General features: G+C 43.9%; 44 protein-coding genes and 2 pseudogenes (1 of these 46 cut by a window edge). 39 read left to right on the top strand and 7 right to left on the bottom strand.

The annotated features are described in order from the left end of the window. Positions 1–115 precede the first annotated feature (115 nt). On the bottom strand, positions 116–550 hold the full coding sequence (locus AT705_RS23060; protein WP_058798663.1) for a hypothetical protein: 435 nt from the start codon (positions 548–550) through the stop codon (positions 116–118). 968 nt (positions 551–1518) lie between these two features. Here AT705_RS23060 and AT705_RS23065 point away from each other — a divergent pair. The 24 genes from AT705_RS23065 (at position 1519) to AT705_RS23180 (ending at position 28806) form a co-directional block, all read left to right on the top strand. Next, entirely contained in the window at positions 1519–2784 is a 1266-nt protein-coding gene (locus AT705_RS23065) for an NAD(P)/FAD-dependent oxidoreductase (RefSeq protein WP_058798664.1), read from the top strand. 398 nt (positions 2785–3182) lie between these two features. Then, on the top strand, positions 3183–4307 hold the full coding sequence (locus tag AT705_RS23070; RefSeq protein WP_157576961.1) for an acyl-CoA dehydrogenase family protein: 1125 nt from the start codon (positions 3183–3185) through the stop codon (positions 4305–4307). Between the two features lie 14 nt (positions 4308–4321). Beyond that, a complete protein-coding gene (locus AT705_RS23075) occupies positions 4322–6913 on the top strand; it encodes an aminotransferase class III-fold pyridoxal phosphate-dependent enzyme (RefSeq protein WP_058798665.1) in 2592 nt (863 codons plus the stop codon). A 53-nt stretch (positions 6914–6966) separates the two neighbouring features. Continuing rightward, positions 6967–8418, top strand: a complete 1452-nt coding sequence (locus AT705_RS23080; RefSeq protein ID WP_058798666.1) for a bifunctional lysylphosphatidylglycerol flippase/synthetase MprF — start codon at positions 6967–6969, stop codon at positions 8416–8418. Next, positions 8408–9742, top strand: a complete 1335-nt coding sequence (locus AT705_RS23085) for an NAD(P)/FAD-dependent oxidoreductase (protein ID WP_058798667.1) — start codon at positions 8408–8410, stop codon at positions 9740–9742. Before AT705_RS23080 ends, AT705_RS23085 begins: the two co-directional genes overlap by 11 nt. A 182-nt stretch (positions 9743–9924) precedes the next feature. After that, entirely contained in the window at positions 9925–11448 is a 1524-nt protein-coding gene (locus AT705_RS23090; RefSeq protein WP_237113886.1) for a choline/carnitine O-acyltransferase, read from the top strand. Positions 11449–11453: 5 nt separating this feature from the next. Continuing rightward, entirely contained in the window at positions 11454–12242 is a 789-nt protein-coding gene (locus AT705_RS23095; protein ID WP_058798669.1) for an SDR family NAD(P)-dependent oxidoreductase, read from the top strand. A gap of 20 nt (positions 12243–12262) precedes the next feature. Then, positions 12263–13294, top strand: coding sequence for a 2Fe-2S iron-sulfur cluster-binding protein (locus AT705_RS23100; protein WP_058798670.1), 1032 nt, complete (start codon positions 12263–12265; stop codon positions 13292–13294). Between the two features lie 4 nt (positions 13295–13298). Further along, complete coding sequence (locus AT705_RS23105; protein ID WP_082669126.1) at positions 13299–14435, top strand: alkane 1-monooxygenase; 1137 nt, start codon at positions 13299–13301, stop codon at positions 14433–14435. After that, positions 14428–15255 (top strand): fatty acid desaturase family protein, encoded by an 828-nt coding sequence (locus tag AT705_RS23110; RefSeq protein WP_058798672.1) that lies wholly within the window; start codon positions 14428–14430, stop codon positions 15253–15255. The genes AT705_RS23105 and AT705_RS23110 overlap by 8 nt, the downstream gene beginning before the upstream one ends. Next, positions 15252–15530: an acyl carrier protein gene (locus tag AT705_RS23115; RefSeq protein WP_058798673.1), complete on the top strand. Its 279-nt coding sequence runs from the start codon at positions 15252–15254 to the stop codon at positions 15528–15530. The genes AT705_RS23110 and AT705_RS23115 overlap by 4 nt, the downstream gene beginning before the upstream one ends. Positions 15531–15702: 172 nt before the next feature. Continuing rightward, complete coding sequence (locus AT705_RS23120; RefSeq protein WP_058798674.1) at positions 15703–17337, top strand: fatty acyl-AMP ligase; 1635 nt, start codon at positions 15703–15705, stop codon at positions 17335–17337. 91 nt (positions 17338–17428) lie between these two features. After that, entirely contained in the window at positions 17429–17950 is a 522-nt protein-coding gene (locus AT705_RS25845) for an alpha/beta hydrolase (protein WP_058798675.1), read from the top strand. Then, positions 17947–18327, top strand: a complete 381-nt coding sequence (locus AT705_RS25850; RefSeq protein ID WP_058798676.1) for a hypothetical protein — start codon at positions 17947–17949, stop codon at positions 18325–18327. The genes AT705_RS25845 and AT705_RS25850 overlap by 4 nt, the downstream gene beginning before the upstream one ends. A gap of 16 nt (positions 18328–18343) precedes the next feature. After that, a complete protein-coding gene (locus AT705_RS23135; protein WP_058798677.1) occupies positions 18344–18991 on the top strand; it encodes an NAD(P)H-binding protein in 648 nt (215 codons plus the stop codon). 282 nt (positions 18992–19273) lie between these two features. Then, a complete protein-coding gene (locus AT705_RS23140; protein WP_058798678.1) occupies positions 19274–20164 on the top strand; it encodes a hypothetical protein in 891 nt (296 codons plus the stop codon). Positions 20165–20591: 427 nt separating this feature from the next. Beyond that, on the top strand, positions 20592–21392 hold the full coding sequence (locus AT705_RS23145) for a carbohydrate-binding protein (protein ID WP_058798679.1): 801 nt from the start codon (positions 20592–20594) through the stop codon (positions 21390–21392). 160 nt (positions 21393–21552) lie between these two features. Then, positions 21553–22428 (top strand): MaoC/PaaZ C-terminal domain-containing protein, encoded by an 876-nt coding sequence (locus AT705_RS23150; RefSeq protein ID WP_157576963.1) that lies wholly within the window; start codon positions 21553–21555, stop codon positions 22426–22428. A gap of 348 nt (positions 22429–22776) precedes the next feature. Further along, a complete protein-coding gene (locus AT705_RS23155; RefSeq protein ID WP_058798681.1) occupies positions 22777–23211 on the top strand; it encodes a hypothetical protein in 435 nt (144 codons plus the stop codon). Continuing rightward, positions 23162–23746 carry a TetR/AcrR family transcriptional regulator gene (locus AT705_RS23160; RefSeq protein WP_058798682.1) on the top strand — a complete coding sequence of 195 codons (585 nt, stop codon included), beginning with the start codon at positions 23162–23164 and terminating at the stop codon, positions 23744–23746. Before AT705_RS23155 ends, AT705_RS23160 begins: the two co-directional genes overlap by 50 nt. Before the next feature lie 498 nt (positions 23747–24244). Continuing rightward, positions 24245–25522, top strand: coding sequence for a sensor domain-containing diguanylate cyclase (locus AT705_RS23165; protein ID WP_157576964.1), 1278 nt, complete (start codon positions 24245–24247; stop codon positions 25520–25522). Beyond that, complete coding sequence (locus tag AT705_RS23170) at positions 25519–27498, top strand: TonB-dependent receptor plug domain-containing protein (RefSeq protein WP_058798684.1); 1980 nt, start codon at positions 25519–25521, stop codon at positions 27496–27498. Before AT705_RS23165 ends, AT705_RS23170 begins: the two co-directional genes overlap by 4 nt. Beyond that, positions 27491–27997 carry a YfiR family protein gene (locus tag AT705_RS23175; protein ID WP_058798685.1) on the top strand — a complete coding sequence of 169 codons (507 nt, stop codon included), beginning with the start codon at positions 27491–27493 and terminating at the stop codon, positions 27995–27997. The genes AT705_RS23170 and AT705_RS23175 overlap by 8 nt, the downstream gene beginning before the upstream one ends. Positions 27998–28044: 47 nt before the next feature. Next, positions 28045–28806 (top strand): DUF429 domain-containing protein, encoded by a 762-nt coding sequence (locus AT705_RS23180; RefSeq protein ID WP_237113850.1) that lies wholly within the window; start codon positions 28045–28047, stop codon positions 28804–28806. A gap of 18 nt (positions 28807–28824) precedes the next feature. On the opposite strand, the gene AT705_RS23185 is transcribed toward AT705_RS23180, so the two are convergent. Beyond that, a complete protein-coding gene (locus tag AT705_RS23185) occupies positions 28825–29574 on the bottom strand; it encodes a hypothetical protein (RefSeq protein WP_058798687.1) in 750 nt (249 codons plus the stop codon). Between the two features lie 246 nt (positions 29575–29820). Here AT705_RS23185 and AT705_RS23190 point away from each other — a divergent pair, with 246 nt between their 5' ends. The 5 genes from AT705_RS23190 to AT705_RS23210 all read left to right on the top strand — a co-directional run bounded on the left by AT705_RS23190 (position 29821) and on the right by AT705_RS23210 (position 34870). After that, positions 29821–30258, top strand: coding sequence for a GNAT family N-acetyltransferase (locus AT705_RS23190; protein ID WP_058798688.1), 438 nt, complete (start codon positions 29821–29823; stop codon positions 30256–30258). Positions 30259–30446: 188 nt separating this feature from the next. After that, positions 30447–31541 carry a YHYH protein gene (locus AT705_RS23195; protein WP_082669147.1) on the top strand — a complete coding sequence of 365 codons (1095 nt, stop codon included), beginning with the start codon at positions 30447–30449 and terminating at the stop codon, positions 31539–31541. Positions 31542–31558: 17 nt separating this feature from the next. Continuing rightward, the gene (locus tag AT705_RS23200) at positions 31559–32071 is read left to right on the top strand and encodes a hypothetical protein (RefSeq protein WP_058798689.1); all 513 of its coding nucleotides are present in this window, start codon (positions 31559–31561) and stop codon (positions 32069–32071) included. A gap of 274 nt (positions 32072–32345) precedes the next feature. Continuing rightward, entirely contained in the window at positions 32346–33305 is a 960-nt protein-coding gene (locus AT705_RS23205) for a hypothetical protein (RefSeq protein ID WP_157576965.1), read from the top strand. A gap of 617 nt (positions 33306–33922) precedes the next feature. Next, the gene (locus AT705_RS23210; RefSeq protein WP_058798691.1) at positions 33923–34870 is read left to right on the top strand and encodes a hypothetical protein; all 948 of its coding nucleotides are present in this window, start codon (positions 33923–33925) and stop codon (positions 34868–34870) included. A 53-nt stretch (positions 34871–34923) separates the two neighbouring features. On the opposite strand, the gene AT705_RS23215 is transcribed toward AT705_RS23210, so the two are convergent. Then, positions 34924–35733: a sulfite exporter TauE/SafE family protein gene (locus tag AT705_RS23215; protein ID WP_058798692.1), complete on the bottom strand. Its 810-nt coding sequence runs from the start codon at positions 35731–35733 to the stop codon at positions 34924–34926. A gap of 444 nt (positions 35734–36177) precedes the next feature. Between AT705_RS23215 and AT705_RS23220 the strand changes: the two genes are divergently transcribed. The 3 genes from AT705_RS23220 (at position 36178) to AT705_RS23230 (ending at position 39456) form a co-directional block, all read left to right on the top strand. Next, positions 36178–37152, top strand: a complete 975-nt coding sequence (locus tag AT705_RS23220) for a DUF1852 domain-containing protein (protein ID WP_058798693.1) — start codon at positions 36178–36180, stop codon at positions 37150–37152. Positions 37153–37180: 28 nt separating this feature from the next. Beyond that, entirely contained in the window at positions 37181–38209 is a 1029-nt protein-coding gene (locus AT705_RS23225; protein ID WP_058798694.1) for a methionine synthase, read from the top strand. Positions 38210–38421: 212 nt separating this feature from the next. After that, on the top strand, positions 38422–39456 hold the full coding sequence (locus AT705_RS23230) for a Kelch repeat-containing protein (RefSeq protein ID WP_058798695.1): 1035 nt from the start codon (positions 38422–38424) through the stop codon (positions 39454–39456). A 257-nt stretch (positions 39457–39713) separates the two neighbouring features. On the opposite strand, the gene AT705_RS23235 is transcribed toward AT705_RS23230, so the two are convergent. Both AT705_RS23235 and AT705_RS23240 read right to left on the bottom strand, forming a co-directional pair. After that, a complete protein-coding gene (locus AT705_RS23235; protein WP_058798696.1) occupies positions 39714–40766 on the bottom strand; it encodes a Gfo/Idh/MocA family oxidoreductase in 1053 nt (350 codons plus the stop codon). 92 nt (positions 40767–40858) lie between these two features. Continuing rightward, positions 40859–41728, bottom strand: coding sequence for a hypothetical protein (locus tag AT705_RS23240; RefSeq protein WP_058798697.1), 870 nt, complete (start codon positions 41726–41728; stop codon positions 40859–40861). Positions 41729–42503: 775 nt separating this feature from the next. Between AT705_RS23240 and AT705_RS23250 the strand changes: the two genes are divergently transcribed. Next, positions 42504–42836 (top strand): hypothetical protein, encoded by a 333-nt coding sequence (locus AT705_RS23250; RefSeq protein WP_058798699.1) that lies wholly within the window; start codon positions 42504–42506, stop codon positions 42834–42836. Positions 42837–42927: 91 nt separating this feature from the next. Here the strand turns inward: AT705_RS23250 and AT705_RS23255 are convergent, their stop codons facing one another. Then, positions 42928–44265 (bottom strand): pyridoxal phosphate-dependent aminotransferase, encoded by a 1338-nt coding sequence (locus AT705_RS23255; protein ID WP_058798700.1) that lies wholly within the window; start codon positions 44263–44265, stop codon positions 42928–42930. Positions 44266–44891: 626 nt separating this feature from the next. Here AT705_RS23255 and AT705_RS23260 point away from each other — a divergent pair. From AT705_RS23260 to AT705_RS25100, 4 genes and pseudogenes are all read left to right on the top strand, one after another. Next, positions 44892–45953 (top strand): S41 family peptidase, encoded by a 1062-nt coding sequence (locus AT705_RS23260; RefSeq protein ID WP_058798701.1) that lies wholly within the window; start codon positions 44892–44894, stop codon positions 45951–45953. 310 nt (positions 45954–46263) lie between these two features. Continuing rightward, the gene (locus AT705_RS23265; protein ID WP_058798702.1) at positions 46264–48207 is read left to right on the top strand and encodes a RecQ family ATP-dependent DNA helicase; all 1944 of its coding nucleotides are present in this window, start codon (positions 46264–46266) and stop codon (positions 48205–48207) included. A gap of 548 nt (positions 48208–48755) precedes the next feature. Beyond that, positions 48756–50255 (top strand): P-loop ATPase, Sll1717 family, encoded by a 1500-nt coding sequence (locus AT705_RS23270; RefSeq protein WP_208856791.1) that lies wholly within the window; start codon positions 48756–48758, stop codon positions 50253–50255. 143 nt (positions 50256–50398) lie between these two features. Further along, positions 50399–50551: pseudogene (locus AT705_RS25100) on the top strand (type II toxin-antitoxin system prevent-host-death family antitoxin); the annotation flags it as partial. A 116-nt stretch (positions 50552–50667) separates the two neighbouring features. On the opposite strand, the gene AT705_RS23275 reads toward AT705_RS25100, so the two are convergent. Beyond that, complete coding sequence (locus AT705_RS23275) at positions 50668–52905, bottom strand: outer membrane protein assembly factor BamB family protein (protein WP_058798703.1); 2238 nt, start codon at positions 52903–52905, stop codon at positions 50668–50670. A 470-nt stretch (positions 52906–53375) separates the two neighbouring features. Here AT705_RS23275 and AT705_RS23280 point away from each other — a divergent pair. Both AT705_RS23280 and AT705_RS23285 read left to right on the top strand, forming a co-directional pair. Continuing rightward, a pseudogene (locus AT705_RS23280) lies at positions 53376–53651 on the top strand (type II toxin-antitoxin system Phd/YefM family antitoxin); the annotation flags it as partial. 666 nt (positions 53652–54317) lie between these two features. Continuing rightward, positions 54318–57671: the 5' portion of a hypothetical protein gene (locus tag AT705_RS23285; protein ID WP_058798704.1), read on the top strand. Its footprint extends 354 nt past the window's final position; 3354 of the gene's 3708 nt are visible here — the first part of the coding sequence; the start codon lies at positions 54318–54320; its stop codon lies beyond the right edge, outside the window.

Genomic DNA, 57671 nt, shown 5'->3' on the forward strand with positions numbered 1-57671 from the left:
CGTTGCCCACTGGTCAATGTTGGTATGAGCTGTTCGCATCTACATATTATTGCTGACTGAAGTTAGGTTCCTTGTTCCTTAGAAGCTGCTCCTAACTTGAGCAGGCATCAATTACTCACGAACTAAGTAATGGTAATAATCCAAACACCAATAAAGCACAGGTGATTAACGATAGCAGCGACCCAATACCGACCAATACTTTCAACATAATTTCTGCTGAGAGGTTTGCTGAGAATCCCGCGCCAGCGATGGGCAGCGCTTTACTGGCGCCTGTTAATGAGGCAAATGTGATGCCGATCCAAATAAGTATGAATCCCAATGCAGAGCCATAAGCAGCAAAAACTTCCAAATAATAGGGCAGTTCAACCAGTGACCAGATAATGCCAAAGATCGCCAGTGCCATGGCGCACTGAACAGCGGTGAGGTGGCCAGAAAGTGCCATACGGGAATTTTTTGCAGCTGGTATCAGCGCACCTTGTATTAAACCGACCAGGAAGAAGGCAATACCAATAAAGATGAGGTGCGCACCTATCTGTGTAAGTTCTATCATGATGTTCCTTATGTGTTGTGGGTAGGTGGAATCAACACCCTTGATCCTGTTAATCATTCTTAATATGGGTGTTTAGCTGTCAGACTGGCCTACCGCTCAAATTGTCCGTCTGGCGTATGCTTTTGTAAGCTGACGAGCGTCATTTTCTTCCACGGAGAAAAAAAGTACCCGTACCTGTTTAAAAAGGCAAGTTAAAAATTGACTTCACAAAAAATCATCAACATGAGCATTCATACCCGCCCTATCCTTCTTGTTTTGCGATCGGAAATTGTGATTGAAAACCAAGAATTATCCAGTTTTTTTGTATTAAATTGAGCGTTCATGTTCACGTTCAAGAGTACAACCTAATGACCCCAAAGTAAGCGAGCGTGTGATACGCATGGAGCATGTGTTTATTTGGAGAATCAGTACGGCACGTCACCTGTTAGATATATGTAGACATTTTTTATACACGCGATTTTGTTTTTTGCGTACAGTTTTTCGACACTTTTACCTGGTTGCTGATTGTAGCCGGGTTCCCCTCTTCGGTAACAAATTAATGGGTTGTGTATCTGTCCATTTTTACAGGTGATGACCTGAGTCTGATTAATCGTGTCACGAACTTTGCCTCAGCGGTTAAATTCCCGTCACAGGTGACGGTGCGGGTTTCTCACATTAAGTTAGGAACGATGATTTCTGTATATAAACAGCGTCTATTTGGACCGGCTTATTAATAATTTAATAATTCATCTAAATGTATATGCAAATTCTCATAATTACGGCCATTTGAGAGTTAATTTATTCCTGTAAAAGCATAGGTTCATCATAAATATTCCTAATTATTTGTTAATTTAATGTTTCATTTTAAGTGTTTGTTTTATTATTTCTTTCATTTTTTTAGACGTTTATTCCCCAATTGCTTGTCTTTTGTACCCGTATGTATTATAAATTTTAACCCAATGTATGTTGTATGTTCGGTGAAGCTCGAAATGAAACATAAATGTAAAAATAAGTATGATGTAATAATTGTCGGATCTGGACCTGTTGGCAGTGCTGCGGCAATTTTATATGCAGAACAAGGGTTGTCGGTTGGTCTGATTGAAAAGTCAAAAGACATCAATAGCTATAAACCTGTTTGTACTCACTTTTTACAAGGAGTAGCCACTCCTATATTGAAAAAGTTAAATGTTGTTGATGAGATTGAAAAATCTGGGGCAATTAAAAACTTTATACAGTTGTGGACTAAGTGGGGGTGGATAAAACCAGACCCAGCTGTAAGTGCTGAGCATCATGGATACAATGTTCGTCGTAAAACGTTAGATCCCATTTTAAGAAAAAGGGCTGCGGCGCATGAAAATGTAACTCTACTGCAAGGTTACAAGATGACAGCGCTTATATTTTCGGATCCTAAAAAAGTTATCGGTGTAGAAGCTGATGATTTAGAAGGAGGCGAAAAGCACAAGCTATTCGCAAATCTTATCGTTGGAGCGGACGGTCGTAATTCTATTGTTGCTAAAAAGATTAACGCATCTTACGAGAAAAGAAAAAATAACCGAACATTTTATGTTTCTTATTATAAAGACCTGAAACTTACATCAGGACTTATTTCGCAACTATGGTTTTGGGGAAAACATGTTGCGTACGCATTCCCCTGTGATGGTGATCTCACCTTGTTATGTATTGGATTACATGATGAGCAACTATCAGAATTCAAAAAAGACTACAAATCTAACTTTCACAATTTTTTCAAAGAGTTACCAGATGGTCCAGATATGGATAGCGCAGACCGTGTGGCTAATATCACGGTTGGACCTAATATGGATACTCAAAGGGCCGTGCATCAAATTGAAGGTGTTGCGCTGATCGGAGACGCTATGTTGTCAATAGATCCCTATGCTGGAACTGGCGTTGCATTTGGCCTGTTAAGCGCTGATTGGCTGGTAGAGAAAACGTGCCATAGCCTGTTAGAAAATGATCCGATAGCGTTACTTAATAGTGTAAGAGATTATGAAAATATACATAAAAAGAAATTAAAAGAACATGAATTTATTATTTCAAGTTACTCATCTGGTAGAGAGTTCAACTACATATTTCCACCTGAAAGAGCTGTGCTTTCCTCAGCGGTGTATGACCAAAAAGTTGCAAATAAACTTGACCTATTTTTGAATCGTGAAGTCAACTTAAGTGACCTTATTACATTTTCTTTTCTTGCTAGATTGGTGAGGGCTCAGTTTTTAAGAGCGTTTAAAACGTAAGGTTTTTACTCAATTTTCTTTTGATTCATTGTTGTTTTTGGTTATTTTTTATGTAATTAAAATGATTTTTTATTTTCACATTGAGCCTTTATTTTCTTAAAAGGCTACTGAAACTAAACTCTGTATTTTTTTGGTGGGTGTGGTTGTATAAAAAAACCGCATAGGGGCTGGTTGTGTGTTTTTTAAAGTAGGGTGGTTGCATAATAAATTACATTGATAATGAGTCAATTTTTAAAGGTGTCTGACAATTTTTCTTAAGCTATTAAGCAAAAATTAAAGCTCATGCTTTGAGGGTTACTTTGTGTTTATTAGAGACAGATATCCAGTACATAACTCGAAATTAAAATACTTTACCAACTCAACTGTGACTGAGAAAAAAGCGAATTTCGGGTTTATATGTGAAGGCATTTACACTAAAAATTTTTATAAAGGATTGTTCTATCATGAATTCATTTAACCATTCTTCTTTGCCTGTTTTGGCTCCGTTGGAGCAGTTTTATGCCCTGACGCGAGAGTATGAATTATCTGAGTTGGAATCTATGACTCCAGCGCAGATTAAAGCACTGATTTCAAGCACTCAGTTGCCCTCTATGATCGTGCCAAAAGAGTTTGGCGGGCTGGAAATGCCAATGAAAGATGCACTGGAAGTGGTGTACTCCGTCGCCATGGTTTGTCCCTCAGCTGCATTGATGTTGTGCATGCATTTTCACGTTGTTTCTACCATTTCCATGTATCCGAATTCTTTTCAGTTTGCAGGGCCATTGCTCAAAGACATATCTGAAAACAATGCCTTAGTCGCCTCAGCCTTTGCAGAAAGCTCAGGGAACCAAGATATATTTCATACCAGTGTTGCCGCGACCAGCACCGAGGAAGATTACATCATCATATCCGGCAGCAAAAAGCCTTGTACGATGAGCCATGTAGCCGACTATTTTGCCGTTTCTATCATCACAGCAGAAGGCATACCTGGGGTGGCCATTGTTTCAAATGGCTCTGAAGGGTTGGAACGAAAGCCTTTCTGGCCGGGAGATATCCTCAAAAGCACCGACAGTCATGAAGTGATCTTTAATAACGTCATTGTGCCTAATGAATGGTCGGTGCTCGCGCAAGACGATTCATTTGAAATGTACCTGAGTACTGGCCTGGTGAACTTCAATTTATTTATTGGCGCTGCGTATACAGGCGTGTGTAAATCGTTAGTTGGGCGTCTTAATCCTGCTGCGCTTCAGGCTCCTTCTATTTTCATTCCCGTTACAGGAACGTTGGCGCAGTGCCGTTATAGTGTATGTGGATTGTCACACAAAGTAGCGCCAGAGAACCTGGAGTGGTTGGTGCCGGAAGTGTTGTCTTTACGATATCAAATACAGAAGTCGCTTAAAGATGTGAGGAATATCGTTTTTGAAAGTATTGGTGCACATAAGTACCTTTCTGATGATACCGCTCATTACTTATCCAGAACGATCGATTTACTGGCTTTTCACCCGGTAACTCAATTCGGTTTTGAACAACAACTAAAGAACTAAAAGGTTTTAGCGTCGTGAAGTGTCAACCTTATCGCCAGTCGATTTTAGAGCAGTTTAAGTTAGATTTGAGCATTGTTCGTAGTAAAGGATCTTATCACTATGACAATGAGGGACGGAAAATACTTGATGGTGTTTCTCAATATGGGGCATTACCGTTAGGTCATAACTCCAGTGAACTAACTCAAATAGTAACTGAGTATCTAGCAACGGAACAACCTAATTTTATTCAGCCATTTTTGCCTAAAAGTACGCAAGAGCTCGCAGCGCGTTTGGTTGCACTGGCAGGCGATAAATATGAATACGTAACGTTTAGTAACTCAGGAACTGAAACTGTGGAAGCGGCCTTTAAACTGGCCCGCCTGAAAACACAAAGAAGCCATATTCTTTCGGTCAATAACTCATTTCACGGGAAAACGTTTGCAGCTTTGTCGGCGACAGGCAGTGACCGCCACAGTGATCCAGTTATCGTTGATAAAAATCAATATGACCGAGTGGAACTGAACGACCTGTTTGAACTAGAGCAGGCTCTCAAAACGCGGAAATATGCTGCCTTCATCATTGAACCCGTTCAGGGGGAAGGTGGCATGCTCCCGGCAGACAGAGAGTATCTTCTGCATGCGGCTAAGTTGTGTAAGACGTATGGCACTTTGTTCATACTCGATGAAATTCAAACTGGCATGGGTCGGAGTGGTGAGATATTAGCGGCGCACCGATACAAGATCGAGCCAGATCTGCTGCTGTTGTCTAAGGCCCTGGGTGGAGGACTTATTCCCATTGGTGCCATGATCATGAAACGGGGCACATATGAGCAGGAGTTCGACTCCAAACACAGTTCTACATTCGCCAATGGCGGCTTAGCGTGTGCCGTTGGTCTGGGGGTGCTGGATGCATTGGAGGCACAGGATCGCTTAGTTCTGAATAATGTGAAAGAGCTTGAACAGGTTATCGTTGAGCGTTTAACGCGATTACAGGAGCGCTACCCACAGCACTTTTCGTTTAACGGCCTTGGTTTGATGTATGCCTTAAACTTCAAGGATCTCGAGACTAAAGGCAATTACATTGTCAGCTATGCACACAGAAGTGACCTGCTGCCTTTGCTAATTTGCGGCTATTTAGTCCATGTTAAAGGCATCTTTTGCATGCCCATGCTTAACAGAACAGAGCTTGGTGGAGCCATCCGTTTTCAGCCAGCATTGAATGTGAGCAGGAGTGAAGTTAGTCGGTTTTTAGGCGCGTTTGAAGAAGTCTGTGAACTGCTCAGTGAGAAGCGCTATGACCAGCTCATGGGATTCCTGGTTGGCTATAAGCCAGTTGTTGAAATAGAAAAAACCAAAAAACAACAAAAGAAAAAACCTAAGCCAATTCAATTACTCCCGGCACCAACTAAGGGTAAAGAATACCGCCTTGCGTTTTTGTTCCATTCAACCAGCGCGGAAGATATCCGTCGGGGATTACCGCAAAAAGTAAAAGAAAACTTCTCAGAACAACAGCAAATGGAATTGTCTCAGTGGCTATTTGCACTGGGAGATATCGAAAACGAACCACAAGCTGTGTTTGAGTTTTCAATGACCGGCGGTCAGGGAGACGTCGTCAATGCGGCGATGATTTATAGTCCTATAAGCCCAACGGGTATGTTAAAGCTGAGCCGAGCCAACAAGGCAAAACTCATGAAAAAGTACCTGCAAAAGGCATCAGACTTTGATGCGAATTTGATAGGACTTGGCGCGTATACCTCAGTGATCACTCGCGGTGGACTGGATATCGCCTCAGACGATTTTCATTTGACGACCGGTAATTGTTGGACAGCGATATCGACGTGTAACGCGATCAGAGAATTGTTTGCTGATGATATTGAGCACAGGCATCTGATGGTCATTGGTGCACGAGGTTCTGTGGGCCGGATTGCGCTAATGGATCTATCTCACCGCTTTGGCGTCGTGGATGTGGTTGGCAGTCAACATACGCCACTGGATGAGCAATACGTCAACCTCAGAAATGCATTGGTTGAGGTATTAAATGAAATTTCAGAAATTGGCCAAGGTTCCGCAGCGGGTAAATTCTGGCGATATGCAGAAGCTCTGAATGTTAAAGAACAGCTTATTCAGAGTGAGCCGCCCGAAGTGCCGGATATGATGCGTAAGGTGATTGAGCACGGGCATGCTCAGGGAGAGTCAACCTTTAACCTGTTTGTTGGTCTTGACACAGAAAACGTCAGTGAAAATCTCGACTGTGTTCTGTCAGCGACCAGTGAAGGGAAAGCGTTCATCTCTGCCGAAATCTTCCCTAAAAACTGCAAAATATTTGATGTGGCCCGGCCATTTGATGTGTTGGATGAACATAAAGACAGAGAAGTCCATGAAGGCGGTCTCGTCTACTTACCTGACCGCCGGGCTATGCTAAGCGATTGTAATATCATCGGTTGTCGTCCAGGCGTGAATTTGGCGTGCCTGTCTGAGACCATTTTACTCGGTATGGATGGCGTTGAGCAGAATTACAGTCTGGGTAAAGAAATCTCATATAAGCAGGCAATCGATGTCAGCAAAATCGCTGAAAAGCATGGTTTTCGCCACTTCATCAATCGAGACAAATCCATTACGAATGTCTGAAGTTAAGGTGCTTATCGATGAAAACATTCAACGTGTGATTTTGGAGTGGTGATATGGATACTGTAAATAATTTTGAAACCAAAAATACCCGATTATTGGGAAGACTGGAGTACGGCTTTTTACTGTTGATCAGTGTTGCTGTGACACTTTATCACTGGCAGGAAGTTCGGATCATCCCGTTTATTCTCCTGTTTGCTTACATTGACTTAATAGGTTATCTGCCTGGTGCCATTGCCTATCGCAAATATAAGGGGAAAGTGCCTGAGGTCTATTACATCTTGTATAACTTTGCGCACAACTTCTTCACGGCAGGTCTGGTTGCCTTAGCTTGGTGCTACTTTGTTAAGCCAGAGTGGGCATTAATGGGTATTCTGATACATCTGTTTGGCGATCGCAGTCTGTTTGGTAACGGACTTAAATCCCGAATGCTGTCTTTTGAACCGGTGAAACACCCTATTTATAAAGAGTTCGAGCAACAGATTACAGACGCGAGAAAATTACCATCTCAGCCTATTGATCCAGTCAGACAGTTCATGATCACTGAAAAGTACGGTGATCATCCGTCATTATTCCTGGCTTTAAACAAGAACATATCAACCTTTTGCATAGATGGCGTTGTTGGCTATATCCCCTATGAGGACGACGGCAGTTGCTTGTTTATTTTAGCTGGTATTGTTGCTGCCAATGAAGATCAAGCGGCTTTACTGGACGGCTTCATTGAATTCGCGAAGACGCATAAAAGGGAAGTTGCGGGGGCTCAAATTCGTCAGGAACAGGCCGCACTATTTGAGCAAAAAGGGTTTCAGGTTAACCAGATGGGTTGCTCCTACACGCTAGGTTTAGAGTCGTTTTCTTTGGCTGGTAAGCAATTTATGAGCCTGAGAAATAAAATTAAAAGGGCGGCGAAGGCTGGCGTGACGGTCCACGAACTGGGGGCTGATATCTTTAAAGGCGAAAAGCAAAAAGAGATGTTGAGTGAGATTACTCGCTCTTGGCTTCAGGAAAAAGGCAACAAAAAGCTGCTGTCATTTATGGTCGGCGATCTGGAAGCCAATGACCTGGATAAAGAACGTATTTTTGTCGCAGTTAAAGATGACAAGATCATCGGTTATATCAGTTACGTGCCTAGTTTTGGCCAGTATCAGGGGTGGATGCATGATTTGACTCGTCGCCTTAATGATGCACCTCCGGGAACGATGGAGCTCATTAACGCTGAAGCGATTAATCGCTTCAAGTCTGAGGGCGAACGTTATCTTAATTTTGGCTTTACGCCATTCTTCGGTGTGAACGATGCACAAGATACCTTCCCTTCCAGAAGCCCGCTTCTGAAACGCACTATTGGCTTTTTAGAGCGCCATGGACAGAAAATTTACCCTGCATTGGATCAGGTGAATTATAAGAACAAGTGGAAGCCCATCGAACAAACGCCTGAGTATTTTGTGGTGCACGGGAAGTTTCGATTCAAACATTTGATTCGGCTGATGAGGTTGACCAATGCCTTATAAAACAAATCAAGATATCCGCAGCACTGGTAATCCTTGGGTCCCCTCTATTGATGCCTTTAAAGGCGGAAGTTTAAATGGGGACATCCAATGTGACTATTTGATCATTGGCGCGGGTTTTACGGGTCTGTCCATAGCGTACAACCTGCTTAAGCAGTTTGGACAAGAGAAAAAGGTCGTCCTGATAGATTCCCATACGCTTGGTTCTGGCGCCAGTGGACGTAATTCGGGCATGCTTGGTCCTGGCATTGGGGCGCCTTTTCACCAACTAGAAAAAAAGTTTGGCCCAGAGAAAGCGCGCGATATGTTCCAGCATACGCTAAATGCTGTTGATAGCAGTATCGCTTTGATAAAAAGGGAAGCTTTTGACTGCGACCTGATCGTTGGCAGCCAGTTTAAAGTATCGACAAATTCATCGAATGATCAGCAGTTGAGGCTTGAATCCGATGCCTTGCATCGAAATGGGTTTGAGTTAAATACCTATGATGAACATTCGGTGCAGGCGATTGTCAATGGGCCGCGCTATCGGTATGCCCTTGAATACAGCAATACTGCGACGATCAATCCGGTGAAGCTGTTACGCGCTTTGGCCGACAAAATTACTGCCCTGGGCGGTGAAGTTATCCTTAATTCAGCTTGCACGGAGCTGGAAGAAGGGCATGCATGGGTTGGCAATAAGCGTATAAATTTTGAACGTGCCGTTGTATCAACGAACGGATTCTCTCATTCTTTGGGTATTCAAAAAGGGCGTGTGATCCCTGTTTCTACTTCGTTGATGATGTCGTCGCCTTTGTCTGAACAACAACGTCAGCAACTAGCACTTAAAACTGAAAACGCGGTAATTGACAACAGGAAGATATTCAATTACTTCAGATTAACAGCGGATAATCGGTTAATTTTTGGTGGTGGAGCACCGTTTTATTCCACCTCCGGCATTATCTCCGAACAACGCCGTGGAAGTGATGGGCCAGGTTCTGTCTATCAAGAACTGTCTGCCGGATTAAATAAATACTTACCAGGTCTGAGTGGGCTGCATATTGAAAAAGTATGGACAGGTACAATCGGTGTCACTCTGGATAACTTCCCGGTGATCAGCTCATACCGTAAGAGTATCGACAGTGTGATTGGCTGGTGTGGCCATGGCCTGGCACTGTCACTCGCTTATGGTGCTGCATACGCACAGCAACAAAAAGAGTCGTCATCTCAGGCTGGTTTGTATTGGCACAGAAAAAAAGCACCTTATTTGTCACCTACTCCATTATTACCAATTGCCAGTAATTCGTACATTCGTTACCTGAATATCATGGATAACCTGCGTGGTGGGTAAGTCATGGGCAATAGAAAATAGTAGGTAGCAAAATGAATAGCACAAGTCAAAAAGCAAGCTTTATCCGATTTTATCGGCAGATCTGTGAGCACGTTAAACTGGTTAATGGGAGCAGTGGTTTCACCAGTCATTTAAACTCAATATTGTTTGTGGTGAGCATTTCATTTTTTTATTTTGTCGATATGCTGCGTACTCCTGGCCGCTTGCACCATCGAAAAAGTGTGGCTCAGCTGTATTTGTCCTGCAGAGAAAGCCTCCCATTCTACAATAATTTTCCTTTGTTGGTGACCCAGTCACCAGCAAGTAAAAAGTTTACCTATGAAGTATCAGAGCTGATCAACAAGCTGTTTCTGGCTATTGAGAAAGATACTGAGGTCTCAGAAGAGTTCAGAAGGTGCAGGATCCCGGGTCGAATATGTGATCGGTTATATGTGCCCAAAGAAAACGACTATTTTGCTCTGCTACACCAGAGCTCTGTTTTCCAAGTGCCCTTAGCATATGCTGAGGACCCAGGCCGTTTAGTAATAATGCTTAATGATCTGCTCGCTGAAGGTAATGTCACGAAGAAAGAAAGGGCCGCTATCACACTATCTGAGTGTGCTTCTTACAAGCGGCGGGATTGGGCTGTGTGGTCGAAAAATGTGGACAAGCACCCATCCTTAAAGCGTACCTTAGACATCTTAAGAGATAGTCGTTTCGTCGTGTGCTTAGACAACGCGCCTGACAGGGAAGTTGACTGCCCAAGCAGATTTGACCATTTAGACAATCGGTTTTGTGATAAGTCTGTTCAGCTGTGCGTTAACTTTTATCACCAAAGTATTATGCTTTTGTGTGAGCACGCCAGTGTAGATGGAATGAAAGCAAACCAGCTGTTTGAGAGAGTTTCTCAGTATTCCGTAACTGATTTATCGGATAGCCTGGATAAAAGGCTACCAGAGCCAGTTCGTTACGATAATGACGCCAGTGACTTATTTCTTGGCAAGAACTCAGCCGATAAAATAAAGCATTATTTGACAGCGCTTATATCTACGTCACAAAACGCGTCATTTTATATTAAAGATATTGATTTTAGTTGTGCTCGTGATAATGGCATATCAGCAGATATGCTGATACAGCTTTGCGTATATGAAACATTCAGAGAAAGTGCCGGGCACCCACCCACTGTCTTTGAGCCGATCTCTTTGTCGCATATGACAAGTCGTAATTTAGATTTTATAAATCCTGTGTCTGGCGCATTCACGCACTACAGCTCCGCTTCTTCTTCAGATAAAAAGTTCGCATTACTTCAGCAGGGCTCAGAAATACACAGAGCGAATATAAAGCGAAGTAAGCAGGGACTGGGGTTAATAGGTCATCTGTTAGGTATGACTTACTATTCTACGTTTGGAAACAACTTTAATACCCACTTAAAAGAACTTTTAAGAAAAATCGTTTTTACTTTCTTGCCAGCAATGAAGTTTATATATCACCGGGACATGATGGTTTCAAATGGTACAGCTAACTCGCCTGTTAAGGGGTTTGGTACTATTTGTCATTTGCCAAATATGATAGGGGTTGGGTATCGAGTCGATCACGACAGTATTTATTTAGAAGTACTCTATAGTCAGCAAAAGTTACTGCCTATTTCAGCCACCCAATTTATTCAAATCACAGAAGAGAAGATCCGAGAGATCTTAAAATTAATTCGTACGAAAGGAAGTGATTAAAAGTGATGAAGAAAAACAATAAATATGCCGTTATTACTGGAGCATCTTCTGGGATTGGCTATGCCTTGAGCTGTCAGGTTGCGATGCGTGGATATAACGTGATCTTGATAGCACGAGACACTGATAGGCTCGAAACAGTCAGTAATGAACTGGTCGCCAACTATGGCGTAGGCGTTATTACGCTGGCATATGATTTAACGTGCCAATCCTCAATAGAGCAGCTTAAGCAAGCTTTGGAGCCTTACATCGACGAGGTGGAAGTGTTTATCAACAATGCAGGAGTTGGGCTGAGTGGGGAGTTTGTGGGCAATTCCTTGTCAGAGCAATACAGGCTGCTGGATATTAATATCAAGGCGACAGTCACACTCAGCCACTTTATCGCGAAACATTTTATTGCCAAAAAACGTGGCTACATCATGAATGTAGCATCGCTGGCAGCTTTTCAACCTGGGCCCTACTACAGCAGTTACTACGCAACAAAGTCCTACATATTGCATTTTACCGAAGGTCTGGCCGTTGAGCTTAAAAAGCACAATGTTATTTGCAGCGCCTTGTGTCCAGGAACCACGGACACACCGTTTCATCATCGCGCTGGCTCGACGGATACAGGATTAGCGAAAGGGTTATTTGGCATCGTGATGAGTGCCAATGAGGTTGCTGCAGCAGGCGTAAAAGGGCTATTCAAAAAACGTGTTGTCGTGGTTCCAGGGATCGTTAACAAGATAGCCATGTTCTCTATTCGCTTGGCTCCTAGGTGGTTAGCTCGTCAAATAACCGCACAGATTAATCAGTAATTTTACGCAGGGAAAGTACCATGTTTTCGCTTTTTAAAAAGAAACCACCTATATACGGCGAAGTAAAAGGTCAGTCGTTTAAGCTGCACAGAAAACGTACCATTTTGGACAGCATTCTTGATGAAGGCATTGAAGTCCCATATTCATGTCAGGTTGGATCTTGTCAAAAGTGCCTTGCCAAAGTCACGGACGGTAAGTGTAGTTCGTTGGTAGACCTGGAGGCTTATCTCTCTCCAGAATTGCAAAGCAAGGGCTATATCCTTTCTTGCCAGGCGGTCCCAGAAAGTGACCTTAAATTGAGCTTTGTGAACGAAGTGGAGCAGGATGCGCAATTTGAATCCGCTTTGATTGAGACGGTTGAAACTCTGAGTGACAGTGTTTCTCGGATCACATTGAAGACAGCATTAGAAGCGCAAGTCGGACAGAGCCTGATGGTGAATATTCCCGCGCTTGGGCAAGGTCGTTATTATTCTGTGGCTGGCGTAGATGAAGGCCGAATTAGCATTGATGTTGCCGTTAAAGAGCAGGGTATTTGCTCCCCTTGGTTGACGGATGCAAACAATGTAAACCAAACCGTTGAGCTGGGGCAGCCTGAAGGCAAGTTTGGGCATTCGTTTCCCGAGACCAATCGTTGCGTCGCTATTGCCGGAGGATCGGCTTTAGGGGTGGTATTAGGTATCGCAGAAAAATGGATGAAATCCGGGAAGATTTCTAATGTTCATCTCATTCATGCGGTGCGTTATAAAGCCCACTCCTACGATCTTAGCCGTTTAAACCACCTTAAAGACACTTACCCTGGATTTGATTTTCAGATTGCGTTGTCGCGTGAAAATTATGAACAGGGCGGGTTTGTACCAGTTCGAGCACCAGAACTTTTGCAGAACATGTTTAGCTTAGAAACGGCAGAAAAGCTGACTGGTACTGAGCACTTTCTAATGTGCGGCTCTGAGCCACTCATAAACTCATGTGTTGAGCTACTCAAAGGATATTTAGTCCGAGCCTCAAGCATAGAAGCTGAATCGTTTGGAAATAACACAATTGATATTAGGTAATAAAATGAAATATATACGATTTTCTATAGTGCCTTTACTCTACTTACCCTTGCTGATTATCGCTAATTTGTTAGGGGGTTGGTATCCGCTACTTAACTTTCTTTTCATTCTCGTCTGTTATTTAGTATTCGACAGAATTACAGACTCCATGCAAAACGATGAGCCGACCCGCTTTCCTTTCATTTTGAATGGGTTTATGTATTTGCATATTCTGTTGTCTTTCGTGGCCGTTGCCTCGGTTTGCGTTACCGCCAGTGACTATCATGGCTTGGTATTAAGCAAAATAATGGAACTGACCGGCATCTCTCTTTCTGAGCTGGCAAATCCATCTCTTCTCAGTTCCATAGTTGCAGCCGTCGGAACCGGGTTTGTGATAAGCATTAATATGGTGGTTGGCCATGAACTAACACATCGTACGCTGAGTAAATTGGATATGTTTATGGGGCATGTGTCCCTGGCAATCGTTGGGGACAGCCAGTTTGCTATTTCGCATGTTCACTGCCATCACAAGAATATTGGTACAGAAGAAGATGCCGCAACAGCGCGTCGTGGTGAAAACTTATACCGCTTTATTTTGCGCTCCGCGCTCGGACAGCACCGAGAAGCCTGGCAGTTTGAAAAAGTTCGGTTAGAAAGATCATCCCGCTCAGCGTTCAGTTTTGGTAACAAGCTCCTGCCTTGGTATTTCGTAACGCTGGCAATCGCTGCCTGTACATTTGTCCTTGCTGGTTGGATGGGAGTGATGCTGTATCTGATCATCATGCTTGTGTCTAAGGCCAATTACGAAAGTACCAATTACATCCAGCATTATGGACTGGTGCGTATCCCTCAGACCAAAGTGAGACCTGAGCATAGCTGGGATTGTATTGCCTCATACTCTTCTTCGGCATTGTTGAATTTGACTCGACATTCCGATCACCATGCCAATCCGAACAAAGAATATTGGCTGTTGGGATCAACAAACGAAAATATGATGATTGAGCATGGATATGTTGTCCAGATGATGAAGGCGCTCGTCCCGGGTTATTGGTTCCGAATGATGGAAGACAAACTGATTTACTGGGAGGAGAACTATGCCACGGATGCTGAGCGAAAAGTAATGGCTACCCAAAGACAGAACTGGAGAAAGCAAGATGTTTAAGCACAGCAGAAGAGACATATTTCTGGTCATATTGAGTATGCTGCATGTCGCTTGCTGGGTTTTGCCTGTACTCTATTTTGAGCAACTATCGATGATGAATTTATGCATGTTCGCGTTGGCGAATATCATGCTGATGTGTACAAACTATCAATGTATTGCTCATAACTTTATTCATAATACATTCTTTAAATCTGATTATCTGAATGGGTGGTTTTCGGTTTTAAATACCCTTGGCTTAATCATGCCTCAATCATTTTATAAGTCGCATCACATAAATCACCACGTTCATAACAATGACAAGTGGAAAAATGGTGAGCCGCCTAAAGATAAGTCATCTTTATACTATTACGGCAAAAATGGTAAAGAAGAAGGAATGCTTCGGTATACACTTTTAAGCTACTTCAGATTATCAATCGCGTTTTTATATAAAGATTCGAGTCAGCGCAACGGGAGCCTTGTTCTGATTGAAATCGTGGTGTTAGCATTGTTCATCACCTGTCTTACGATCATTAACCCATGGGCTGTATTGGTTTTTGTTTTACCAGTTCATTATATCGGCACCTCAATGGCGTCATTAGAAAATTATGCCGAGCATCATGGATGCAGCCCTGATAACAAATTGAGTAACTCAGTCAGTTGCTACACCTCCGTATATAACCTCCTTTGGTTTAATAATGGGTATCACCAGGAGCACCATTATGAACCAGAGATCCATTGGACCAAACTACCTCAGGCAAGAGAACGAATGCTTGCTGAAACAGAACGAAAAGTCGTAAAAGGCTGTCATCTAGCAGGACTATTTAGTAAGGATAATTCATGAAAAGCGAAATTGAAAATCTACCTTTTTATCGGGTTTTATGTGAAGCCATTGAAAATGTACAGGCAGAGTCATTAAGTGTATTCACGTCTTTAGAAAGTGAAGACGATCTTCATAATATGAGTATTCAACGGCTCGGATTAGATTCAGTACAAATATTTGAATTGGTTGGCAACATTGAAGATATTTTTTCCATCACTCTGTCGGATACCCAGGTATTTGAGTGCAAAACTCTGGGAGAGTTAAGGTCACTGTGTGAAGAAAATGGGGTTTGCTAAAAACACACAGTATCAACACTGAGTGCTTTTCATTGGGTCAATTTATTTAAAGGGTCGTATTACAATGACGCAAAATACTGATGATTTTTATCATGTTCCTCATTCTGAAATTGGGTTGACGGCCAATTCAGTTGCCGAAATATGTCAGTGGCGAGGGTGAAATCAGCCAGACATGGTTGCTTACCGGTTTTTACACAATGGGCTGGATGAGTATGAAGAGCTAACTTACGCTGAGTTGCTGCTACGAATGCGAGTGATTTCAGCAAGCTTTTCGCCGGTTTCTGAGGGGCAAGAGGCTGATCGTGCGCTGCTTGTATTTCCGTCAGGTTTGGATTACATCACCAGCTTTTATGCCTGTCTATACGGCGGTGTGACGGCTGTTCCAGCGTATCCGATGTTATCTCACTCGGACAGTATCAGGCTACGCGTAATAATCAACGACTGTAAGCCTCGTTATATATTGACAAACTCTGCGCTTAAAGATCGTTTGCTCAGTTGGCTTAAACAGGAAAACTTGTCACCGGACGTGTTTGGCATCATCGTGGTAGATGAACTGGGTATATATGCCGGGCAGAATCATTCTATCGACACGCAAAAAATTGCGTTTTTGCAATATACGTCTGGCTCAACCGGTAACCCCAAGGGGGTGATCGTGCCTAACCGCAACCTGGTGCATAACTCTGGGGTGATTTATAAAAAGTTTGGGCACACAGCTAACTCCGAGGTAGTGAGTTGGTTGCCGCCTTTTCATGATATGGGACTCGTTGGCGGAATTATACAACCTCTGTACGGGGGTTTTACCTCTAATATCATGTCGCCAATGACGTTTTTAAGGCGACCTATGCGTTGGTTACAAGCGATTTCACGTTACGGTGCGACATCCAGTGGCGGCCCCAACTTTAGCTATAAGCTTTGTTTAAAGCATCATAACGAAAAGCAAATGAAGGACGTTGATTTGTCCTCCTGGCAAGTGGCATTTAATGGTGCAGAGCCAATCCAATCTCAAACCCTTAAGGATTTTTCCGCAGTATTTTCGCGCTATGGATTTAAAAAGGAAACCATGTACCCCTGTTATGGGTTAGCGGAGGCCACATTGTTTATTTCCGGGTGTGACTCCGGGAGAGCATACAAAACAGTTAATGTGGATAAAGCTGCGCTACAGTCTCATAACGTCATGATCACTGAACCGGGTCATGATAGCCGGGAGCTGGTCAGTACCGGTGACGTGCTTGAAAACCAAGTGTTGATTGTTGACCCCTCCTCACAAAAAGTACTGGGTGAAAAGCAAATAGGCGAGATTTGGCTAGCCGGTGAGAGTATTGCCGATGGATATTGGAAAAAGCCCGTCGAAACCGAAGATATTTTTCAGGCGTACACCTCTGACGGCAGAGGACCATTTGCAAGAACCGGAGATTATGGGTTCTTTGATGGGAAAGAGCTATTTGTTACCGGACGCCTGAAGGAGCTTATCATTGTCAATGGAAAAAACTACTTCCCCTCTGATATTGAAAACACGGTTCAATCTGTATCGCCTGCATTGAGGGCCGATAGTGGCGCTGCCATTTCCATCGATCAGGACAGTGAACAACTTATCATAGTGCAGGAGATTGAAAGGTCCTGGCAAAGAAAAGTTGAGTTACAGGAGCTCAAAGAGCAGATAGTCGCACAGTGTTTTGAACAACATGCAATTCGCCCAGGTGAAGTTGTCATTGTGGAGCAATCCACCATACCGAAAACAACTAGTGGCAAGGTAAAGCGGTTGCAGGTGAGAAACAACTATCTGCAGGGCAGTTATATTTCACTCTAAGTGTGCTAAAGCCCCGAACAAACAGGTGTTTTTAGGGGCTATCTGAGTGGCCAGTATATTTTTATAAAGACGTATAGTGAGAATGTCTACGATGGAATACAGAGATAGAATTTCTTTGTCATACAAGCAATATGATGGACCTGAGTTCAAAGGCGGGTTGACTCTGAAATGCTTCCGTAACTTTGTCAGAGTGGCCGAGGTTATCTTGCCAACTTACACAAAGAAAATGATGGGTGACCTCATTTTTAAACCCAGAGTTAAAAAAAATGATCCTAAAGATAAGTTCTTAAAAACCGCTGATGTCACTGATACGTTTACTTTAAGGCCTGGGGTTGACTGTAAATACTATATATGGGGAGGTAAACAGCCTGACGTGATTCTGGTGCACGGGTGGGAATCGAAGTCATCTCATTTTTCGACATTGATCAAGCTTCTAGTGGAAAAAAATCACTGCGTGCTGGCATTTGATTCTGTCGCTCATGGTCAATCGGAAGGTAAGCAATCAGATCTATTAGACTTTGTCGGCTGCATTCAACAACTACATCAAAAGTTTAATAGCATAGGAAGCATAATCGGATATAGCTTCGGGGGCTTGCGGCTGTCAACGCAGTGAAGTCTGGCCTGCCAGTACAGCGAATAGGCATTATCAGTGCTCCGTCAAGTTTCTATGGCATATTTGAAAAGCTATCAGCCCAATTAAATCTATCTGAAGCAATGAAGCGCCACCTTTCTGAAGTTGTTCTGAATAGATACGGTATTTGTGATAGTAGTTGGGATACCTACAGTGGTTACGCAAATATTGAGCATATATCCATTCCGTTAGTAGCCATTCATGACAATCATGATACTTATGTGAAAAAAATTGAAAGTGAAGTGCTGGTCGATGCATGGCCTGAGGCTAGTCTGATAGAAACGAACAACCTGGGGCATCGTGGCATTATAAGATCTGCGGAATCTTTGGCTGTTTTTTATCACAAGCTATACGCCTAACTAGTTGGAATTTAAAGTGAAAGCGATTCTTATAGGTGCGACCGGATTAGTGGGAAAAAGCTTGCTTGAGCAACTGCTGGCAGACAGTTCTATTGAGCACGTTAAAGTTCTGGCGCGGCGGGCTACGGGGATCACCCACCCTCGTTTATCACAGAGTATTGTGAACTTTGATCAATTACCCGATGACAACATGTTTGAGGGTTATGATGTGCTTTTTTCTTGTTTAGGAACAACGGTTAAAATCGCAAAAACGCGCGCTGCTCAGTACAACGTCGATTTTCATATGCAATATAGAGTCGCTGAGCTGGCCTGCCAAAGCGGGGTTAAAAACTATGTTTTGTTGTCTTCTTATGGCGCCGATACTCAATCTGCTGTCTTTTATTCAAGGATGAAAGGTGAACTAGATACAGCAGTCAAAAAGCTCAAATTTGAAAAGATCAGCATTATCAGACCCTCTGTTCTAGGTGGAAGTCGGGAGTCACTGCGAATTGGTGAAACACTCCTGATAGGAGTACTCGGGATTTTATCATTAATACCCTGGATGAAAAAATATCGTCCAATAGATGGTCAGTGCGTTGCAAATGCCATGATCAACGCTGCACGGGCAAACCTGGATGGTTATCATATTTATGAATTGGAAGATGTTTTTATATTAGTAAGATAATATTTTATACATAAAGTAATAGGCTTTTATTTTGTTATTTATAAATCATCACTTCTTACCTTGTGTTAAGTGAGGTGGGAATTGATGTTAATTGTAAATTCAAGTGATTTTCAATTATTTTTTTGTGTTAATTTATCAGTGAAAATTCGTGAATTATACTATTTACAGCAATTTCCTTTTATGTAACCATAGGTGTATGAAATAAATAATAATACTCGGTACTTTAATGTTCAATAGGCTAAAAGTAAGAGTGTAATTGATAAAAAAGAAATGGACGTAAGTATGTTGGAAAACCAAGTGGTCTCTCAAGTTATTCTTTTTCTTTGCTCCGTGGCTATCGTTTATATCGTCAGCTACGCATATTTGAGTGGGATTCTCGCCTTCGCGCGAAAGGGCTTTAAATATGAAGTGTTAATAGTTCTTGGTATTCCTATTTTGTTGATTCCATTTATTGATTATGCTGATTTTTACACTCGCCGATTGATTGTGCTGGAGACAGTTTTTAATATATTTGTCTTGCTATTGTTGTTTTCACATAAAATCAACTTGGGTGAGAATGTTAAAAGGGGATTGAAGCTCCTGTTTGGTGGATGGTTCTTCTTACAGGTAGGCGGGTTCATCTATGCTCAATATACCAAAGAAGTTTACCTTTTGATGTTGAATTCTTTCATGCTCTTTGTAGGGATCCTTCTTTTTTTCAAAGACACTAAAGGGCTTAGCGCTAAGGTCACAGACTCATCAAGAGTTTTAATATTTGGAGTGAATGAACCAAAACTACTTCAAGTATTATACTTATTCTGGATATCAGGTGTTTTACTTGTTGAATACAATAGTTATCTCCCTAAGGTCATTGTGCCAATATTACACCTTTCTTCAGTTGTTTTGGCGATGAAATCAGGAGACTTTTTCCATACCAGAATCCTGACGGCAAGTCATTTGATGATCATTAATGCAAAGTTACTTTATTTATATGATATTAATTATCAAGGTTTTTACTTTGCCAGGCTCCCTGATTTCATATCTGTCCCACATGTTGTTTCATTCTTCACGTACTTCTCCTTAATTGGGTGTACTGTCACTTTTGCACTTTTGCTTTACTCCCGAACAAGGAAAAGTCAAATTGACCCTTCTATTTCAAACAGGGGCGCATTAGAACAGCCAGAATCAAACTGACATTTTTGAAAAGTGATTCTCTAATTAAGTATGTAGCTGGAGTTGGCGTGAGCCTATTTAAGATAAGCCAACTCCCTGGGTTTACTATAAAAAACCTATATAAATAAATTAGTGTAAGGCTTGTGGTCTATATTTATCTGGTTTTAATTTGTTAGTTTTTTTTCTCAATTTCTAGTTATAAATACGGTTGGTGCAATAAATTTTGGGGCGAGCTTCCAGGTCCTAGTGATTGTTTTATAAAAGCACTGTCGGATTTGAGAGTTTTCTCGGTTGATTGATTTTAGAAGTATTATAAATTGTACGTGGTTTACTTTTTGGGGGTTATCCCTGTGCGTAGAGAAAGCCAGGTGCTTATTATAAAAACGGGTGAGTGGTTTTTCACTTGAGATTATTTATTTCTAAGGGTTTATGTTTAAGGAACTTTCCAATGAATATTAAAAATAAAATGCTCTCCATGGCTATGCTTTTATCTTTGCCGATTGCTGGCATCTCGCATGCTGAAGCAAGTGATATGAAAAAAGTTGAAATTAAAGGGTACACAATCTCCGGAGCAGAATACCTCCCTATACTTGGTTATGAAGAGTTTGCCTTTCCGAACCATGTTCAATGGGGTTTTTATGGAGAGCTTAACACGTACGGTCACAATGTAGAGATCCCCGGTAACACGCTGGCGTGTGCTGAATCTTCATATGCTGCTTTATCTGAGTTTTTGGTAAGCCTTCCTCAGGAATTCGAAACGCTTAAAGATTTAGGTGCAACACGTCGAATCTATATGTGGGTAACGGATTACTCGGCGGCCACTCTGGACAGAGCGACTCGACCTAGTAGCTTTTGGCACGTAAACAGTGGTGGACCAATGGATTTCAGTAAAGGTTACTGGAAGTGGGAGGCCGTTGTTAAGCAAGACGGTACATGCTCAATACCGACAAAGGAACAAGCAATTCAGTTTGCACAAAGAATCATTGGTGCTTACAAGCAAAGTGAAAACTACTGTGATTTTGCAGACGGCACTAAATCTTCTGACAGCGAAATTGACAGTGTTATCTGTTTAGCGAATCAATGGACAGATATTTCCGCTGTTGGCACTACCTGGCAGGCTGACCGGGAGTATGTTGGTGGAGACGAAGTCGTGTACGAGGGTGTGCGTTACCGCGCGAAATGGTGGAACTTCAATCAGAATCCTAAGCAACACTCCACTCAAGGAGAGCCTTGGGAAAAGCTTCAATAAAATATGACCAAAAAGGGGCGTTACGAACGCCCCTTTAACACCAAACGTTCAGCACAAACCCAAGGCGTTTATTTGTAAATATTAATATTTGAAGTTGTGTGTCGTACAAAGATCTGGTTAAGGCCGGCTTAACCCCTGGCATCAATGGAGATGAGGAATAGTGTCAGATAATTCAACATTATTAATAGAGCCCGAAGCATTACCGAATACGATAGGTTTGTTAGGTCGGGCTAGTTGCAAGCGAACAATAGCTACAGGCGCTCCTTTACTACCAGTAACCGTATTAAAGTGCCAAGGGATGAGAGTTTCTGAACAGAAACTACGGCAATTTAATTCGGTGATCGGATGGAATAAAAGTGAGCAACTTCCGCCTACTTTTGTGCATATTATGGCGTTTCCGCTACAGATGTCTTTGGTATTGGAAGAGTCTTTTCCTTTCGCATTGATGGGGTTAGTGCATATAAAAAATACTATAAGTCAACTACGTCCGATCCATATTAATGAGAGTCTCGATATCAAATGTTACTCATCTGATTTGATCTCTCATAAAAGGGGGTGGCAATTTACCTTAAATACAGAAGCGTATGTTGGGGATGAACTCGTTTGGCGCTCTGCAAGCACAAATTTGCTCAGGCAGGAAGTTCAAACGATTGCCCGTGGCAATATGCCTGCATTGAGGAAGCCCATTGAGCCTAAAGGGGCGACAGAAAATTGGACATTAGCCAACAATCTGGGACGCAACTACGCCAAAGTATCAGGTGATTACAATCTGATCCATTTGTATCCGTTGACTGCAAAGTTATATGGTTTTCAAAGGCATATTATTCATGGCATGTGGAGTAAAGGCAGGGTTTTATCTGCTTTGTCTGATGTACTGCCGCCAGCTTTTGAGGCACATGTAAAGTTTAAAAACCCCATACTTTTGCCTGCTGAGATTATCTTTTCTCATCAGTCAGAACAAAACCAGGGAAAATTTAGCATGTATTCAAACAATTTGTTGCAACAACATTTGACGGGTCACTGGCTGTCACTTTGATACATTGCTGACAAGTGTTATCAGGTATCAGAGCGATAGTCAGGCTCCTGTCTTTGTTTTTTGCTTAATGCGTGTGTCTATTGTTCAAGATTGGTTTATGTCTGGAGCTTGCTGGTTTTGAGAGACTGTTGTTCAATGTTAGCCTATCAAGTTTTGCTTCCCTTATCTTCCCGGTGCATGGCGCTCTGTGGCATCTATCTGGATCGCTGCCAGACCCTACCTTTAGCCTTGTAGCGAGGCGATTAAGTGCTTCAGGTGACGCTGGACAATTTTGATTAAGTTTCCGTCAACTTTTTAGTTGCATTAACGAACGTTCGTGCTATTATCTAAAAAAAAGGAAACACCGAAATGACTTCAAGACTAAAACTATCTGCACGACTGCTGGTTATATTTTGGGCGATACCATTCACATTCTTTCCAATGCAGCTACTGGAAGGTTTGGGGCTGAATGCGGTGGGCTCTCCAATGTTTGTACGGCTGTTAGGTGCTGCTTACTTAACACTTAGCCTGGCGCTTTGGCTTTTTGAAGAAAAGCAGATACAGGTGAAAGAGGTTAGAATTATCAGTATATTATTCCATTTAGGGATGGGGTGGGGCATTATACACTCAGCTATTTTTCATCAATTACCCGTCAATCATAATGTAGCTTTTGTCGCGCTAATGTTAACAGCCATTGCCTGTTTATCGAGTGTACTAATAGACCTACTTAATTTTAATCACATCGAGGCATCAAATGAGAAAAGGCAAGCAAACCCGCCAACAAATTTTAGAAACTGCGCTTAATATTGCCACAGGCACCAGCTTAAACGATCTAACGATAGGCAGTTTAGCCGCGGCTACCGAGATGTCTAAGTCCGGATTGTTTGCCCACTTCAAATCCAAAGAGAATTTACAGCTCGCGGTGTTGGAGTATGCCCATAAGGTTTTTCGCGAACAGGTTATTGAGCCTCTCAATGATATTGAAGACCCCTTTGATCGATTACTTAAAACGGTTGAACTCTGGCAGAAGTGGTATGGCCAACAGGCCCAGTCCTGTATCTATATCAGTGCTACGAGTGAGTTTGATGATCAACCTGGGCCTGTACGAGACAAGTTGAAAAGAGATTTAACCTTGTTACTTTCTTTCCTTGAGAACCTGGTGAATCAAACAATAGAAAAAGGCGACTTTAAACAGGACACAGATGCCAAACATTTTGTATTTGAATTCTATTCCCTGTATCTGGGTTCTCAGCAATTGAAATGGGTTGATTTTGAAGACAGTGAACAAACGCACTTTTGGCGTGCTTTTGATAACCTCATTAACCGATATAAAAGTTAGCAATTCACTCTCGTAACTCAATGATTCTGGTTTAGTTTATTGAGAGTTGATAACGCGTCAGAAGCTAATGACGGAACGATTTGCCTGATAACAACTGGCCCCGGCAAAGATTACATTAAGCTGGATAGGGCGGGCAAACACAAATATGGGCAGCCTTTGCGTAATGGCGAGCAATATAAGCAGCAAACCTGCTAGTACCCCCATGACGCTGATGATTAATAACCAAGAAAAGCTTGTGTTTTAACTCAAGGCTAGCGCTCGTAGAAGCCTCACTCACGTTGTTAGTTGCGAAACGCGTATCAAGTTGTATTGTGTCTCTGAGCTTGTCTCGCAGGTACTTTGAAAACTGAGTAACATATCTGCCCGCTACTTTGTGACCTTTCGTTTGTTGTAATAAACTTAATAAATTTCCCTAATTACCTGCCACTTACTGTTTTTTGAACAGCTGTCTTCTATATTTATTAAGACAATACAGTCGTCTGGTTTGTTGGGGGGCACTTGAGCGAGCCGTTACCTTCTATGTCTCTTGTGAAGAGATTAACTCAGCTTAACTTGTCGGTGATGGCAAGCAGTATGCTATTGGTCTTTTCGCTAACCTCGATATTGCTGTGGTTTGTGGTCCGCGACCGTCAGGCGGAAACCGCAGAAATTAACCTCGCTCAGCTGGCGCATAACGTGGTGCCTATGCTGGTTTTTAATGACGCAGATACCGCTAGCAAAGAGCTTGAGTTGGTCGGGATCAATAAAGATGTGCTGTTTGTGTCTTTGCGTAATGCAAAAGGTAAAGTGTTTAGCGAGTATGCTAACCCCAGTTTTGTGCCATCTTCTTCTTTATATCAACAAGTTGGCACTGAATCTCAGCGCGAATATGAAGGTGTGCGAATGCGCTTATATTATCCGGTGACAATCAAAGGCAAGCTTGAGGGCGACCTGATCATGGTGCTCGACTTAACCGGCATGATGTATTGGTATTTACAGCTGGTTCTTATGTTGGCGTTGCTGATTGTCGCCTTATTCACGGGCTCTGTTTTTTTGTTGGCACGTGTGCAGCGTCAGGCTCTGATGCCCCTGATCACTTTGTCGGAGCTGGCCCAACGGGTATCCAATGAACACAACTTTCAGTTACGCGCCAATGTGATCCGGGACGATGAAATAGGCATTTTAACTCGTAGCTTCAATGAGTTACTCAAGCGGGTGGATATTTCTCAGGCTGAACTGAAACAGCAGCTAGAGCAAGAGCAAGCCCAGGGTCAGCAGCTTAAACAAATGGTACGTACTGACCCACTCACCAATTTACCTAACCGGGTTGCCCTGAATCAGTTACTCAAAGAAATAACCTGCGAGGGATGCAATCCCAGGCCGCTGAGCTGCTTGATGTTCATTGATCTGGATAACTTTAAGTTCGTCAACGATAATTATGGCCATGATGCTGGTGATGAAACTCTGATTGAGGTTGGAAATCGGATCGGCGCCATGATCCGTAGTGATGATCTGCTTTGTCGACTGGGTGGTGACGAGTTTGCGTTATTACTGCCCAGTATAGAATCGACAGAGAACGCTGAAAAACTGGCCGCGCGGATTGTCACCATTATTAACCGGCCCATTATGGTCAAAGATACTGTGATGCCAATTGGGATCAGTATAGGTCTTGCTTATACGCCGCTGGATGCTGATGCGCCCATGGATCTGCTCAATTGTGCCGACGATGCCATGTATGCAGCTAAACGCGCCGGGAAAAATAACTTCAAGGTATTCAGCAAACAGGCACCCGTATGAAGCAGCTGTATCTTATCGTCGGGTTCATTTGCGTGCTTTGCGCCACCGCACAAGCCCAAAACAACCCACTACCCAACCTGGAAGATTTATTGAGCCAGCAGCTCAACCAGTTACCTAGTAATACGCAAATTTCAGCGGGTTCCAGAATCGAGCGCTCCAGTAGTGACAGTATGGCCGTGACTCACGTGATCACCGATAAGGACATCAGGCAGTTCAATTTACAATCACTGGCAGACATTCTGGCCATGTTTGTAGGGATCACGACCCGGGATAACAGCTCGTTCATTTATCTAGGGGCAAGGGGGATAGGCCGGCCCGGGGATTTTAATTCGCGCTTTTTATTTTTACTAGATGGCACCAGGATGAACGAGAACCTTTTGGATGCCGGGCTTATTGGGTATGAAAATTTTGTCGATGTGGGGCTGATTGAGCGGGTGGAGTATAGCCCAGGTGCATCCGCTGCTTTGTATGGGAACAATGCGCTGCTCGGGGTAATTAACATAGTCACTAAGACCAGCAGCAAACTGCGTGGTCTGAACACCGCGTTCTCTGTGACCAACGATGAAACACAGCATGGCCGGATTACAGCCGGGTTTCGTTCAGAAGGCGGCGCGGATAGCTGGCTTTCTTTGAGCGGTTCCAGGCTGCGCTCTATCGACTTTCCTGTACCGGGCGCACCACCCGAACTGCTGGCCTGGCAACATTTGAACAAAGAAAGCAGCAGCAGGGCCATGTTCAGCCATCAAAGTGGCAGTTTTCAGTTTCAGGCTGCGGCTTCACGGCGTCAACACAGTTTCCCCGATGGCTTTAGTGTGCTGCGTTCTGGGGCACCAGAGATTGAGTCACCTGAACTTGAGACACTAGACAATGAGGCTTTTTTTGTCGCGCTGACTTTTGATGACACCATCTCGGATGACATAGAGGCGTATTTTCATATCTCTACCCATGGTAACGATCTGGTCCGTAACTTTCCGCTTATCTTACCTGATGGCGGGTTGGAGTTTGTCCGTCCAAGGAATTCGGGACGCTGGAGCAATGTGGATGGACAACTGGTGTTTCTGGGGGTGGAAAACCACGAATTTATGGTGGGAATAGACTTTCAGAGAGACCACCGGCAGGAATTTAGTTCCCGCTCCAGCCTGCCTACTCAGTTTAACTTTGAGAAAAAAAGTAACGAAAATCGCTATGGCGTATATGTTCAGGATATGTGGCGTATTACCCCAAAATTTAAATTTCAGTGGGCACTGAGATATGATAATTCTGACTTTAGTTCAGCCAGGTGGTCTCCCAGTTTCACAGCCAAATACAGTGTCACAGAAGGTCACCACCTGCTACTGCGTCACAGTCGGGCGTTCAGAGTTGCAAACTATCTTGAGCGTAATGCGAACAACGTTTTCAATGAGCCTAATCCGAACAATGAAACCATTGATTATAATGAAATCAGCTTGGTGCAGCGCTGGAGCAACTCGCTGTCGTCGTTTAGCACGCTGTACTACGCCAACATAGATAACCTCATCCATCAGGATTTTTTCTGGCCAATCTACTTTAATCCGCCGCCCATTCGCAGTCATGGTTTTGAGTTTGGTGCAGACAAGCGCTGGGCCAACGGCATGTCACTGATCGCCAGCACAGCCATTCAGCGCTCACAACTAAAAGGAGGGTTTGGTATCGCCAATTCACCGGAGTTGATCGGTAAGGTGCGTTTTAGCTTACCGCTTGGTCATTCAGGCTTTACATTGAGTGTGAATTCTTATGCCGTCAGCAAACGAAGAACTTTTGACAGCCATCTGCCGGGCTTTGCCAGCCATGATGTCAGTGTAAACTGGCAAAACGAGGAGGACTTATTCATTGCTCTGGGAATCAGGAATATTACCGACAAAGAAATTCTTGATATAACCGATGACGGGTTTGTACCTTATTTTCAGCGTCGTCGTCGGGTGCACTTGTCGGTTAACTGGAGCTGGAATAATGATTAAGCTGCTCGCTGCCGTATTTTTTTTATTGTTTTGGTTTGAGGGGAAGGCTCAGAACCTGAGTGAGAACGAGCTCAAAGCGGCGTTTTTATATCGATTTAGCCAGTTCAGTAAGTGGCCGCCGCCGCCGCCCGATAAACTGAGTTTTTGTGTGGTTGGTAACCCGGACCTGTTTAAGGCCATTAATTCTTTGCTGCACGAGCAGGAAGTGGACGATGACACCGAAGTCATCGAACTGCCCGACAGCGCGCATGTAGCGCAATGCGATATTTTGTTTTTAAGCCAGCAAAACCGCCAACAAACCCAGTATTGGCTGAAAGACCTGGCGCAGTCTCCGGTGTTGGTGGTTGCCGATACCAGTGAAGGGTTTCGTCAGGGGGCCATGATAGGCCTGATAGCCGATGCCAATAATCTCAGTTTTCGTGTCAATCTGACAGATGCAAAGCGGCGTGGCCTGAATTTCAGTGCACACTTACTAAAACTGGCCACTGAAGTACGGTGAAGCAGGTAAAGCGTGGCAAATAAAAATAGCAAAGGGTAAAGGACAATATGATGAGGTTGATGGGACTCGATCTGGCCTGGCATAGTGAAAAGAATCCATCCGCAGCGGCAATCGGGCAATTGGACCAGGGGATTTTGTCTTTGGAGGCTTTGGAGCCTGCATTGTTTGGGATCGAGGATGTGATGGCGTTCATCGCGAACGAACCTTCGCTGACAGGTATTGCGATCGATGCGCCGTTGATCATTGAAAATCAGACTGGTCAGCGGGAGTGTGAAAAACAGCTCAGCAGAGCGTATGGGTCGCGAAAGGCGTCTTGCCATACCTCAAACACCACCTTATATCCCGATGCGTCAAGTGTTGTACTCTCTATGGCATTGCAGGAGCTTGGGTTTGGGCATTTGGCTAATTCACAATGGCAAATTGAGTGTTATCCACACCCTGCGATGATCGAGTGTTTTGAGTTGCCCGAAAGGCTGCTTTATAAAAAAGGAGATGTGGCCACAAGAAAAGCCGGTCAGACAGCGCTGGCTAGTTTAATTGCACAGCTCGCTTCCTCTAAGGTTTTGGCACTTCAGGTACCAGAGCCGTTCTCTTATATCTTGTCTGAGGCCTATATTGAATCGTTGAATGGGCAAGCCCTCAAAAGTAATGAAGACGCACTGGACGCCATCTTTTGTTTGTATATAGCAGGGTTTTACCAGATAAATGCCGAGGGGGTGACCTATGGCTGCGACAAGCAAGGGTATATCTGGGTGCCGCAAATATCATGTATTTCGTGGTCGCCACCCAGCCTGAAAAAGTGTTTATAGCGAAGGGAGCTGAAGCGATTAGGGTTCCTGGTGGCAACCAAATTCACTGTCGCAATTTGCAGCGCGCTCCCGCCATATGCGCCCATCCATACGCACGCGCCAGATAGCTGTGTCATGGTAAGAACCGTCACGATTGCGAGTAACAACTTTAACGTCGGTATAATAGCCACCTGAATGCAGTGCTCGCAGTCCTTCTCGTAAGTGAAGATAATCCAGACTAGTCATACCAAAGCTGGCGCATTCTGAGCGACACACATACTCGAACCTTTCCATAGCCTTGACGGAGAAGTTACCTTTCCCCATCATGTTGTCGCTCATGACTCTGCCATCCATCACAAACTGAGCGTACTGTTTCACAAACGGGTGAAGCTGTTCGGTTGTCAGACCCAGGTAGGTGGCCAGGCGGGCATCATTTTGGTTGATCTCGGCTCTCAGGCGTTGTTCAAATTCCGGGGAATAGCCGTCAGCATGGTACTTTGCTTCCTGTACAGCAGGGATCTGGTTGAAAGGCAAGATGTCATCAGGCACTTCACTGTCGTGATAGCCCTTTGGTGCAGCCAGTTTGGTCATAAAGCGTTCGTACTTCTGAGTGACATTGGCATAGCGCTCGACACTTATCCCAAGTGATTTGGCGCCTTCATCAAATGCCACCTGCATTTCTTTGAACTCAGCCATTGCCTGCTTACTAATCTGGCTGTTGGTGTGCGCAAGTGTGCTATGGCTCAGCAATGCGGCAAGTATCCATGCGGTCAGTGGTAACTTTTTCATTACAAATCCACTCCTTGTGATTGGTGAAATATAAGTTAGTTTTATGTGTTTTTTTTGTCAAGTTTATGGGGTTGTATTTTTACCTTTTCTGCGCGCTGCGATTGCAGGTTTAGCGTTAATAAGCACATCGCCAGCATGCAGTTGATCCTGTAAAGTTAATGACTGATGAATGCTGGGCACTTAGTGGACTTTTTTTCCCGGCGTTATTTAAGTCAGGACGTCTGATCTCAGAAGCCGGGGAGTACTATGATAGAACTAAAAAAATCAAAACCATCAGAAATAGCGCGATTTGTGGAGATGGAAAGTGCGGATGATACTGCCGGGTTTATTATTCCCTGCAGCATAGAGCAACACCTTGCCGCGATGGCGCACGCACAGATTATTTATTTATCTATCTACGAGCGCCAAACTCTGGCTGGTTTTATCATTCTTTCTCTGGATGATACGGCCAGTGTGGAATTTCGCAGAATTGTGGTTAGCGAAAAGGGTCGTGGTATTGGTCAACACGCAATGCGTTGCATGGAACACTATTGCGTCAATGAGTTGGGACGTAAACGTATTTGGCTGGATGTGTTTACCGAAAATACCCGAGGGATCCATATTTATCAAAAGCAGGGGTACGATCAGTTTGATCGCAGCGAGTATCAGGGCAAGCCGCTACTGCTCATGGAAAAATTACTCTAACATTTTGCCTCACTGGACGCCTGGCTCCATGTTTGTTCGTTGGCTGCTGGTTGGTTGGCGGTGCAATGTTTTTACCTTGCACAGTATTTGCACGTTCTTTGCGCGGTGTTTGCACAATCCACTCATATAGTGAGATCAGAGATAGCAGCAAAGGCTATCAGATGTTCAGCTCTATGGGAGTGATTAGTATGAATATAGTGCATAAAAGGTCGTTGTTGACAGTGTGGGTATCGGTGTGGATGTTGTCCGCATGCGGTGGTTCAGGGTCTGGAGATGACAGCAGTACTCAGGTGCAGTCGAGTTCACCAAGTGGTGAGGTCAGTGGCAGCAGCTCAGGCTCCGCAACAGTGAGCGATAATACGACAGACAATACGGGCGATAATGGCACTGGCTCTGATGATTCAGGGTCAGAAGCCCCCGAGTTGAACACAGACACAGGCACAGCCTTGACGTCGGGCTCGACTGACGGAGTACTGTGTGATTACTTTTATAATGAGTTCAATGACTCAGCGTCGGTGCAAATGACCAGCAATGCTGATTGGAGTTGTACAGGCATCGCCCGGCTACTCACTGCGAATGGCATCCCCGATCATCAGACCGGCACCTTTCCTAACTCGGGAAACCCCAACACCATCAGTGAAGCGCCGGTGTCAGTCAGTTACCCCCTCACACCTGAACAGACAGACACAGTCTCAACCCTGGGAGGGCCAAGAGGGGCAACTGGCTATGTGCTCAACGGCGTTAAGATTGATGCGAATACTGCGGGTTCCTGCGACGATTCGGGCAACAGTTGTAGTTTGGTCGGTAACACAGGCAATTGGCATATAGAGGCGCTTGGCCAGACGAGTTTTGACTTTGGCACCGACGACAACAACGCCCACGTTCAGCCCAATGGGTCGTATCATTATCATGGTATGCCGGAAGGCTTTATTGCGATGCGCGGTGGTTCAGAGTCCAGTATGACCCTGATTGGCTGGGCAGCTGACGGTTTTCCCATTTATGCCCGGTATGGTTTCAGTGATGCACAGGACGCAGGGTCGGCCCTAAAGGTGATGACGGGCAGCTATCAATTGGTACAAAACGTTAGCAATAGTCGACCAGCCACATCAGTTTACGCCTTAGGGACTTTTGCACAGGACTGGGAATACGTGGCAGGCAGTGGTGACCTAGATGAATGTAATGGCCGTTATGGTGTAACGCCTGAGTTCCCTCAGGGGATCTATCATTACTATGCCACCGATACATACCCGTATTTTCAGCGTTGTGTCAAAGGTAAGTTGTAGTCAGCGGAGGTTTAAGCATGCACAATTTCATCTCTGGTTTACTGATGGCCGCTGGTCTTTCACTCAGTAGCGCAGCCCATGCACATTTAATGGTGGCCGAGCAGGGCACACTGAACTTTGACGAGTCAGGTGCCTATCTGGTGGTGGCCATCGACCCGTCGAGTTTTCCAAAGGCGGATACCGATAAGAATGGTCAGTTGTCAGTCGAGGAATTTAAACAGGCTCATAATACGCTTTTTAAAGCGATCCAGACGCAGGTTTTTATGACTCAGGGAGAGACCCAAAAGTACATCGAAGGTTTGATGCTATCACCACAAACTGCACACCATGGCGACCAGGGCGAAATTGATCAAATCGTGGTGATGGGTAAGTTTGTTGGCGTTGATCATCAGCAAGGGTTGCAGTTTCACAATGGCTTGTACGGCAAAAACAACGAAAAGCAGCTAGCCATGCGTGCCAAATATAAGCGCTTGGGGTTAACGCAGCGTTTTACCCTGACAGCAAAGCAGCCTACTGCTAAGGTGTTTTAACGGATTTCAAGGGCAGTGATTACAATTGAGGGTTGGCTGCTGGATTTATTTCGCCATGCAGCAGCTCCTCACAGTCTCTTTTTCTATTCTTATAAATCATAAAGTTAAGCTTCAAAGCAGGGACAAGAAAGCTGGAACTGTTACAAGATATGGCGAACTTTATGTTTTTTGATGAAACTTGAGCTTTTTTGTCCCTATTTTGAATTGTTGTGCGATTTTTCGCTGTGTACCATTTCTTCGAACTCACATCACAAATGATATAAGGAGAATGACAGTGAAAGTCGTTAAGTTCGTTTTACCCCTGCTCGTAAGTAGCCTAGCAGCCGCTTATGTAACCGATGCGCAGGCATCAGCGCCTGGAGAGTGTGATGATTTTATGATCACTTCTCAAATGAATCGCTATCATGAATCAGAAGAAGTGCAAAGACTCTGGATCAGTGCTGGTAGTCAGTCAAAGTGCGTACGCATGTCGCCAGATCGGCACAACCCTGTTTACGATGTACTTGCCCGACAACGTTCACTGCGCAACCAGTTGGAGACGGAACTCAGAACCAGGCTGGATGACGAGTTGAAAAATGGCATTAACAGCTCACTCAGACACAGGTACACCAACTTTGAACTAAAAGGTGGCCTGTCGACAACCCTGACGGCTAATCACAATGGTGAGATCCTCGCCAATGTGAATGGCTTTGGGTTTTACGCTAAAGCAAAATATACCCTGAAAAATGTTCCTTCAATGATTGCGAGCGCGTACGCAACGGTTAAGGTTGAGCGTATTTCTGTTAATGCAAAATATGACTTTGTGAAAGGCGAGGCCTATGACCTTAAAGTTGATCCGCTCCATTTAGATGTGGATGTTGATTCCAGGATCTTTGGTATCAGTGTCCCTGTGCTGAGTAATTTCATCAATAGCCGAGTTGAAGGCGTGATCCGCGACAAGATTGAAGACTACCTGAACTCAAAGACGAACGGCTGGAGTAAGGCTATGTTCTCGCTGGACAAGGCAATTCCGGATGATAAATTTGGTTCATTGGGCGTGTCTGTGAAAAATAGGCTGACCAGCTTGCTGCCAGGTAAGTACATCAAGATGTCCTCTTCTGTACAAAAGATGGATGGTGCGTCGTTCTATGTTGACCTGTCCGGCGACTTTTCCATCAGTATGAGTAACAAGGTATTCCAAAACCCTTGTTATATATACGCCGATACAGCGTGTAACCTGTTTCCCGATTTCTGATAGTCGGCTGGATATATATGGCAACTCAACAAGTACCTGAGTTGCCATATCATCTGATCAAACCGACGGCTAAATGCCAAAACAATGTCCAAAGAAGTGCATGTTGGTAGCTAAGGGAGCTGCTAATGCGGTGAGTCATGTCTGATAGCCCACTCAATCAACTCGTTAAGATCTTGCTTTGCTGCCCTTTAAACGCTATTCATCCGGCAAAGTCATCTCACGTATAGCTGTCTCTTTGATATTCGCAATATTGATTATCTTGTTTAGTCAAACTTTTTGCATGATTACTGTGTTGTTTCATCTTGTGTCGCTGTATGAGGATAATTGCAATGTGCTTTTTAGTGAAACAAGTTAGATGATGTTGGCAGTGATTGCCTACCCGATTTATCCCTTAATGAGAGCAAGATATTGTTAGGGATACAGTTCATATGGTCGGCTTTGAATCATGTGTAAGGAAGCACAATGACAAAGTTGCAGAAAACCCATTAGTGTACCGCTGGCTTTACAGACACAAAAATGCTATTTAAATGTAACCTTAATTTAACTGGTTGATCTTGCGTTAACATTGTACCTTTTGTGTGAACTTGTACTGCAATTAAACAATTAAGGAGAAGTGTGTGAAAGTTACTAAGCTCGTTTTACCTCTGGTATTGAGTGGCTTGTTTGCTGCAAATGCGCAGGCGTCTGTGCCTGGTGAATGTGATGACTTAATGATTGGTCTGAATATGGACCGCTATGTACAGTATGAGACTGTTCAAAGGGTCTGGATTAAAGCAGGTAATTCTACGAAATGTGTGCGGGTGTCGCCTGATTTACATAATTCCGTTTACCATGTTCTGTCAAAGCAGGTTGCGATGCGCAACCAGCTGAAGAGCGAGTTACATACTAAGCTGGATCAGGAGCTGCGAAACAACGCCACCGGTTTGGTAGAGCACAGATATACCAATACGGATCTGACTGGAAACCTCTCTACTAAACTCTCGGCAAATAGCAATGGTGAGATCCTGGCAAACGTTAATGGTTTTGGGTTTAACGCCAAAGCAAAATACACTATTAAGAATGTGCCTTCGATTATTGCAAAAGCATATGCGCGTGTTTCGGCTCAGAATATTGTGGTAACGGCAAAGTATGACTTTGTCACAGGTCAGGCTTATGGTCTTAACGTGAATCCGATTAACTTAAACATTGATGTCGACTCTCGAATTTTTGGTATCAGCGTGCCTTTGCTTAGCAATTATATTAATAACAAAGTTGAAGGTATTATTAGCAGCAAAATCCATGGATATCTTAATACTAAAACCGATGGCTGGAGCGCTTCTTTGTTCTCTCTCGATAAAGCGATTCCTGACGACAGATTTGGTCAACTGGGCGTATCGGTTAAGAACAGACTTAAGAGCTTAGCTGCTGGGCAATACATTAGGTTAAGTTCATCAGCAACGAAGATCGAAGGCGCGTCTTTGTATGTTGATCTATCGGGTGATTACTCTATCACTATGTCGAGCAAAACCATTGAAAATCCATGCTATATATACTCTGACAGGCCTTGTTCTATCAATCCTTTCTGATACGAATAGGTGAGAAAACTGCAGGCAGCCAAGTTGCTGCCTGCTGTCTGAGGTTAAAAGGCAATCATATTTCCGGCCACTACGACCAGCAAACCGGCAAATAGCTTTTTGATGGTCGGGACGGGCAAATGTTGCACCGACTTAGCCCCCAGCGGTGCGGTAAACCACGAGGTACACACTATACCCAGTAGGGCGGGCAAATACACAAACCCGGCAAACCCATCTGATAAGGCAAAGTGTGCACTGCCCGACGTGATGTAACCTACAGAGCCAAACAGCGCTATCACGATACCGCAGGCTGAAGCACAGCCAATGGCTTTTTTCATATCAATAGAGAAAAACGTCAGCAGGGGCACCAGCAGTGCACCACCACCGATACCAATCATGGCTGAGAGCCCGCCAGTGATGGTTGTAAACCCCGTTAACAGCCCTTTGTTTGGCATGCTACGCTCGTCTGATGCGGGTTTATTACTGCCAAAAAACATTTTGAGTGCAATCAAGACCACACTGACGGCGAAGACCCAGCGCACGATTTGCTCGGGCAACATGGCGGCTAAAAAACCACTGATCAGCGCACCCAGCGCAACCCCGGTCATAATCCAGGGAGCGAGTTCCCAGGGCACATTGCCATTTTTATGGTGGGCGATGGCTGATGAAGTAGAGGTAAACAGAATAGAGGCCAAAGAGGTAGCGATGGCGGCAACGATCACCTGCTCCGCAGGCAGGATCGCAAAATACAGTAAAATACTGCTCAGGACCGGGACAATAACCAGCCCGCCGCCAATGCCAAGGAGCCCGGCCAGAAAACCAACACCGCTGCCTAATAAGGCGCAGCATGCTATCAATAACAACAAGTCACTCATTCCGTTTTTCTCATTATATTATATGGGGTTAGACGGGTGGCGAGTATATCGACGGTTAGCTTGTTGGTAACCGGTTCGCCACGTTCTGAGCGAGTATATCAAGATAATGTCTGTGGCTTTTCAGATAAGTTTTGAATATTCCTCACGTTTTACATGAAGTAAATTCAATTTGAACATCTGGATGGCTAGAGGTTTTTATTTCTAGGTGTTTTTGTTCCCGTTTTTCTATGCTCCCCCTGCAAAATTTCAGAGCTTCACAACAACCATGAATACAACTCAAGTTTTAGGTGAAATTAAACCGTTTTTCTTCAAGTGCTTGTCCGGGTAACAATGTGATTGCTCCAAACGCCAGGCTAGCTTAACGATGGCTAAGTGCATGCGCTGCACCGGGAAGAGCACATTGTACATTTGGGTTAATCACAGAATATTGGATACCAGAACGCCATGAATAACGAGTTTACTTTTACAGTTAAAAGCATCATTTTTGATGAAAACTACCATCCGTCAGACAGCACACGGATCACTACTAATTTTGCTAACCTGGCCAGAGGGGAGAGCCGTCAGGCAAACCTACGTAATGCACTGAAGATGATCGACAATCGTTTCAATGCGCTGGCTAACTGGGATAACCCCAATGGAGAGCGCTATGCCATTGAGCTGGAAATCATCTCGGTAGATATCGACGTGGTAGGTGACAAAGAAGCTTTCCCTTCGATTGAGGTACTGAAAACCAACATCATTGATCATAAAACCGGTGATCGCATCGAAGGCATAGTCGGCAATAACTTCTCTTCGTATGTACGTGACTATGACTTCAGTGTGGTACTGCTGAACCATAATAAAGGTAAGTCGCAGTTTAGCATTCCTGAAGGCTTTGGTGAGTTGCACGGTAAACTGTTCAAACATTTTGTGAACTCAAGCGCCTATAAACAAAACTTTAAAAAACTCCCGGTTATCTGCCTGAGCGTGTCAGACAGCAAAATCTACCAAAGAACTGAAAATCACCATCCGGTGCTGGGCTATGAGTATGAGCCTAATGAGTCCTCGCTGACCGAGCAATACTTTAAGAAAATGGGCCTGCAAGTACGTTACTTTATGCCGCCAAATAGTGTTGCCCCGCTGGCGTTCTACTTCTTTGGCGATCTGCTGAATGACTACACTAACCTGGAGTTGATCAGCACTATCAGCACCATGGAAACGTTTCAGAAGATCTATCGCCCGGAGATATACAACGCCAATGCGGTGGCAGGCCAACGTTACCAGCCAAACCTTAAAAACCTCGACCATTCACTGACGCAAATTGTGTATGACCGTGAGGAGCGCAGCAGACTGGCAGTGGAGCAGGGAAAATTTGCCCATGAGCACTTTATTAAACCTTACCAAAGTGTGCTTGAGCAGTGGTCGGCGAATTACGCCTGATAGTTAACGAGAATAAACGGCAAATATGATGAAAACACTATTACCTACGTCCACCGCAGGCAGTTTACCTAAACCCTCATGGCTGGCACAGCCTGAGGTGTTGTGGTCACCCTGGAAACTTGAAGATCAGGCACTCGTTGACGGCAAACAAGATGCACTACGGGTGTCGTTGCAGGAGCAGCAACTGGCAGGCATTGATATCGTCAGCGATGGAGAGCAAACCCGTCAGCACTTTGTGACCACCTTTATAGAGCACCTGGACGGTGTAGATTTTGAAAACCGCAAAACGGTTAAAATTCGCGACCGCTATGATGCCAGTGTACCCACTGTGGTTGGACCGATCAGCCGTCAGAAGCCGGTTTTTGTTGAGGATGCTCGGTTTTTACGCCAGCAGACCAATCAACCGATCAAATGGGCACTGCCCGGTCCGATGACCATGGTTGATACCTTGTATGACGATCACTACAAGAGCCGCGAAAAGCTGGCCTGGGAATTCGCCAAGGTACTGAATCAGGAGGCCAAAGAGCTGGAAGCGGCGGGTGTTGATATTATCCAGTTTGATGAACCAGCCTTTAATGTTTTCTTTGATGAAGTGAATGAGTGGGGCATTGCCTGTCTGGAGCGTGCCATCGAAGGCCTTAAATGTGAAACCGCAGTACATATTTGCTATGGCTACGGTATTAAAGCCAATACGGACTGGAAAAAAACGCTGGGTTCAGAGTGGCGTCAGTACGAGGAAGTATTTCCTAAGCTGCAAAAGTCGAACATAGATATTATCTCACTGGAGTGCCACAACTCGCGGGTGCCTGTTGAGTTGTTATCCCTGGTTCGAGGCAAAAAAGTTATGGTGGGGGCCATTGATGTGGCAACAGATACCATAGAAACACCAGAGGAAGTTGCAGCCACACTCAGAGAAGCGCTGAGATACGTGGATGCCGATAAGCTCTACCCCTGCACCAACTGTGGTATGGCACCGCTAGCCCGCGACATTGCCCGGGGCAAATTGAATGCACTCAGTGCCGGCGCTGAAATTGTGCGTCAGGAGCTGGCTAAGTAAGCCTGAGCAAGGCATGCTGATGAGTGTGTCTGCTTGCTCTTCTATCTTTGTGACATAAAGCTGGGTTAGGACTCACTGAGCAGTGCATACAACGGCTTTTTGTTGATGTTGGTTATATTTTGCGGTAACAGTACGTCAGATGACGGCACAATATCTGATCTTGTGCTATTACAACAACGTATAACCAGATCACAGAGTTTTAAGGAGCAAGAATGCGACATTTATCAGCAAGTATCCTATGTCTGCTGCTATCGGGTTCACTTCAGGCCACCCAGAGCAACACACCAAGCCAGGCCTACAACTGGACAGCAGGTCCAGACTTACCTATGGCACTGCAAGAGGTATATCCTGCTGTTTTTAATGAACGTATTTTTGTTGGGGGCGGATTCACTCCTTCTGATTCACCGTCCTTTTCTGGGCTGGGTCCAAGCACAGACGTTTTTTTACTTAACCCGGCAAAAGAATTCTGGACAAAAGCACCGTCCTTACCTGCGCCACGTCACCACCTTGGTATGGTCAGTAATCGGCACTTCATTTATGGTATCGGTGGCTTTACAGGTGCTAAAGGGAGCGCCTGGGAAATTCAAAACTCTGTATTTCGCCTGGATGGTAATTTACAGACCTGGCGCAGCGGCCCGTCCTTGCCTATTCCTCTGGCCGAATCTGTGTATGCTAATGTCGGTAAAAATATTCATGTGATTGGCGGTAAAACGGTTTCCAGAGAGACGGGTAAAAATGTCGATAGCGACGCCCATTATGTACTTATTAACAACTCCTACTGGCGAAAGCTGAAATCAGCGAGTCTGGTCAGAAATTCCGCCGCCAGTGCAGTTATTGGCCATAAGATCTATGTTATTGGTGGACGTACATCAGGCCTGGACGGGGCTAACCTGAGCTACGCTGAAGTGTATGATACAAAAACTGAAACCTGGACGCCTATTGCGCCGCTGCCGGTGGCTTCCGGCGGTTTGTCGGCCAGTGTTTTGGATGGCAAAATCATAGTGTCGGGCGGAGAAGTGTTTGGCCCGAAAGACAACTGGCAGGCAGGTAAAGCTTTCGATGATGTTTGGGCGTACGATCCGCAGACCAATCAATGGCAGGCATTGCCGGACTTGCCTCAGCCACGTCACGGACATGGCTCGGTCTCGTTAAACGAGCAACTCCATATCATTGGTGGTGCGGCTAAGGTTGGGCCGCAGGAAACTCTGTCGTCGACTGTCACCCTGGTATTGGAAGAGGGCGAATAACGCAAAAAGCGCCAAATGGCGCTTTAGAAAGTCAGCTCATTTAGTTTAATTAAGGCAAACAGCCAGACTTGCCAAAGAAGTATCTTACTTCGTAGTTTTAACAGGGGGTGTAACTGCTTACTCCGACCAGGCTTGAGTCCAGCTAGCTGTCTTTAACTCGTGCAATAACGCCTTCAATATCACTGGTGCAAACAACCTAATAGGGTCTCGCAACCCTCTAAAAAGAATGAGCAAGAACACGTTGGTTAAGCGGCATTTTAGTCTCTGGTTTTTAGTGTTTTCCAAAATGCACAGGTCAACAGCTGGTATATCCAAAAGCTCGGAACTGCGTGATTAAACCAATCTGGCAGGCGCTTTACTTTCCATATAAACTTGCTCAAAGCGGTATCGTACAGCGCTTGTTGCCATGTATATGGACGCGCATCGTTGTCTACATAAATGGATTCGAATACGTCTATCAACCCACAACTTTTAAAGGTGTTGAAGTCGCTCGTGTCTTCAATTTCAAGCTGTTTTAACGTGGCGAAGTGCTTCGGCTGGCGAGTTGATGGAATCGAAAGTCTGTTGAGCTCAAAGGTTGCTATTCCACTCGGGCTAACGCTTTCTTTTAAAATTAAATAGGAGTCATCTATTTGACCGGTATAGCCCCCTTGGGGGTCATAAAGTAACGTGCCTTTCGAACCTTCAATTTTTACCCATCCATCAAGTCGTTGATAAGGCTCTATAATGGTTGCGCTGACTCCATCTGAAAAGCTAAGCGTTGTGGTGTTCTTACTATTGCGTTTAATGGACCAGACTTTTTTTAGTCCGACAAAAGAACGGACAACAGCAAGAGCGTGATGTCTGTACCCTGTGTGGCTGAGTGTTATATTTTTAATCTCACCAAGTACATTATTGACAATGACTTCTCGCATAACACCAAATTGCGGATAATTGAGGTAGTCTTCTGTCACTACCACTTTTGAAAAAGAAAGTAGGTAGAGCGTGGCTCTAAAATCTTTTATATATTCAAACACAGGTGTATCAACAATCAGGGTTTTTCCTTTACACATGCGATGTATCTGTTTTAAAACGGCAGGGACAAAGTCGGTAGTGATAGAAATAACGACGATATCAACTGCCTCGAAGTCGACGGCCTCCAGTGACTCAATAACAGGAATGTTCCATTTATTGCACACGGCCTCTCTATTCGCTTTAGTAGGAGAATACAAACCTATGATGTTGTGTTTGTGTCTCAAGCAATGAAATGCAGGTATAAAATTATTTCTTACCCGGCCACCAGAGCCGATTATTAAGACATTCGTTTTCATTTGAGTACCCTTTTGTTTAAAAATGAGTGGCCTTGAATTCGATTTAAACAGTATGCGCTCTATTACTAACAACACACTCAGTGGTAGCAGAGCTATAGCCTCAACGCTTTGTCGACTTTGTTTCTGATCCTACGCAGCATGACCTCTGCTTTGTTTGGTATTTTGGTTTTCGTTGAGCTGCTGATAGAAGTTACCTGAGGTAACTCAGCTGTTTGTGAGTGAGGCATTGTTAGAGTAGCCTGGTAATTGTCGAAGTGACTGCCTAAAAGATAGGCTAAAGCCTGATTGTCATCACCTAGTGCTGATAAGGCGTTTTTGAATTCATCAAGATGGATCCTGGAGTTGGCCCACCCATTAGTCTGAATGGATAATTTCAGAATTCGTCTTCTCACGGGGGAACTGTTTACATTTGGTCTGTGATAGAGATCTCTATTCCACAGAAAAGTGGTCCCTTTATCCCCGGTTATGTTGCAGCAGTCTAAATCGCTTTCTAACGGGCCTGAATCATAATCTGGAATGATTTCAAATGACCCATAGTTAGTGCTCGGCACATCGGATAAATAGATAAAAACAGAGCTAGGCCTGCACCCATAAACAGATTTTATGTTGGGGTCGCTGTGGTCACGATGCCACCCGTCCAGCTCATCAAAGCCGATGTGGTTTTGGCTACTATTACCTTCTATTTCGAAGCAGTGACAGTGGAAAAAAATAGGGCATGGGTCCAACAAATTTATGGTATTCATGAGTTTAGGGGACATGACTTCTTCCAGTATCCCCAACGCTAGCAACTCATCTGCTTTCACATAACTGCGCTTTTGAGTGGCGCGCTCGTTGAAAAGTGGGTCTAGCCGATGATTCCAGTCATCAATGGTTTCTTTCGAATACATATTACTAAGACTTAAGAGGCCATGTTGCTTATACATGGTGCGTATTAAACTGATGCTCTTGTCGTGATTGTTCATGAGTGACTCCCGGTTCTGTCCAACGTAATTAAAGGCGTAGCAATACACGTTGCTATTCAAGCATTGCACGGTTCTGCTTAAGGCAATGGAGGTAAATTGCCGCTGATCTCAGGCATAATTTCTGCTCATCCGTCACTGTCTTCTCGCCTTAGTGCTGTAGTAGATTGCGATACTTGTGCCAAAATTACTTTCCTTAATATTCAAGTGGTTATATTTTTTGTTTTTATGTGGAGATGTGTGAGTCTGGCGGAGTTTTTCATTTTGAGAATCAATATTGGTGCTTATTCTCAAAGTAGAAAATGCATAACAAATATAGTTGTGAAACTATTCTGGTTCAGGCAGTACGGTGAGGTCTTGTTTTATATTGTATTGAGCGCTATCCGAGGGGATAGCAGTCTGCCGTTGCACTATGGTTTACTTAGGAAGCACTTGGTGCCAGATAAGCAAACAACGAGTCTGTCGACGTGGGCTTGGTACGTGAATGACTAACCAGCAACGTTATGATCACCGGATATGCATCGCCAGATTGCGCCATAGGTATTTGTATAATAGTATTATATCGGTTCTAATATAGGTAAATGAGAACGCTGACAGAAATACGTTTTGTTAGAAATTAAAACGCGCACAGCTTGTTCATCACAAGCTATTCCAATTAAACAACCAGGATGTTGGTGTAATGCAATATTCTGATGTCTGCCTTGTTGGATAGTAAAAAGTTCGCATTGCGTATACATCACATCCAAGCTTGCTCGATCACTCCAAACCTGAGGAAACAATGAAAAATAAAATACTGTTAGGCTTATTTTTAAGTGCTTTATCATCCAGCGTTTTTGCGGCCAATGAGGGCAAAATCACTTCGATTGCCTTTGCGGGGGCGAATATGTCGAGTCACCCGGATATCGTCCAGTTGCAAATTGAAGGCGGCTTTGAGTCAGGCGATTGTCATACAGGTATTGCTGCAATAAGGAAAAGTGATACACATCTTGTCTCTGCTGCGCTTGCTGCATTCTCAATGGGAAAGCCAGTAAAAGTGTTTCTTAATGCCCATGAATATTACTTCCCCTCACAAAAACGATGTGTCATAACGATGCTGACAATGGCGAAATAAAACCAACACTGAATGCCATGTTGTTGAGACTCACCCAAAACTCATAACGAATGGCATGATTACGCAAAGTACTGCATAGGCCTTTTGAACGCTAACTATGCATCACGGTGTTCATGCTTGCAGACTCAATGTCTGCTTGCATATCATGAAGCACGTTAGATAAATGAGTGACCTCGCTCTGTGATTCAAATGAACACGTAATACGTAATAGTCCAGAATCTAGTTTTGCCCCAAAGAAATACATTGGCATTAATGCTAAGCGGTATTTGAACAAGAGATACATGGCGAGGTCCACATTGTTCTCGACCACAATTTTATTTTCAGAGACGTAAATGTCGCGCAGCGCTTGCGGCAAAGTTGCGCCATAGAATCCGCTAAAGTCGGCCATTACGTAAAACGTTGCTTGTCGTTCAACGTAATTCGCCTGCTTAACAGCAAACCCTGTTTCTTTCAGTAAAGTTTCAACTTGCCTCACCATTGGTTTATAAAAAGCTGCCAGCTTTAATTGCCCTTGTTCACAAAACTGCTCCATTGCACATGTATAAGCGTACTGTGCACTTTTGGGGGCATGCACTAGATTAGCTGCATGGTACTCAACGATTTTGTTATTAAACTCGGAATTGGCAGTAACCAAAATGGCCATACGTTCGCCGGATGCTGAGAAGCCCTTTGTACCAGAGCGTAACAAAATGATGCGCTTTCTCAGCTGCTCACTGGCTAAGCTATATAAAGAGACATGTAGCTTATCAAACACCATTTCGGCATAGGCTTCGTCGAGTAAAATCACACTATTCGGATACTGCTCCAAAATTGGGATGATTTTTTGCCACTGTTGCTTTCCAACGACATTGCCCATCGGGTTATTCGGATCGCAAAATATAAAAGCCCCGATTTTATCTCTGTCGATGCCGTTGAGCGTTTCAGTGAGTTTTTCAGCAGTTAACGCGGACATGTCGCTTTCAACATCGACCAATAATAAGCTATGTGCGTTATCGCTGGAGTAAGAAATCCCCGTATGATCGGGATAATACAGGTTAGTCGTCACCACCATTTTATCTTTAAACAAACTACGAATGAGGTAAGAAGCAGCCTGAATCGCAATGCGCCCACCCGATGTAAAAGTAACGCTGCTTGTTTCAACCGGGACTTGATACTGACGTGTGAGGGCTTTTGCCATGCGCTCACGGTAAGCTTCTTCACCTTGTAGCTCGCCGTAGACAATTGGGCGTTGATTATCAATAGATTGCCAATAGCGTATTTTGGCATCAATAATGGGTTGATAAACGGGAGCCGAGGGTTTGCCGAAAATAGCAAACTGCACCGCACTTTTTTTATGGAGTTCTTTGGCTATTAGGTACAGTTTTTCCAAGCGGTCTAACTTCTCTATTTGCCCATTGGGCAGCTTCACTTTATCGATAAAATTTATCATACGTGCTCTTACTGTGTTTGCAGCCAATGGTCGGTGTTGATTTACTACAATTGCTTGCAGGCTCCGGTGAACTTAAAACTGCCAAGTTGATATGGTTTCATAAGTCCACATTGTACACTTATGGGGTACTTGTGCAATCCGAAAATTAACGTGACATTTACAGGTACAATGGGTACTGGCTAGGTTTATCTGTCCCATGGCTGGTAAATGCGTGTGCTGCGTGTGCTGCGTGTGCTGCATCGTGTGCTGCATGGACTCCCACCCAAAACTCACAGGCATTCACTGAGGTTTGTTGGTCGGCGTTGTTTCACTCTACACTCTGTTTTTGCGTGGAAATGGTAACGACATCTACGTAGTTGCAATAATTTACTTGTTGTTGATATTTGAACTCTTTTTCACAGTCAGAGTCTTTTAAAATTAAGGTGCCTGTAGTGGTCAAATTAAATTGGTACTTTAAGGGAGCGCTTTGCATGATTTTGGCTGGATGTTCCAGCCTCTCACGTGTAAGACGTGATTATTAGCGACATCATTTCGCTGTTAAAGAATGCTGTCACAGAGACGTGAACTCTGTGACGCACACTTTCTGAGCTTGTGGCAATTGGCTCACTCGATAAAAAGGACATTTTATGATTATTAGATACTTATTGTGGATAAGTTTGTTCGTCATGGGCATCAATCAGCTACATGCCAAAGTCATTGAAATTGACGCTGCGCAACAGTTACAGCCCGCGCAGGCCAAGCGTATTGTGGAAGAGTTTGCTCACTCTATCGAGCAAAATTATGTGTTTACCGATGCTGCTAAAAAAATTGCAGGTGATTTACGCGCATTAACTTTTAAGGGCGTGCAATCACGACATGGCTTGTCGAAACAAGTCACTGACTTAGTGAGCCAATACGACAAGCATCTGGCGTTAGTCACTCGGGTCGATAACCTGGGTCAACACAGTGAAGAGGCCAGAGAGCCCTGGTTTACCGAGCTAAAACGCAAGAATTCCGGCGTACGCCAGGTGGAAGTGCTGGCAGGCAATATTGGTTATTTAGAGATGTGGGGCTTCGACTCCGTATCTTCACAAGCAAAAGAAGTGATTGCTGCCTCGATGGCTTTATTACAGAGAACCGATGCGCTCATCCTGGATTTTAGTCAAAACGGTGGGGGAGATGGCTTTATGATATCCCACTTCGCCAGCTACTTTTTAGACAAGCCCACTTTGTTGCACACTTACCAATATAGAAGTGGAAGCCGTTATCCTTTTAGCAGCGATCAGCCCCTGGGGGCCGCTCAACTGCGCGATATACCTCTGTACATCTTGATTGGGCCAGAGACGTTCTCTGCCGGTGAAGCCTTTGCTTATGCGATGAAGCACCTGGGGCGAGCAACTGTGATTGGTGAACCGTCAAAAGGCGGGGCCAATCCGATCGGGCAATTTAAGTTATCTCATGACTTTATTGCATTTGTGGCAATCGCGACTACCGTTAGCCCAGTCACCCAGAAAAACTGGGAAGGGACAGGTGTCATGCCGCTGGTTAACACTCAGGTTGAGTCTGCAAAGTCGCAAGCCTACCTGATGGCATTGCAGCAGTTAAGCGGTCAATCCACTAACCCTTATTTGACCAAAGAGAGAGCGCAAGCTATGCGCCAGCTGACCAGTCAACTCGCCGCTTTAGATACTAAAACTAGCAGTAATTAGTAGAGTGAATATTGCTTAACTGAGGGCAACCAGGTCTCGCATTGTATGCCGTTACCCCGGATACATACGAGGCTGGAACGGCTAACATTCAGTGCCGTGGCTCCTATTGGTCACAAACCCAACCAACCCCATGGTCATCCCGGACGCGTGCGAGCCGGGATCTACTAACCTGCAATGCCGTGGCTCCTTCTGGTCGTGAATCCACCAACTCCCGTTCGATTGCCTGCCACCCGTCAAACTGGTTAGGTATTATTGGGGATTGATATTGTGATATCTTAAACTGGCAGTTGTTAACACGGAATTTTGCTTCATGAACGAATCGACGCTCCACCAAACCTTATCGCAGCGTTTTGGCTTTTCAGCATTCAGGCCTGGTCAGGAACAGACCGTTACCCAGCTGGTTAACGGCCACTCTAGCCTCGCAATTTTCCCAACCGGTTCAGGTAAATCCTTGTGCTATCAGCTGACAGCCTTACAGCTCCCCAATTTAACTTTAGTAATCTCACCTTTGCTGGCGCTTATGAAAGATCAACTAGAGTTTTTACACAGCAAAAACATCAATGCGGCCAGTTTAGATTCAACGTTAACCCGCGAGCAAAGTCAGTCTGTGATGCAAAATGTTAGAAATGGCAGCATTAAAGTGCTGATGATCTCGGTTGAGCGTTTTAAAAACGAGCGCTTCAGAGAGTTCATTAAGCAAGTGCCTGTCTCTATGCTGGTGGTTGATGAAGCGCACTGTATCTCTGAGTGGGGTCACAATTTCAGGCCCGATTATCTTAAGTTACCCGACTATCGTAATGAGTTAAACATTCCATTAGTGCTGCTGCTTACCGCCACGGCGACCAAAAAAGTAAAGCGCGACATGGCGAACCGGTTTGATATAAAACCCGAGCATATCGTTCAGACGGGCTTTTACCGTGCCAACCTGGATTTAAGCGTGTATGCCTACCCGGAAGCGCAGAAAGTGCAGGCATTGATTGGCTATTTAAAGCAACAAGCTGGCGCAGGCATTGTGTATGTCACGTTGCAACAACAGGCTGAGCAGGTGGCTAAGCAATTGCAGGCGGCGGGTGTAAATGCCGCAGCCTATCACGCCGGGCTGGATGACAGCCTTCGTCAGAGTATCCAAAACGATTTTATGAACAATCACAAACAAGTGATTGTTGCCACGATTGCCTTCGGCATGGGCATAGACAAATCCGATATTCGTTTTGTGGTGCACTACGACCTGCCAAAATCGATAGAAAATTACAGTCAGGAGATAGGCCGTGCAGGGCGCGACGGGCAATTTTCGGAATGTATTACCCTGGCTAACTTAGATGGCGTTGCGACGCTCGAGAACTTTGTTTACGCCGACACCCCTGAGCAAGCCAGCATTCAGGCGCTGATTGATGAAATTCAATCGCAGCAACAGCAGGGCTTATGGGAAATGCAGGAACTCAGCGCCTCCAAAGTCAGCAATATTCGATTGCTGGCTTTAAAAACCTTGCTGGTGCAGCTCGAACTCAAAGGCGTAATTGAGGCCAAGTACGCGTTTTACGCCGACTTTAGATTCAAGTGGTTACGCACAGAGCAGGAAGTCATAAATGTGTTCGATGCGAACCGTCAGCAATTTATTCAGCAGATAATTGCCAATACACAATTTAAGAAAGTGTGGGGCACCGTTGATATTCAGGCCTTAGTGCAACTTGGGCACGACAGAAATCGGATTGTAGCAGCACTGGATTACCTGCATGAGCAAGGGCATATCGAGCTTGAGTCAAAGCGCATGATGCAGGTGTATCAGGTTAATGAAACTAAGCTGGCAGAGCCAGATTTGGCCAAAGAACTTGCGGATTACTTTTTAGATAAGGAGCAAGCCGAGGTTAAACGTATTGGGGCCATGCTGCGCTTTTTTGAGTTAAACACATGTTTAAGTTATAACTTAGCGCGTTATTTTGATGATGAAAATGCGCCACAACAATGCGGGCACTGCTCAGCGTGCCGAGGCCAGGTTGCACAATTAGCCCAGTCTAAGCAGACAGAATTTCCGTCGGACGACACATTAAGAAACGACCTAAATGCGTTAAAACAGCATTTGATGCAAATTGGCGTTACGCCAAGCTCCGCAATACTGACCCGATTCCTAACCGGCATGACCTCGCCATTGGCAACGTCTTCCAAATTCAGACAGCGCGCCGGGTTTGGCAGCTGCGCAGACATTCGCTATCAGCAGGTTTTGAATAAAGTAAAGCAATTGGGTTTTGGGGCATAATGGTGCGTAAAGGTTTAGCATGTATTATCAAGTAGCGCCAATATCAAAGAAAAACAGTGTTTAAGTTAGCATTGGCTGGTAGTCAAAGCTGGCACGGCTGAACTTCTCTATAAAAACTGACTTCCATCTCTATCATCCCAGGCGCTTGCGAGCTGGGATATATTAACTTACCGCGCAGCGGGTATACTGAAGCACGCAAAAAGCTTCTTTGTATTAGATGATCACTTTTCCAATGCGATATGCTGGGGAAGTAAGTCAAGTTGTACCGAAACCACAGCATCTTGCCAAATAAGAAAAAAGTGGGTCTAATGATACTCATAAATAACGTTGTCCAGGCAGGGAATGAGTCACGTTGTCACGGTTTGAGTCACAAACTGTTCAAAACAAAAGTTACTCATCTAAAAGCAAATCCCCATAGCATAAACCACATCAACCGGAGACGGCGTGCAGGTAGCGGCCCAGTTCAACAGGTGATTATGAGTGCGCATTAACACCGGAGCGTTAGTCGCAAGGTAAGATAGATGCGTTGCCAATTGAAAGAGGTTTTAATGGAAACTTTGGAAGTTTTAAGTAAGTTTTTCTTCGGTGGAGAGGCCGAGGCAGAAGCTGAGATCAGGAACAACGTGTTTGTTTCACCATCAAATTTAAAGAGCCTTTTGTCATTTAACAGAGCAAGATATAAGGTTCTCCTAGGTTCTAAAGGTGTGGGTAAATCTCTTCTCCTGAATGTTATGAATGAGTCCATTTTGGAAGAGAGAGATGTATCAATTCTTTTGACACCAAAAGACTTCGATTGTGAAAAAATAGCACGAAAAGCTACAAACTCTGACAAAATTTCAGCGGCTTACAATCAGTTGCTGATAGCAATTGCTGCGAAGCTTGGAACATTTATCGACTTTGCAGTATCAGACTCTGAGGTCAACCTACAGAAATTGGCTATTGAAGAAGGAATGACCCGCGCGGATATGATTTCTCGAGTGGCAAGCTTTTTACCTTCGCTAATACCTTCAACCTCCAAAGTAGCCAACGCTGCGAAAGAGCTTCAACAATTAAATAAAAAGGAAACAATTCTTAAAACGGATATCGCAAGATCTTTAAGTAAAAACAAAAATAAGATATGGATTTTGATGGATGATGTGGATCAGGCATCCATTGAAAAGCAAGGTAATTATGATTACTCAGTTTGTTGGGCGATAGTAGCAGCAATAGTAGACTTGGCTAATGACTTCAATGATATCCGCTGCATGATATCTGTTAGGACGGATATTTGGCATACGATGACTGTAAACAAAAAACTAGGTTCAGACAGGCTGGACAAAATGCAAGAGCCTGATTATCTTCGTTTTAATGAGTCTGAAATCAAGGAAATATTTAGAAAACGACTTTCGTTAGCAAATAAAGAGGTCAGTGGAAGTGAGTCTGATTCAACACAAGCCTATTTTTCTGGTGAGAAAATAACCCTACCCGGAACCACCGAAATTTTAAGGAGTTGGGAGGCTTGGATTGCTAAACTAGCACGAAATAGGCCTCGAGATATGGTGCATCTAGTTCAAGAGCTCATAGAATCCTCTGAGGAGCGAGATGGTTCTAAAATTAATACTCAAGACGCATACGATGTAATGCTTCCATTTGCTAAGTCCAGGATTAAAAACATTGAAACTGAATATAGAGAAATTTGTCCTCAGACAAAAGCGATAATAAATAACTTTGCTACAAAAAATAAGTTCAGCTTTCAATCTATTATATCTGATCTAAAAGGTGCTGCTTCTGCACGAAGTACAGCTATTGATGGTAAGGTTTTAAACCCTGATAGTAATGAAACCGCAATTGCTATTTTGAAAGTCTTACATATGTCGAACTTTATAAATGCTCGGCATAACCTTAACCCTGATGGTTCGGAATATGAGCATATAACATATGATGAACGCCCTTTTCTAGTCGATATGGCTAATTGGAACGAGTTACAAAAATACGAGTGGGAAATACATCCAGCATTCCATTCCTATGTAGAAGAGCTGAGGAAAAATAAGCGTTCATGGTTAGTTTGAACGGCTGACAAAAGCTGCAAATGACCCCTTCCGAGGGGTTATGGTTGCACCAATTACATCATCAATCCCCATGCCAAACTTTCTGCACAAGTTAAAGTCGCGAGACTTCACTTTTTTCATTAACTGTACATGTGGGGAGCCTTGTGAAAATTGTATCTTTTACTGAAGCTAGAAATAGCCTCAAAGCGGTTTTAGACGGTCTCGTTAATGATGCTGACACAACCGCCATTGTTCGCTGTGACTTGGCAGATGCAATGGTCATGTCCCTGAATTATCACAATAGAAAAATTACGACAAAAAATTACGACGACACCCATTCTCAATTGACGTAAAAATGGTACGAGTACTCGCTTAATTATCAACCACTTATGTATGTTTGTGAGTGCTCACTGTTCACTGCTGTGGGGTTAAATTATGCGTCTTTGATTGTGCCTGAAATCTGGATATAGCCTGGTGATTGCACTTCTTGAACCTCAATCGCCGGTACCGTGATGTTGAATCCGTCGCTGAATAAATCGTGAAATTCATTCAATGCTTTTTTCACCGCATCTTTTATGTAGCTGCAAGTTGTACCACCACTACAACTGTCATAACTATTGTCAAATGAAAGGTGTAGTTCACCATTTTGTTCGCTAAAACCAATCTTGAGGGTAATGTGATAAGTGTGGCTGACCTTGATAATGATTTCTTTGTAGCGTAAGTTTAAATGGGTAACCAATTGGCCATTGGGTGAGAATTGGCTGTTTAGTTGACCTTTTTCGATTTTTACAGCAGCGCCACAGGCATATTCGGACTCTTTTGAAGTTTCGCTGTTACTCACTAGTGCGGGATAAACATGAGTATCTAAGCTCATAAAATGACTATCAACGAATAACTCTTGTTGCTCCAACATTTGGTACAGTGACTTTTCTATATATTTCATAATGGTTAGATTTGAAATGATAATCGAAACTTCACACGCTGAGGCCAGGGGGATGGTATTTACCGATAATGGGCTTTTGGGCTCGGTATTATCATCGCCGATCATTAGGGCTACGAAGCTGTCTTCTTTATGCGCTCGATTATAGACATAAGCCAGGCCGACCTTGCTCTGTTCTGAGCTTACAGGCAGAGCTATATTGAGTGGAAACTCAATAGAGCCGAGTTGCCCTATGGCCTGGTTGAGCAGCTCAGTAATATGATTATGCTGCTGTTCAATATCGATTGGCTTTTCTAAGAACTTAACGTCCAGCTGAGATAAATCAACGTCACTGATTACTTGGTCAGCAAAGTTGATTTGTAGCGTGCATTCATGGTCGCTTTGATTGATTAGCTCTGCTTTTACCTGGTTTAAATCAATGGATGCAGTAATGCTGCCATGAATGGTAAATAGTTTTTTAATCGTGCCTTTGACGGAAATTGAAAAAGTTAACTGCTGCTGGTTGTGAGTGTCCGCAGTTGTTACCTGAGGGCAGCCCAGTTCAACACCGGCCAGTTGATGTGGAAGCTTTTGCGCATCATAGAGTGCTCGAAGTTGTTTGTTCATTGGTGTGACCTTTTCAGCCAATATGAAATCCCAACCCGCGTTGAGCAACTGAATAGGATTCATTGCAATCACATAGCCCCCTGAAGCAAAGTAAAGGTGACTTGCCGCTTCATTTTTAGTCATTGCCACAGCATGTTTACCTATGCCTGGAAAATTCCTTTTGAATATGATTTGGCCAGTCTTGATATCGAGTTGCAATAGATAGCCGATACAGCCAGTATTCACTATGTCACCATCTAACAAAAATGAGATTGTCTCTTGTTCTGAGGTCAGGCTGGTACGCCAGTCAATGGTTGAAAATGTATCAGTTTGAACGCTGATGACATCGCCACTCACGCCGATAAATAGCCGTTTGCCATCAGGTGTAATCGCTAAACTGAGCGGTTTGCTATGTGCATCTGAAATATTTAGGTGGTTCAGTTCATCGCCCGTATTTGCATTTAATTTATACGCATGATTGTGACAGGCGGCATATAGAATTTCATTTTTCAGTAATAGGCTAACGATATCAGATGAGCTGTTAACTGTTTTGCGCCAGGTCTGTTTTGAGAAGTGATTAGTAGCGATACGATAGACGTAGCCATCAGTGCCCACATAAAGTGTGTCACCATCTTCACTTAAGGCTAAACAACAGTCGTGGAAGCCTGCGCCCTTGAGTTTGTTGGTTGAGATATTATTCCCGGTAGTGGCATCCAACAGATAGGCATATCCATGGCAGGCCGCATATACTCTGTCACCGTGGCATACTAGCGATACATTTTTGTTGCTTTTCTCAATTTTCTTGTGCCACATTGATTGACCAAAGTTATCAGTATCAATACCAATAACGTAGCCTGCAGTGCCTGCGTAGAGTGACTTACCATTCTCAGAAATAGCCATCATAACGTTATCATTATGGGGGGCAGGCAGGTTGTTTGTTTCGAGTAAGCTCCCCGTTTCGGCATCTAATTTATAAATACAGCCGTTGGCACCAATGTAGATATGCTGATCATTGTTAATCATGCTCATGTTGCCAGCAGTGTCGCTGACTTGATAATTCCACTCTGTATTTGGAAGGTTTAACGTATTTTCAGCCGTTAAAGACTCGATGGTTGGTAACGAAAGTTTCGAATTTTGTATGTTCATTTTATTTCCCTAGGTTCATTTTACAGGTGGAGGGAGCGCTCAAAGCAAAGCTGATTTATCAAGAACACCAGCCCTTGCGTGCGCTCAGAATTACAGTCCAATATATGAATAAACAGGGTGGGGAGTTATTACATTGTATTACGCAGGGTTAATGTACCAATTGAGTAGGGCTTGTTTCTCTTCTGACTTAAGGCACCGTGGTACCCTTTTGCAGTTGAACATGTCCTGCCCGCCAATTTTTATGTCAAATTGCTCAATTCTTGCGTGCTTGAAGGTCTCGTTACTGATGAGGGCATCTACCTATATGTTGATGCACTTTCGACTTGAAACTGTGGCATGCCAGTAAATTTGTTGTAGCTGGCATATCTTGCATGACCACGCACCAACTACCACAACACACCTAACTTCTTGCTCAACATCATTAGTTGAACTATTTTTTGTACGTTATTTTGTACTTTTTAGGGTCCGTTATGAGTCGTATTTATCTGGACAAAGATATTCAGCCGTTTTCTGAATTTCGAGCTGGTGTTGCATCTTATATCAAGCAAATCAATGAGACTCGCCGTCCATTGGTAGTCACCTAGCGCGGTAAAGGTATTGCCGTTGTGTTTGATGTGGCTGAGTACGAAGCGATGCAAGAGAAAATTGAATTGCTGGAAGAAATGCGTGCAGCTGAGGCTTAGTTAGCTTCAGGTCTTGGCGTATCAAACGAGGATGCGCGTACTCAAGTGCTACGCCACAAAAAAAGCCAAAACAACTACCTAAACAATCACCCCCGGGATTTCCTTACCAAACCCAAGGTCTACGCCACAAGCAACAGAAACAATATAGGGATCGCCGCCACCATTTTCATAGAATAAGCGCACACTATTGTATAGATAATAGATAATAGATAATAGATAATAGATAATAGATAATAGATAATAGATAATAGATAATAGATAATAGATAATAGATAATAGATAATAGATAATAGATAATAGATAATAGATAATAGATAATAGATACTGCAGGGGTCTGGCACGATTGCGTGATAGCGCTCGGCAATCACCACATAATCGCCTTTTTCCGGTTTATTCTCACACTTCACCAGATAGTATTCAGGCTGATATTGTACCGCCGGTTTGCCCTGTACTGACGGGTTTTGATGCAGGTAAATAGCCTGAAAATCAGCGGAAGAGGTAATCTTTTGCGCTTTGTTTTAATACGACTTTCCCTCTTACTCTGCGCTTGGCGTATAGCCCCAAATGCGTGTACTGCCGTTGTAACTGAATTTGAAAATGCACTTGTTTCAGCAATGTACACGCCGGGGGGAAAATTTGAAGTTACGATAATGTGTATTGCCCTTTACTCTTGTGTGACTAAATCGTTTATAGGTACACTAGCCATTAAAGGCAAAAAAGGAAATGAAAATGTATAAAAACTGGATAGGTATAACGGCGGCAGTTACCGTGCTAACTGCCTGTGGTGGGGGAGGCGGTGATTCAGCTGCACCGGCATCAAAATCTGAGCTTGGCTTACAGTCACAAACAGGTAACCCAACAAACGATACAGCACAAAAAAAGCTTCAGGCTCTATATAGTGGTAAAAAAGAGTCTGCACAGATTGAGCCCGGTAACTTCATGCAAATCACGCATGATGTTTTGTATTGGCGTGATGTTACTCAGTTTATTGTTAAAACAGACACCCGGTATTTTAATCCGCGTTATCCAGGGTTTTTGCAATACAACAGCGATGCATACTGGCTACCTGAAGAGCAGACGTGTGAAACCGGCAGTGTATCTCTCCCTGATTTAGAAAACGAAACCGTGCTAAAGCCTACCTATGACGTAGTCTATAATAATTGCAAGGTAGGTCCGCTTGTCGCCAATGGTAAAGCACTCATGCACATTATTGGGCCTGACATTGCGAACGGTAATGTGGATAACTTAGCATTAGAATTGCTATCCGGGTTTTCAATTCAGGAGCAAGTGACGGATCAGACCTATCAGGTACAGGGCTATTATATGCAGTCAGTGTATGGTGGGCCTGAAACTGTTAGCATGGTCTATAGCCAGAATGATAAACAATTGGCCTTTGTCGATTATGGTAATGGCAATGAACGCTACAGCAGTTTATATCTGGCTGACTACGGAAAAGTCATCCCAAATTCAGATAGTAAAATTACAGATGAACAGGGAGGGCAGATCACTATTCAGTCTATGAAGGATGAAACCTGGATTGCACTGACGCATCAACAAGGCGAGTATTACGCTTCACTCGGTAAAGAATTTCGTTCTAACTACTACTTTGACGGTAAAGAGCACGCCAGGTGGGTAAAGGTTGCAAATAGTGACTTTAATGTATCAAGTATGCTGGCTGACAAAGGCCCTACAACAGCTTACTTTGATGCTGAGAATGTGGTCGAAAAAGGAACGCAGGTCACGCTATCTCCCAACTTCATTGACGCGCCAGATTATAATTTGTCACAAATGACCTGGCAGATCATGGCACCAGGAGCATCAAAGCCTGAGACTAATAGTCAGTGGGAAAAAGAGTATACTTTCGTAAAAGGCGGAGAATACCTAATTACTCTGATAGCGACAGATACCCACAATAACAGTGCTGAATTTTCGGAGACAATATATGTAAGAGGGGGAGGTGAATATCTGAGGACCGAAACAAGTATTGAAGTTGAATCGGATCTAAGTGAGCAAACCCCGTACCGCGCTAAAATTGCCCTATCAGACAACGGAAATTACCAGTTCACCCTAACTACAGGCCCAGCGGGTATGACCGTTAACGAAGCGGGTGTTGTCAGCTGGGATGGTCAACACTCAGCTGCTTTTCAGTTTGCGGATACAGCTCATTACAGCGTGACAGTGACAGATACAGAGTCGCAAGCGTCCAAGCTGGTGTCTGGCACCATACCATTGACTCATACACCGAAACAGCTCGAATCCCTCTATCATCTGAGCGGTGATGCGCCCGCAAAAGCACTTAGCTGGAAAAAAAGCAATGATGTAAACCAGTCTATGTTGTTAAGTAGTTCAGAGGGATTTGATGCCGGTATCTCCTCTTTGACATTGCAAAATGAGACTTTGGTTGTTGAAAGCAACTTATTTCATACCCCAACTCAGGGGAAAGTGTTGAATGTGACCTATAGCGACAGCGCAGACGAACTTGTCTACTTATATGCGCATGAATACGACTACAGCCGACTGGTGAACTTTAAGATTTCCAGTGATGAAGCACATGTGTTCACCCCTCAAAGTACGTTACATCGTCTAGAGCCGTATATTACCGATCTGGACAACGATGGTGAGTTGGAGATAGTCAATACGTATTCTGAAAATGGAGTTGAGCTGTATAACTCAAGCTATGAAAGAAGTGTCGCTGACTTAATTGGCTTAGCGGATCAGAACAGTTATAGCAAGTGGCAAGAGTGTGACTTGGATGGCGATGGTACTTTGGAGCTGCTACAAACCGTATCAAGCTCAAGACGTTCTCAGCTTAATATAATCAGCTATGTTGATAAACAGCTTAAGGCGACAGAAGGGCCCATTATTAATAACGTCTCATATTATAACCACACTATCGCAAATATGATAGATTTAGATGGTGACGGTCAATGTGAGGGGGTTCTTTCCTATGGAAGCGATGGTAGTAGCGCAACGCTTGGTTGGTACGTGTACGACGGTGAAATGTTGACTCTGGAATACCTTTCTGAAGAGTATACAGGTCTGGTCGGATTGGAATATGTGCCGTTTTCGGGAAATTATAGTGCGCTTATTTTTAAGTCTGAATTTGTCACGAGAATGCTGAGTTTTGATCCTGAACAAGTGCAGTTTATTACTTTGCCTCTGGAGTTTTCTCCAGGGTTGGATATACAACTCAGCTCTGAGCATTCGACTTTGGTTGGGCAAGCAGATCTGGATAATGATGGTATCCAGGAGTGGGTTTATAAACATGCACTGTCCTCTTTTGATCCGCTCTATACTAAGCTAGGCGAGCACTATGAAGCTGACAATGGCTTCTTACCTACGCATGATGTTGTCTATGTCGCAGCCAGTGTTGAGCAAGGCCAGGTGACGCCCAAATATCGTAGCAAAGCATTTAGTATTGCAGCGGTGATTAATGTGTTGCCTGATGAAAACGGATTCACACGTGTGATCACAAATAGTGATTACAACTGGGGTTCATTCTATCTTACTGAGCTGGACGCTCAGGGCAATATCACGCCTCTAAGCCGGAAAAAAGAGTGGTCGAGGGTGTTATACCGTGACGATGGTTCGTATTACAAACTTGACTCTTCCGAAGATACCTACACTTTATACGATGAAAATGACAGTGTTATGCATTCTGGTACATGTACTTCTAACTCTTGTGAGCTCTTAGAATACAAAAGGCTAAGAGGAGTAACCGGTAGCTATCAGGGAATAGATATCGTAGCAGAGCCAAATGAGCACAATTACCTGATCATCGATCGCAACAGTAAGCAGGTTCACAGTTATGGTGATAACTCAGGAATTACGCATTTAGTGCCCCACCCTGATTTCAATCGTAATGGGCTTATTTTTGTGAAACAAAAACGTCCACTGGAAACAACAAACACAGATAACACTGAGACCAGCAAATTCGATATCCCGGATTCAGGTGTCTATCGCGTAACCCGCGACGGTGTTGAACTGGTTCACCCATGGAAGGAGAAGGTATTCAGTCAGCATAGTGATCTCACTCATGCAGCGGTTTGGATGAATACGGACTCAGATCCGGAGTTGGAGGTG

Origin of the sequence: Pseudoalteromonas rubra, from assembly GCF_001482385.1 — a bacterium.
In the GTDB taxonomy this organism is placed as follows: domain Bacteria; phylum Pseudomonadota; class Gammaproteobacteria; order Enterobacterales; family Alteromonadaceae; genus Pseudoalteromonas; species Pseudoalteromonas ardens.

What these genes read in the sequence shown, in the direction of transcription:
- AT705_RS23060 (WP_058798663.1), bottom strand. Translation starts at nt 550, where the DNA reads ATGATAGAACTTACACAGATAGGTGCGCACCTCATCTTTATTGGTATT.
- AT705_RS23065 (WP_058798664.1), top strand. Translation starts at nt 1,519, where the DNA reads ATGAAACATAAATGTAAAAATAAGTATGATGTAATAATTGTCGGATCT.
- AT705_RS23080 (WP_058798666.1), top strand. Translation starts at nt 6,967, where the DNA reads ATGGATACTGTAAATAATTTTGAAACCAAAAATACCCGATTATTGGGA.
- AT705_RS23085 (WP_058798667.1), top strand. Translation starts at nt 8,408, where the DNA reads ATGCCTTATAAAACAAATCAAGATATCCGCAGCACTGGTAATCCTTGG.
- AT705_RS23090 (WP_237113886.1), top strand. Translation starts at nt 9,925, where the DNA reads ATGCTGCGTACTCCTGGCCGCTTGCACCATCGAAAAAGTGTGGCTCAG.
- AT705_RS23095 (WP_058798669.1), top strand. Translation starts at nt 11,454, where the DNA reads ATGAAGAAAAACAATAAATATGCCGTTATTACTGGAGCATCTTCTGGG.
- AT705_RS23100 (WP_058798670.1), top strand. Translation starts at nt 12,263, where the DNA reads ATGTTTTCGCTTTTTAAAAAGAAACCACCTATATACGGCGAAGTAAAA.
- AT705_RS23105 (WP_082669126.1), top strand. Translation starts at nt 13,299, where the DNA reads ATGAAATATATACGATTTTCTATAGTGCCTTTACTCTACTTACCCTTG.
- AT705_RS23110 (WP_058798672.1), top strand. Translation starts at nt 14,428, where the DNA reads ATGTTTAAGCACAGCAGAAGAGACATATTTCTGGTCATATTGAGTATG.
- AT705_RS23115 (WP_058798673.1), top strand. Translation starts at nt 15,252, where the DNA reads ATGAAAAGCGAAATTGAAAATCTACCTTTTTATCGGGTTTTATGTGAA.
- AT705_RS23120 (WP_058798674.1), top strand. Translation starts at nt 15,703, where the DNA reads ATGGTTGCTTACCGGTTTTTACACAATGGGCTGGATGAGTATGAAGAG.
- AT705_RS25845 (WP_058798675.1), top strand. Translation starts at nt 17,429, where the DNA reads ATGGAATACAGAGATAGAATTTCTTTGTCATACAAGCAATATGATGGA.
- AT705_RS23140 (WP_058798678.1), top strand. Translation starts at nt 19,274, where the DNA reads ATGTTGGAAAACCAAGTGGTCTCTCAAGTTATTCTTTTTCTTTGCTCC.
- AT705_RS23145 (WP_058798679.1), top strand. Translation starts at nt 20,592, where the DNA reads ATGAATATTAAAAATAAAATGCTCTCCATGGCTATGCTTTTATCTTTG.
- AT705_RS23155 (WP_058798681.1), top strand. Translation starts at nt 22,777, where the DNA reads ATGACTTCAAGACTAAAACTATCTGCACGACTGCTGGTTATATTTTGG.
- AT705_RS23160 (WP_058798682.1), top strand. Translation starts at nt 23,162, where the DNA reads ATGAGAAAAGGCAAGCAAACCCGCCAACAAATTTTAGAAACTGCGCTT.
- AT705_RS23170 (WP_058798684.1), top strand. Translation starts at nt 25,519, where the DNA reads ATGAAGCAGCTGTATCTTATCGTCGGGTTCATTTGCGTGCTTTGCGCC.
- AT705_RS23175 (WP_058798685.1), top strand. Translation starts at nt 27,491, where the DNA reads ATGATTAAGCTGCTCGCTGCCGTATTTTTTTTATTGTTTTGGTTTGAG.
- AT705_RS23180 (WP_237113850.1), top strand. Translation starts at nt 28,045, where the DNA reads ATGATGAGGTTGATGGGACTCGATCTGGCCTGGCATAGTGAAAAGAAT.
- AT705_RS23185 (WP_058798687.1), bottom strand. Translation starts at nt 29,574, where the DNA reads ATGAAAAAGTTACCACTGACCGCATGGATACTTGCCGCATTGCTGAGC.
- AT705_RS23190 (WP_058798688.1), top strand. Translation starts at nt 29,821, where the DNA reads ATGATAGAACTAAAAAAATCAAAACCATCAGAAATAGCGCGATTTGTG.
- AT705_RS23195 (WP_082669147.1), top strand. Translation starts at nt 30,447, where the DNA reads ATGAATATAGTGCATAAAAGGTCGTTGTTGACAGTGTGGGTATCGGTG.
- AT705_RS23200 (WP_058798689.1), top strand. Translation starts at nt 31,559, where the DNA reads ATGCACAATTTCATCTCTGGTTTACTGATGGCCGCTGGTCTTTCACTC.
- AT705_RS23215 (WP_058798692.1), bottom strand. Translation starts at nt 35,733, where the DNA reads ATGAGTGACTTGTTGTTATTGATAGCATGCTGCGCCTTATTAGGCAGC.
- AT705_RS23220 (WP_058798693.1), top strand. Translation starts at nt 36,178, where the DNA reads ATGAATAACGAGTTTACTTTTACAGTTAAAAGCATCATTTTTGATGAA.
- AT705_RS23225 (WP_058798694.1), top strand. Translation starts at nt 37,181, where the DNA reads ATGAAAACACTATTACCTACGTCCACCGCAGGCAGTTTACCTAAACCC.
- AT705_RS23230 (WP_058798695.1), top strand. Translation starts at nt 38,422, where the DNA reads ATGCGACATTTATCAGCAAGTATCCTATGTCTGCTGCTATCGGGTTCA.
- AT705_RS23235 (WP_058798696.1), bottom strand. Translation starts at nt 40,766, where the DNA reads ATGAAAACGAATGTCTTAATAATCGGCTCTGGTGGCCGGGTAAGAAAT.
- AT705_RS23240 (WP_058798697.1), bottom strand. Translation starts at nt 41,728, where the DNA reads ATGAACAATCACGACAAGAGCATCAGTTTAATACGCACCATGTATAAG.
- AT705_RS23250 (WP_058798699.1), top strand. Translation starts at nt 42,504, where the DNA reads ATGAAAAATAAAATACTGTTAGGCTTATTTTTAAGTGCTTTATCATCC.
- AT705_RS23255 (WP_058798700.1), bottom strand. Translation starts at nt 44,265, where the DNA reads ATGATAAATTTTATCGATAAAGTGAAGCTGCCCAATGGGCAAATAGAG.
- AT705_RS23260 (WP_058798701.1), top strand. Translation starts at nt 44,892, where the DNA reads ATGATTATTAGATACTTATTGTGGATAAGTTTGTTCGTCATGGGCATC.
- AT705_RS23265 (WP_058798702.1), top strand. Translation starts at nt 46,264, where the DNA reads ATGAACGAATCGACGCTCCACCAAACCTTATCGCAGCGTTTTGGCTTT.
- AT705_RS23270 (WP_208856791.1), top strand. Translation starts at nt 48,756, where the DNA reads ATGGAAACTTTGGAAGTTTTAAGTAAGTTTTTCTTCGGTGGAGAGGCC.
- AT705_RS23275 (WP_058798703.1), bottom strand. Translation starts at nt 52,905, where the DNA reads ATGAACATACAAAATTCGAAACTTTCGTTACCAACCATCGAGTCTTTA.